General features: G+C 59.3%; 52 protein-coding genes and 4 pseudogenes (2 of these 56 running past the window's edge). 31 read left to right on the forward strand and 25 right to left on the reverse strand.

From position 1 onward, the window contains the following. A protein-coding gene (gene rep, locus ACA073_RS25690; RefSeq protein WP_201184711.1) for a DNA helicase Rep crosses the window boundary here: on the forward strand, positions 1 to 1,103 show its 3' portion. It extends 907 nt beyond the left edge of the window; only the last 1,103 of its 2,010 coding nucleotides appear in the window; the start codon falls outside the window, past its left edge; it ends in the stop codon at positions 1,101 to 1,103. A gap of 70 nt (positions 1,104 to 1,173) precedes the next feature. Next, the gene (locus ACA073_RS25695) at positions 1,174 to 1,746 is read left to right on the forward strand and encodes a xanthine phosphoribosyltransferase (RefSeq protein WP_010465159.1); all 573 of its coding nucleotides are present in this window, start codon (positions 1,174 to 1,176) and stop codon (positions 1,744 to 1,746) included. Positions 1,747 to 1,873: 127 nt separating this feature from the next. Here the strand turns inward: ACA073_RS25695 and ACA073_RS25700 are convergent, their stop codons facing one another. From ACA073_RS25700 to dadA, 6 genes are all read right to left on the reverse strand, one after another. Further along, complete coding sequence (locus ACA073_RS25700; protein ID WP_497400465.1) at positions 1,874 to 3,796, reverse strand: acetyl-CoA hydrolase/transferase C-terminal domain-containing protein; 1,923 nt, start codon at positions 3,794 to 3,796, stop codon at positions 1,874 to 1,876. Positions 3,797 to 4,074: 278 nt separating this feature from the next. Beyond that, positions 4,075 to 4,500: a c-type cytochrome gene (locus tag ACA073_RS25705; RefSeq protein ID WP_497400467.1), complete on the reverse strand. Its 426-nt coding sequence runs from the start codon at positions 4,498 to 4,500 to the stop codon at positions 4,075 to 4,077. Positions 4,501 to 4,670: 170 nt separating this feature from the next. Continuing rightward, positions 4,671 to 5,219, reverse strand: coding sequence for a cupin domain-containing protein (locus tag ACA073_RS25710; protein WP_008150195.1), 549 nt, complete (start codon positions 5,217 to 5,219; stop codon positions 4,671 to 4,673). 126 nt (positions 5,220 to 5,345) lie between these two features. Then, positions 5,346 to 6,419 carry an alanine racemase gene (alr, locus tag ACA073_RS25715; RefSeq protein WP_497400469.1) on the reverse strand — a complete coding sequence of 358 codons (1,074 nt, stop codon included), beginning with the start codon at positions 6,417 to 6,419 and terminating at the stop codon, positions 5,346 to 5,348. A 96-nt stretch (positions 6,420 to 6,515) separates the two neighbouring features. Next, a complete protein-coding gene (locus ACA073_RS25720) occupies positions 6,516 to 6,869 on the reverse strand; it encodes a RidA family protein (protein WP_497400471.1) in 354 nt (117 codons plus the stop codon). Then, positions 6,841 to 8,145, reverse strand: coding sequence for a D-amino acid dehydrogenase (gene dadA / locus ACA073_RS25725; protein ID WP_497400473.1), 1,305 nt, complete (start codon positions 8,143 to 8,145; stop codon positions 6,841 to 6,843). Before dadA ends, ACA073_RS25720 begins: the two co-directional genes overlap by 29 nt. 157 nt (positions 8,146 to 8,302) lie before the next feature. On the opposite strand from dadA, the gene ACA073_RS25730 reads away from it, so the two are divergent. Then, positions 8,303 to 8,791 carry an Lrp/AsnC ligand binding domain-containing protein gene (locus ACA073_RS25730; RefSeq protein ID WP_003177284.1) on the forward strand — a complete coding sequence of 163 codons (489 nt, stop codon included), beginning with the start codon at positions 8,303 to 8,305 and terminating at the stop codon, positions 8,789 to 8,791. Between the two features lie 151 nt (positions 8,792 to 8,942). Here ACA073_RS25730 and ACA073_RS25735 read toward each other — a convergent pair whose 3' ends face one another. Next, positions 8,943 to 9,296, reverse strand: a complete 354-nt coding sequence (locus ACA073_RS25735; RefSeq protein WP_007894729.1) for a YkgJ family cysteine cluster protein — start codon at positions 9,294 to 9,296, stop codon at positions 8,943 to 8,945. Between the two features lie 147 nt (positions 9,297 to 9,443). Between ACA073_RS25735 and ACA073_RS25740 the strand changes: the two genes are divergently transcribed. After that, positions 9,444 to 10,736: an NAD(P)/FAD-dependent oxidoreductase gene (locus ACA073_RS25740; protein WP_497400476.1), complete on the forward strand. Its 1,293-nt coding sequence runs from the start codon at positions 9,444 to 9,446 to the stop codon at positions 10,734 to 10,736. Between the two features lie 144 nt (positions 10,737 to 10,880). Here ACA073_RS25740 and ACA073_RS25745 read toward each other — a convergent pair whose 3' ends face one another. Continuing rightward, complete coding sequence (locus ACA073_RS25745; protein ID WP_497400478.1) at positions 10,881 to 11,126, reverse strand: DUF1127 domain-containing protein; 246 nt, start codon at positions 11,124 to 11,126, stop codon at positions 10,881 to 10,883. A gap of 178 nt (positions 11,127 to 11,304) precedes the next feature. On the opposite strand from ACA073_RS25745, the gene ACA073_RS25750 reads away from it, so the two are divergent. Further along, positions 11,305 to 12,738 carry an aminotransferase-like domain-containing protein gene (locus tag ACA073_RS25750; RefSeq protein ID WP_497400480.1) on the forward strand — a complete coding sequence of 478 codons (1,434 nt, stop codon included), beginning with the start codon at positions 11,305 to 11,307 and terminating at the stop codon, positions 12,736 to 12,738. Between the two features lie 60 nt (positions 12,739 to 12,798). Next, the gene (locus tag ACA073_RS25755; protein ID WP_497400482.1) at positions 12,799 to 14,370 is read left to right on the forward strand and encodes a phospholipase D family protein; all 1,572 of its coding nucleotides are present in this window, start codon (positions 12,799 to 12,801) and stop codon (positions 14,368 to 14,370) included. A gap of 138 nt (positions 14,371 to 14,508) precedes the next feature. Here ACA073_RS25755 and ACA073_RS25760 read toward each other — a convergent pair whose 3' ends face one another. Both ACA073_RS25760 and ACA073_RS25765 read right to left on the reverse strand, forming a co-directional pair. Continuing rightward, the gene (locus ACA073_RS25760; protein ID WP_497400484.1) at positions 14,509 to 15,654 is read right to left on the reverse strand and encodes an MFS transporter; all 1,146 of its coding nucleotides are present in this window, start codon (positions 15,652 to 15,654) and stop codon (positions 14,509 to 14,511) included. A gap of 192 nt (positions 15,655 to 15,846) precedes the next feature. Next, entirely contained in the window at positions 15,847 to 17,340 is a 1,494-nt protein-coding gene (locus ACA073_RS25765; RefSeq protein ID WP_497400486.1) for an aldehyde dehydrogenase, read from the reverse strand. Positions 17,341 to 17,588: 248 nt separating this feature from the next. On the opposite strand from ACA073_RS25765, the gene ACA073_RS25770 reads away from it, so the two are divergent. Both ACA073_RS25770 and ACA073_RS25775 read left to right on the forward strand, forming a co-directional pair. Further along, entirely contained in the window at positions 17,589 to 17,951 is a 363-nt protein-coding gene (locus ACA073_RS25770) for a cupin domain-containing protein (protein ID WP_253433747.1), read from the forward strand. 178 nt (positions 17,952 to 18,129) lie between these two features. Next, entirely contained in the window at positions 18,130 to 18,402 is a 273-nt protein-coding gene (locus ACA073_RS25775; RefSeq protein WP_497400488.1) for a peptidase inhibitor, read from the forward strand. Between the two features lie 72 nt (positions 18,403 to 18,474). Here the strand turns inward: ACA073_RS25775 and rpmG are convergent, their stop codons facing one another. Further along, entirely contained in the window at positions 18,475 to 18,630 is a 156-nt protein-coding gene (rpmG, locus tag ACA073_RS25780; RefSeq protein ID WP_007894709.1) for a 50S ribosomal protein L33, read from the reverse strand. 11 nt (positions 18,631 to 18,641) lie between these two features. Then, on the reverse strand, positions 18,642 to 18,875 hold the full coding sequence (gene rpmB / locus ACA073_RS25785; protein WP_007894701.1) for a 50S ribosomal protein L28: 234 nt from the start codon (positions 18,873 to 18,875) through the stop codon (positions 18,642 to 18,644). 447 nt (positions 18,876 to 19,322) lie between these two features. Here rpmB and ACA073_RS25790 point away from each other — a divergent pair, with 447 nt between their 5' ends. Then, positions 19,323 to 20,909 (forward strand): ABC transporter substrate-binding protein, encoded by a 1,587-nt coding sequence (locus ACA073_RS25790; protein WP_497400490.1) that lies wholly within the window; start codon positions 19,323 to 19,325, stop codon positions 20,907 to 20,909. A gap of 132 nt (positions 20,910 to 21,041) precedes the next feature. Here ACA073_RS25790 and radC read toward each other — a convergent pair whose 3' ends face one another. Further along, positions 21,042 to 21,716 (reverse strand): RadC family protein, encoded by a 675-nt coding sequence (gene radC, locus ACA073_RS25795; RefSeq protein WP_497400492.1) that lies wholly within the window; start codon positions 21,714 to 21,716, stop codon positions 21,042 to 21,044. A 135-nt stretch (positions 21,717 to 21,851) separates the two neighbouring features. Here radC and coaBC point away from each other — a divergent pair, with 135 nt between their 5' ends. From coaBC to argB, 4 genes and pseudogenes are all read left to right on the forward strand, one after another. Continuing rightward, positions 21,852 to 23,060: a bifunctional phosphopantothenoylcysteine decarboxylase/phosphopantothenate--cysteine ligase CoaBC gene (coaBC, locus tag ACA073_RS25800; protein WP_497404230.1), complete on the forward strand. Its 1,209-nt coding sequence runs from the start codon at positions 21,852 to 21,854 to the stop codon at positions 23,058 to 23,060. Between the two features lie 5 nt (positions 23,061 to 23,065). Further along, positions 23,066 to 23,521 (forward strand): dUTP diphosphatase, encoded by a 456-nt coding sequence (dut, locus tag ACA073_RS25805; RefSeq protein ID WP_109626720.1) that lies wholly within the window; start codon positions 23,066 to 23,068, stop codon positions 23,519 to 23,521. Positions 23,522 to 23,800: 279 nt separating this feature from the next. Beyond that, a pseudogene (locus tag ACA073_RS25810) lies at positions 23,801 to 25,177 on the forward strand (phosphomannomutase/phosphoglucomutase); the annotation flags it as partial. A gap of 17 nt (positions 25,178 to 25,194) precedes the next feature. Further along, entirely contained in the window at positions 25,195 to 26,100 is a 906-nt protein-coding gene (gene argB / locus ACA073_RS25815) for an acetylglutamate kinase (RefSeq protein ID WP_109626724.1), read from the forward strand. A 167-nt stretch (positions 26,101 to 26,267) separates the two neighbouring features. Here argB and pyrE read toward each other — a convergent pair whose 3' ends face one another. After that, positions 26,268 to 26,912, reverse strand: a complete 645-nt coding sequence (pyrE, locus tag ACA073_RS25820; RefSeq protein ID WP_461952644.1) for an orotate phosphoribosyltransferase — start codon at positions 26,910 to 26,912, stop codon at positions 26,268 to 26,270. A gap of 82 nt (positions 26,913 to 26,994) precedes the next feature. Here pyrE and crc point away from each other — a divergent pair, with 82 nt between their 5' ends. Further along, entirely contained in the window at positions 26,995 to 27,774 is a 780-nt protein-coding gene (crc, locus tag ACA073_RS25825; RefSeq protein ID WP_008030595.1) for a catabolite repression control protein Crc, read from the forward strand. 63 nt (positions 27,775 to 27,837) lie between these two features. Here crc and gltS read toward each other — a convergent pair whose 3' ends face one another. The 3 genes from gltS to rph form a co-directional block, all read right to left on the reverse strand. Continuing rightward, the gene (gltS, locus tag ACA073_RS25830) at positions 27,838 to 29,043 is read right to left on the reverse strand and encodes a sodium/glutamate symporter (protein ID WP_497404232.1); all 1,206 of its coding nucleotides are present in this window, start codon (positions 29,041 to 29,043) and stop codon (positions 27,838 to 27,840) included. Between the two features lie 410 nt (positions 29,044 to 29,453). Next, complete coding sequence (locus ACA073_RS25835) at positions 29,454 to 29,822, reverse strand: DUF4870 domain-containing protein (protein WP_497400494.1); 369 nt, start codon at positions 29,820 to 29,822, stop codon at positions 29,454 to 29,456. 29 nt (positions 29,823 to 29,851) lie between these two features. Beyond that, complete coding sequence (gene rph, locus ACA073_RS25840) at positions 29,852 to 30,574, reverse strand: ribonuclease PH (protein WP_392892653.1); 723 nt, start codon at positions 30,572 to 30,574, stop codon at positions 29,852 to 29,854. A 279-nt stretch (positions 30,575 to 30,853) separates the two neighbouring features. On the opposite strand from rph, the gene ACA073_RS25845 reads away from it, so the two are divergent. The 6 genes from ACA073_RS25845 to ACA073_RS25870 all read left to right on the forward strand — a co-directional run bounded on the left by ACA073_RS25845 (position 30,854) and on the right by ACA073_RS25870 (position 36,147). After that, positions 30,854 to 31,717, forward strand: coding sequence for a YicC/YloC family endoribonuclease (locus ACA073_RS25845; protein ID WP_033059347.1), 864 nt, complete (start codon positions 30,854 to 30,856; stop codon positions 31,715 to 31,717). Positions 31,718 to 31,729: 12 nt separating this feature from the next. Then, entirely contained in the window at positions 31,730 to 32,350 is a 621-nt protein-coding gene (gene gmk / locus ACA073_RS25850; protein ID WP_497400496.1) for a guanylate kinase, read from the forward strand. 168 nt (positions 32,351 to 32,518) lie between these two features. Continuing rightward, positions 32,519 to 32,782 (forward strand): DNA-directed RNA polymerase subunit omega, encoded by a 264-nt coding sequence (rpoZ, locus tag ACA073_RS25855; protein ID WP_007894670.1) that lies wholly within the window; start codon positions 32,519 to 32,521, stop codon positions 32,780 to 32,782. 57 nt (positions 32,783 to 32,839) lie between these two features. Further along, positions 32,840 to 34,945 carry a bifunctional GTP diphosphokinase/guanosine-3',5'-bis pyrophosphate 3'-pyrophosphohydrolase gene (spoT, locus tag ACA073_RS25860; protein WP_497400498.1) on the forward strand — a complete coding sequence of 702 codons (2,106 nt, stop codon included), beginning with the start codon at positions 32,840 to 32,842 and terminating at the stop codon, positions 34,943 to 34,945. A 24-nt stretch (positions 34,946 to 34,969) separates the two neighbouring features. After that, entirely contained in the window at positions 34,970 to 35,350 is a 381-nt protein-coding gene (locus tag ACA073_RS25865) for a RidA family protein (protein WP_003229509.1), read from the forward strand. A gap of 56 nt (positions 35,351 to 35,406) precedes the next feature. Further along, positions 35,407 to 36,147: a hypothetical protein gene (locus tag ACA073_RS25870; RefSeq protein ID WP_497400500.1), complete on the forward strand. Its 741-nt coding sequence runs from the start codon at positions 35,407 to 35,409 to the stop codon at positions 36,145 to 36,147. Between the two features lie 138 nt (positions 36,148 to 36,285). Here the strand turns inward: ACA073_RS25870 and ACA073_RS25875 are convergent, their stop codons facing one another. Further along, positions 36,286 to 37,143 (reverse strand): SDR family oxidoreductase, encoded by an 858-nt coding sequence (locus ACA073_RS25875; RefSeq protein ID WP_497400502.1) that lies wholly within the window; start codon positions 37,141 to 37,143, stop codon positions 36,286 to 36,288. A gap of 188 nt (positions 37,144 to 37,331) precedes the next feature. Here ACA073_RS25875 and exbB point away from each other — a divergent pair, with 188 nt between their 5' ends. From exbB to ACA073_RS25905, 6 genes are all read left to right on the forward strand, one after another. Further along, positions 37,332 to 38,300 (forward strand): tonB-system energizer ExbB, encoded by a 969-nt coding sequence (gene exbB, locus ACA073_RS25880; protein ID WP_497400503.1) that lies wholly within the window; start codon positions 37,332 to 37,334, stop codon positions 38,298 to 38,300. A gap of 6 nt (positions 38,301 to 38,306) precedes the next feature. After that, positions 38,307 to 38,735: a TonB system transport protein ExbD gene (gene exbD / locus ACA073_RS25885; protein WP_008150131.1), complete on the forward strand. Its 429-nt coding sequence runs from the start codon at positions 38,307 to 38,309 to the stop codon at positions 38,733 to 38,735. Next, entirely contained in the window at positions 38,732 to 39,478 is a 747-nt protein-coding gene (locus ACA073_RS25890) for an energy transducer TonB family protein (RefSeq protein WP_497400505.1), read from the forward strand. Before exbD ends, ACA073_RS25890 begins: the two co-directional genes overlap by 4 nt. A gap of 276 nt (positions 39,479 to 39,754) precedes the next feature. Further along, on the forward strand, positions 39,755 to 40,684 hold the full coding sequence (locus ACA073_RS25895; protein ID WP_414911264.1) for a hydrogen peroxide-inducible genes activator: 930 nt from the start codon (positions 39,755 to 39,757) through the stop codon (positions 40,682 to 40,684). A 9-nt stretch (positions 40,685 to 40,693) separates the two neighbouring features. After that, entirely contained in the window at positions 40,694 to 42,769 is a 2,076-nt protein-coding gene (gene recG, locus ACA073_RS25900) for an ATP-dependent DNA helicase RecG (RefSeq protein ID WP_497400507.1), read from the forward strand. A 78-nt stretch (positions 42,770 to 42,847) separates the two neighbouring features. After that, positions 42,848 to 44,248 carry an aminoacyl-tRNA deacylase and HDOD domain-containing protein gene (locus ACA073_RS25905; protein ID WP_497400509.1) on the forward strand — a complete coding sequence of 467 codons (1,401 nt, stop codon included), beginning with the start codon at positions 42,848 to 42,850 and terminating at the stop codon, positions 44,246 to 44,248. 236 nt (positions 44,249 to 44,484) lie between these two features. Here ACA073_RS25905 and ACA073_RS25910 read toward each other — a convergent pair whose 3' ends face one another. Continuing rightward, positions 44,485 to 44,868, reverse strand: a complete 384-nt coding sequence (locus tag ACA073_RS25910) for a helicase (protein ID WP_497400511.1) — start codon at positions 44,866 to 44,868, stop codon at positions 44,485 to 44,487. 332 nt (positions 44,869 to 45,200) lie between these two features. On the opposite strand from ACA073_RS25910, the gene ACA073_RS25915 reads away from it, so the two are divergent. After that, on the forward strand, positions 45,201 to 45,581 hold the full coding sequence (locus ACA073_RS25915; protein WP_497400513.1) for a DUF6124 family protein: 381 nt from the start codon (positions 45,201 to 45,203) through the stop codon (positions 45,579 to 45,581). 383 nt (positions 45,582 to 45,964) lie between these two features. Here ACA073_RS25915 and ACA073_RS25920 read toward each other — a convergent pair. The 4 genes and pseudogenes from ACA073_RS25920 to tssC all read right to left on the reverse strand — a co-directional run. Beyond that, positions 45,965 to 47,506, reverse strand: a pseudogene (locus ACA073_RS25920) (AAA family ATPase); the annotation flags it as partial. A 13-nt stretch (positions 47,507 to 47,519) separates the two neighbouring features. Beyond that, a complete protein-coding gene (tssG, locus tag ACA073_RS25925; protein ID WP_497400515.1) occupies positions 47,520 to 48,527 on the reverse strand; it encodes a type VI secretion system baseplate subunit TssG in 1,008 nt (335 codons plus the stop codon). After that, positions 48,491 to 48,967 (reverse strand): annotated as a pseudogene (locus ACA073_RS25930) (type VI secretion system baseplate subunit TssF); the annotation flags it as partial. The pseudogene ACA073_RS25930 and the gene tssG, both read right to left, overlap by 37 nt. Then, a pseudogene (gene tssC / locus ACA073_RS25935) lies at positions 48,967 to 49,515 on the reverse strand (type VI secretion system contractile sheath large subunit); the annotation flags it as partial. The pseudogenes ACA073_RS25930 and tssC, both read right to left, overlap by 1 nt. On the opposite strand from tssC, the gene tssI reads away from it, so the two are divergent. The 4 genes from tssI (at position 49,506) to ACA073_RS25955 (ending at position 55,046) form a co-directional block, all read left to right on the forward strand. After that, positions 49,506 to 52,481, forward strand: a complete 2,976-nt coding sequence (gene tssI / locus ACA073_RS25940; protein WP_497400517.1) for a type VI secretion system tip protein TssI/VgrG — start codon at positions 49,506 to 49,508, stop codon at positions 52,479 to 52,481. The pseudogene tssC and the gene tssI overlap by 10 nt on opposite strands. A 13-nt stretch (positions 52,482 to 52,494) precedes the next feature. After that, a complete protein-coding gene (locus tag ACA073_RS25945) occupies positions 52,495 to 53,577 on the forward strand; it encodes a hypothetical protein (RefSeq protein WP_497400519.1) in 1,083 nt (360 codons plus the stop codon). Positions 53,578 to 53,991: 414 nt separating this feature from the next. Next, positions 53,992 to 54,387: a DUF6124 family protein gene (locus ACA073_RS25950; protein WP_497400521.1), complete on the forward strand. Its 396-nt coding sequence runs from the start codon at positions 53,992 to 53,994 to the stop codon at positions 54,385 to 54,387. A gap of 266 nt (positions 54,388 to 54,653) precedes the next feature. Then, positions 54,654 to 55,046 (forward strand): DUF2388 domain-containing protein, encoded by a 393-nt coding sequence (locus tag ACA073_RS25955; protein ID WP_497400523.1) that lies wholly within the window; start codon positions 54,654 to 54,656, stop codon positions 55,044 to 55,046. Positions 55,047 to 55,362: 316 nt separating this feature from the next. Here the strand turns inward: ACA073_RS25955 and ACA073_RS25960 are convergent, their stop codons facing one another. Next, positions 55,363 to 55,638 carry an HU family DNA-binding protein gene (locus ACA073_RS25960; RefSeq protein ID WP_003213368.1) on the reverse strand — a complete coding sequence of 92 codons (276 nt, stop codon included), beginning with the start codon at positions 55,636 to 55,638 and terminating at the stop codon, positions 55,363 to 55,365. Between the two features lie 191 nt (positions 55,639 to 55,829). After that, positions 55,830 to 56,418, reverse strand: partial view of an NAD(P)/FAD-dependent oxidoreductase gene (locus tag ACA073_RS25965; RefSeq protein ID WP_497400525.1) — the 3' portion only. 560 nt of this gene lie beyond the right edge of the window; only the last 589 of its 1,149 coding nucleotides appear in the window; its start codon lies off the right edge, out of view; its stop codon occupies positions 55,830 to 55,832.

The following is a 56,418-nucleotide window of genomic DNA, read 5'->3' on the forward strand; positions in this document are numbered from 1 at the left end:
GGAGCGAGATGGGCCACGGCGACGAGATCCGCGTGATCCGCTGCCGCAACGAAGACGCCGAAGCCGAGCGCGTGGCGGTAGAACTGCTGACCCTGCACTTGCGCACCGACCGGCCCTACAGCGATTTCGCGATTCTGTATCGCGGTAACTATCAGGCCAAACTGATCGAGCTGAAGCTGCAGCACCACCAGATTCCGTATCGCCTGTCCGGCGGCAACAGCTTCTTCGGACGTCAGGAAGTGAAAGACCTGATGGCCTACTTCCGCCTGATCGTGAACCCGGATGACGACAACGCCTTCTTGCGTGTGATCAACGTCCCACGCCGGGAGATTGGTTCGACTACGCTGGAAAAGCTCGGCAACTACGCCACCGAACGCAAGATCTCGATGTACGCCGCTACCGACGAAATCGGTCTGGGCGAGCATCTCGACACGCGCTTCACCGATCGCCTGTCGCGCTTCAAGCGTTTCATGGACAAGGTCCGCGAGCAGTGTGCCGGCGAAGACCCGATCTCGGCGCTGCGCAGCATGGTCATGGACATCGACTACGAGAACTGGCTGCGCACCAACAGCTCCAGCGACAAGGCCGCCGACTACCGCATGGGTAACGTCTGGTTCCTGATCGAAGCGTTGAAGAACACCCTGGAGAAAGACGAAGAAGGCGAGATGACCGTCGAGGACGCCATCGGCAAACTCGTCCTGCGCGACATGCTGGAACGTCAGCAGGAAGAGGAAGACGGCGCCGAAGGCGTGCAGATGATGACCTTGCACGCCTCCAAGGGTCTGGAGTTTCCTTACGTGTTCATCATGGGCATGGAAGAGGAAATCCTCCCGCACCGTTCCAGCATCGAAGCCGACACCATCGAAGAAGAACGCCGCCTGGCCTACGTCGGGATTACCCGCGCGCGTCAAACGCTGGCGTTCACCTTCGCGGCCAAGCGTAAGCAATACGGCGAGATCATCGACTGCGCGCCCAGCCGCTTCCTCGATGAACTGCCGCCGGACGATCTGGCTTGGGAAGGCACCGACGACACGCCGGTGGAAGTCAAAGCCGTTCGCGGCAATACCGCATTGGCGGATATACGCGCGATGTTAAAGCGCTAGAATTGAGCACTTTTTAACCGAACACTTTTTGACAAGCTAGGCGCACATGGCGCCAGTAGAGGAACGCTTCATGGAAGCACTGCACCAGAAAATTCGCGAACAAGGCATCGTGCTTTCCGATCAGGTCCTGAAGGTCGACGCCTTTTTGAACCACCAGATCGACCCGGCGCTGATGAAGCTGATCGGCGACGAGTTCGCCGCGCTGTTCAAGGACTCGGGCATCACCAAGATCGTCACCATCGAAGCCTCGGGCATCGCCCCGGCGATCATGACCGGTCTGAACCTGGGCGTGCCGGTGATTTTTGCGCGCAAGCATCAGTCCCTGACCCTGACTGAGAACCTGCTGTCGGCGACCGTTTACTCGTTCACCAAGCAGACCGAAAGCACCGTGGCCATCTCCCCGCGCCACCTGACCAGCAGCGACCGCGTGCTGATCATTGATGACTTTCTGGCCAATGGTAAGGCGTCGCAGGCGCTGATCTCGATCATCAAACAGGCCGGCGCGACCGTGGCGGGTCTGGGGATCGTGATCGAGAAGTCGTTCCAGGGTGGACGTGCGGAACTGGATGCGCAGGGTTATCGGGTCGAGTCGCTGGCGCGGGTGCAGTCGCTGGCCGGTGGCGTCGTGACCTTCATCGAATAAAGCCACACCGCAAAACCCCTGTGGGAGCGGGCTTGCTCGCGAAGGGGCCGTGTCAGTCGACATCATCGGTGACTGACACGGCCTCTTCGCGAGCAAGCCCGCTCCCACATTTGATCTCCGTTGGCTGTTATTGCTCGGTGGCCTTGAGGCCGGAGAGCAACAGTCGCTGAAACAAATCCTCTTTCAATCCTTCCGGGTTGGTCAGCTGCATCCGCTCCAGATGTTCAGGAAACGTTGCCGGCTCAGGCGCATCCAGCGCAGCCTTGCCCAACTCCAGAATCTCCGTCAGCTTGAACTTGCTCTTCAGCCAGTTCAGCGCCCGCAACAAATCCCGCTCCTCAGCGGTGAAATCACACCCCAGTGGATACTCCGGAAACAACTGCGGATGTCGCGCCTGAATCGCCTGCAAACGTTCCGGGCTGTTGTCGGCAAAACGCGGATCAAGACGGAAATTCTTCGGCAATTTACCAATGTTCTGCGCCTGCTCGATCAACCCCGACTGGAAGCGTGAATCGCTGATATTCAGCAACGCCTCGATCACTGCCGCATCAGTCTTGCCGCGCAAATCGGCGATGCCGTACTCGGTGACCACGATGTCCCGCAAATGCCGCGGGATCGTGCAATGGCCGTATTCCCAGACGATGTTGGAACTGACTTCCCCGCCCGACTCGCGCCAGCTTCGTAGCAGCAGAATCGAACGTGCGCCTTCCAGCGCATGGCCTTGGGCGACGAAGTTGTATTGCCCGCCGACGCCGCTGAGCACCCGCCCGTCTTCGAGCTGATCGGCCACGCCGGCACCGAGCAACGTCATGGTGAACACCGTGTTGATAAAGCGCGCATCGAGACGCTGCAAACGCTTGAGTTCTTCCTGACCGTAAAGCTCGTTGATGTAACTGATGCGGGTCATGTTGAACTCGAGCCGCTTGCTTTGCGGCAACTCACGAAGGCGCTCGTAGAAACTGCGCGGCCCGAGGAAGAAACCGCCGTGCACGCTGATGCCGTCGGTTTGCGCGGCCTCGTCCAGCGTGCCGGCATTCGCCTGTTGCTGGGTTAGCACGTCCGGGTAGACCTTGCGCCGCACGATGCCGGCGTCAGCCAGTACCAGCAGACCGTTGACGAACATTTCACTGCAACCATAAAGGCCTTGGGCGAACGGTTCGATGCCCCCCTCGCGTTCGATCAGTTGCGCCCACTGGCTGAGATTCACGTCTGCGAGCAAGGCCTTGTAACCCGTATTGTCCGCCTGCCGCGCCAGCAACGCGGCGGTCAGCGCATCGCCCATGGCGCCGATGCCAATCTGCAAAGTCCCGCCGTCGCGCACCAGCGTGCTGGCGTGCAGGCCGATGAAGTGATCCTGGAAGCCCACCGGCATGTTCGGCGTGGAGAACAGCGTGGTGTTGTCTTTCTCGTCGATGAGCAGGTCGAAGGTGTCGATGCCGATTTCGGCGTCGCCCGGCATGTACGGCAAGTCGTTGTGCACCTGGCCCACGAGCAGGATTGTCTCTCCCGCCGCCCGGCGTTTGGCGATCATCGGGAACAGGTCGAGGGTGATGTCCGGGTTGCAGCTCAGGCTCAGTCGATCGGGATGCTCGCTGTGGCTGGCGACCAGTTGCGCGACCAGGTTCAAACCGGCTGCGTTGATGTCCCGCGCTGCGTGGCTGTAGTTGCTGCTCACGTAATCCTGCTGCGCGGATACGCTATGGAGCAAGCTGCCGGGCTGCATGAAGAATTGCTGAATGTGGATGTTGGACGGCAGGTTGTCCTTGTGCAGGCCTGCGAGGAAATCCAGTTCCGGATAGTCACCGAAGACCCGTTCGATGAAGGGCTCAAGGAAGCGTTTTTGCAAACCGTCGCCCAATGAAGGTCGGCCGAGACACAGCGCGGTATAGATCGTCAGCTGCCGCTCGGGCAGTTGCGCAACGCGTTGATACAGCGCGTTGACGAAATGGTTGGGTTTGCCCAGACCGAGGGGCAGGCCCATGTGGATATGCGCCGGCAAACGTGCCAACACATCATCGACCGCTTGCTCGATAGAACACAGCTGCACCATCTGATCCTCCCTTACATTCCGTGAACTGGGGTTGGACCGAGCTTGCCGCGTCTTTGCTGCAATGAACAGCCCGTTAATGCCAGCCCGCCGCCGCTGTCCCCTGTAGGAGCGAGCTTGCTCGCGAAGAATCTGAAGGCTCCGTGGGGTGTCAGGCTCGCCGCGTCATCGTTGACGACCATCGCGAGCGAGCTCGCTCCTACAGGGTGGGCAGTGGTGTTTATCGAATCACAGGCACAAAAAAGCCGCTCGTAAGCGGCATTTTTGCTGGAGATGATGGCTTATTTCAAGCCGGACATCTTCTGGATAGCGCCTTTGAGATCGGCGTCAGCACAATCAGCGCAGGTGCCTTTTGGAGGCATCGCATTGACGCCGGAGATCGCCTTCGCGAGCAGACCGTCAAGGCCGCCTTCTTTCTTGGCGCGCTCGCCCCAAGCGGCGGCATCACCGATTTTCGGCGCGCCCAACAGGCCAGTGCCGTGGCAAGCGTTGCAATGTTTTGCAATCACTGAGTCAGGCGTCTTGGCATCACCGCCGCCCGCCGAAGCAGCGACTTCCATACCTTTGCACTCTTTACCCGTCACACAGACCTGGCCGACCGGCTCAAGGCGTTTCGCAATGTCGTCGTTGGTCGCAGCTTGAGCGCTGACAGCCCATAGGGCCAATACGGTTGCTGGTACGGCCAGCATTTTCATAATTAGGTTCACGCGTTCACCCTCAATGGTGGCTAGTCACGCCTACGGCCACGGTTCGCAGGCGGGCGCAAGTATAGCGGTAAGCCCGCCGCACTGAAACAACCCCAAAGTCGAAGGGGTCTTGTTGCGCGGCGGGAAAACCCTTCGGGTGTCGCTGCCGTGCTGGCAGGACGCCTCTTCCCTTAGAAATTCGCGGGCGTGGCTGCGCTGATTAGTCGCGCCGGCGCATCGAACGGATTACGGAAACGGTGCGGCTTGGTACTTTCAAAGTAGTAGCTATCGCCGGCTTCGAGTACAAAAGTTTCCAGCCCGACCACCAGTTCCAGCCGACCTTCCAGCAGAATCCCGGTTTCCTCGCCCTCATGGGTGAGCATCTCGTCACCGGTGTCGGCGCCAGGCGGGTAGATTTCATTGAGGAAAGCGATGGCGCGGCTCGGGTGCGCCCGGCCGACCAGCTTCATGGTCACGGCACCATCGGAAATATCGATCAGCTCGTTAGCCTTGTAGACGATCTGAGTCGGTTTTTCCTGCAGGATCTCTTCGGAAAAGAACTCGACCATGGACATGGGTATCCCGCCCAGTACCTTGCGCAGCGAACTGATCGAGGGACTGACGCTGTTCTTCTCGATCATCGAAATGGTGCTGTTGGTGACGCCCGCGCGTTTGGCGAGTTCACGCTGCGAAAGACCTTTGAGCTTACGGATGGATTGCAGTCGTTCACCGACGTCCAAGCTTGCGCCTCCAGGATTCAGGTTGTAGGAATATTGAGCGTTATCATGGCGACAGCGTTCAGTATTTACAACACTTTGACCTGAATCCCGTTCGGCGAGGCGACTTTCGGCGCGCAGCGTTTTGACCTAAGCCCCGGAATAGAGCAGCGGCACCCGGCGCAGGTTGCAGAAGATCTGATAAGGAATCGTGTCCGCAGCCGCCGCAACGTCGCTGGCGAGGATGTTTTTACCCCACAACTCGACGGTGGAACCGAGGCCGGCTTGCGGCACATCGGTCAAATCAACACAGAGCATGTCCATCGACACCCGGCCAATCAACTGGCTGCGCTGACCGGCCACCAGCACCGGCGTACCGGTCGGCGCGTGACGCGGGTAGCCATCGGCGTAACCCATGGCCACCACCCCCACACGCATCGGTTTTTGGGTGATGAATCTGGCGCCGTAACCGATCGGCTCGCCGGCCGGCAGTTCACGCACGCAAATCACTTTCGATTCCAGGGTCATCACCGGTTGCAGGCGGGACGCTACGGCGTTGGCCTCTTCGAACGGCGTGGCACCAAAGAGCATGATGCCCGGGCGCACCCAGTCGCTTGGAATCTGCGGCCAACCGAGCACCGCCGGTGAGTTGCGCAAGCTGATCTCGGCGGACAAACCCTGGCGTGCCGCTTCAAACACCGCCACTTGCTCGGCGCTGGCTTGACTGTGCAGCTCATCGGCGCGGGCGAAGTGGCTCATCAGCACGATCTTCGCGACCTTGCCGCTGGCCAGCAGCCGTTGATAGGCCACCTGGTAATCCTTTGGATGCAGGCCGACCCGGTGCATGCCGGAATCAAGTTTGAGCCAGACCGTGATCGGCTTGCTCAGTGCGGCTGTCTCGATGGCTTCGAGCTGCCACAGCGAATGCACTACGCACCAGAAATCATGCTCGACGATCAGCGCCAACTCATCGGCTTCGAAAAAGCCTTCCAGCAGCAACACCGGCGCCCGAATGCCCGCGGCGCGCAGTTCCAGCGCTTCTTCAATGCACGCCACGGCAAACCCGTCCGCCTCGGCTTCCAGCGCCTGGGCGCAACGCACCGCGCCATGGCCGTAGGCATCGGCCTTGATCACCGCGAGGGCTTTGACCCCGGTGAGTTCACGGGCGATCTGGTAGTTGTGGCGCAGGGCTTGAAGGTCGATCAGGGCACGGGCTGGACGCATGGCGGCAGGCTTCTAGGCGGTCTCGGGAATAAAAACCGGCACTGGCTGACGGCGTTAACCGCCAACAGCACCGGGAGAGGGATCTTTCTGAAAAGCTTATGGCAGAGCGGCGACAACCGACAGCTCGACCAGGATATCCGGTTCGCACAGCTTCGATTCAACCGTCGCACGGGCCGGGGCGACGCCTTTTGGCAGCCACGTATCCCACACCGCGTTCATGCCTTCGAAGTGCGCGTCGATGTCTTTCAGGTAAATCGTCACCGACAGCAAATGGTGCTTGTCGGTCCCGGCCAGATCGAGCAAACGCTCGATGTTGGCGAGGGTTTCACGGGTCTGCTGTTCAATCCCGGCGCTCATGTCGTCGCCAACCTGTCCGGCCAGATACACAGTGCCGTTGTGGCTGACAATCTGGCTCATGCGCTCATTGGTGAGCTGGCGCTGGATTACCATGTTTTGCAGACTCCTGAATTTTGTTGCCATAGCGAGAAATATCGAGGCCTTCGGCGCTGATCTGCGGCGTTTTCTTCGCCATCAAGTCAGCCAGCAAACGACCGGAGCCACAGGCCATGGTCCAGCCGAGCGTGCCGTGACCGGTGTTCAGGAACAGATTCTTGAACGGCGTGGCGCCAACGATTGGCGTGCCGTCCGGCGTGGTCGGACGCAGACCGGTCCAGAAACTGGCCTGGGCCAGATCGCCGCCCTGAGGATAAAGGTCGTTGACGATCATCTCCAGGGTTTCGCGCCGACGCGGGTTCAGCGACAGGTCAAAACCGGCTATTTCAGCCATGCCGCCAACGCGGATGCGGTTGTCGAAACGGGTGATCGCGACCTTGTAGGTCTCGTCGAGAATGGTCGAGGTCGGGGCCATCGCCGGGTTGGTGATCGGCACGGTCAGGGAGTAACCCTTGAGCGGATACACCGGGGCGCGGATACCCAGCGGCTTGAGCAACTGCGGCGAGTAGCTGCCGAGCGCCAGAACGTAGCGGTCAGCGGTTTCCAGCTTGCCGTCGATCCACACACCGTTGATGCGATCACCAGCGTAGTCGAGCTTCTGAATGTCTTGGCCGAAGCGGAATTCCACACCCAGTTTCACCGCCATTTCGGCCAGGCGGGTGGTGAACATCTGGCAGTCGCCGGTCTGGTCGTTCGGCAGGCGCAGGGCACCGGCGAGGATGTCGGTGACGCTGGCCAGGGCCGGCTCAACGCGGGCAATGCCTTCGCGGTCGAGCAGTTCGAACGGCACGCCGGACTCTTTCAGCACGGCGATATCTTTCGCGGCGCCATCGAGTTGAGCCTGGGTGCGGAACAGTTGGGTCGTACCGAGGCTGCGACCTTCATAGGCAATGCCGGTTTCGGCGCGCAATTCATCGAGGCAGTCACGGCTGTATTCGGACAGACGGACCATGCGCTCCTTGTTCACCGCGTAACGGCTGGCGGTGCAGTTGCGCAGCATCTGCGCCATCCACAGGTATTGGTCGATGTCGGCGGTGGCCTTGATCGCCAGCGGCGCGTGGCGCTGCAACAGCCACTTGATGGCCTTGAGCGGCACGCCCGGCGCGGCCCACGGCGAGGCATAACCCGGCGATACCTGCCCAGCGTTGGCGAAACTGGTCTCCATGGCCGCAGCCGGCTGACGGTCCACCACCACCACTTCGAACCCGGCACGCGCCAGATAATAAGCACTGGTGGTGCCGATGACGCCGCTACCCAAGACCATAACGCGCATTTTCATATCCCTCATCGCGGCGTGCCGCTGACGTTTTGTAGTTCAGACCGTAGATGTGGGCAGTTTAAAAAAGATTAGCCAGTGCTTTTCACTATATAAGCACCTATATTTGGCGAGAATTCTCGGCAAAAACGCTTTTCACGGAGGCGCATCCCCTATGCGTACCAACACTCAGACCAAACGTGAGCTGGACAAGATCGACCGCAACATCCTGCGGATCCTGCAGGCGGACGGGCGCATCTCCTTCACGGAGCTTGGGGAAAAGGTCGGGCTCTCGACCACGCCTTGCACCGAGCGGGTTCGGCGACTGGAACGCGAAGGGATCATCATGGGCTACAACGCCCGGCTGAATCCGCAGCACCTCAAGGGCAGTCTGCTGGTGTTCGTCGAGATCAGCCTGGACTACAAGTCCGGCGATACTTTCGAAGAGTTCCGACGCGCGGTGCTAAAACTGCCCCATGTGCTGGAATGCCATTTGGTGTCAGGGGATTTTGACTATCTGGTGAAGGCGCGGATTTCCGAGATGGCCTCGTACCGCAAGCTGCTGGGCGACATTCTGCTCAAGCTGCCGCATGTGCGGGAATCCAAGAGCTATATCGTGATGGAAGAGGTGAAGGAGAGTTTGAGTTTGCCGATTCCGGATTGAGGGTTTGTCTCAGAGGAATTGTTGTCTGGGCGGGCGCTTTCGCGAGCAAGCCCGCTCCCACATTGGATCTCTGTTGTACACAAAACCAAGCCCACTGAAGATCTACTGTGGGAGCGGGCTTGCTCGCGAATGAAGGCGACTCGGTCTCTCCTTAGACGAGCACCTGCCGAGTTGAAGCCATGTACTCATGAATCTGCTTCTCGACCCGCGGATGAATCAGCTCCACCGGCCGCCGCCCATTCGGGCACGGCAGGGTCTTGGTCGTACCAAACAACCGACAAATCAGCGGTCGCTCGTCATACACCGTGCAGCCGTTTGGCCCAAGATGAACGCAGTTGAGCTCGTCCATCGCCGCATCCTGCTCGGCGCGGGTCTTGCGCGGCAGTCGGGACATTTCTTCCGGCGAGGTCGTCACCGGCCCACAGCAGTCATGGCAACCGGGCACGCACTCGAACGAGGGAATCTGCTGTCGCAGCGTGCGAATTTTCTGACTGTTGCAACTCATCGAAGCGGTGACCCAAAGCGGACTGGAGCGGGATTCTGACGCAAAAGTCTCGATCCAGACAGCCACAACCGACCAGTGTTGCCCGTGCCGAAAGGTCCGGCTTATGCTCCGTCAAATTTTCCAGACACAAGAACCAGGATGACGCGCATGAATGCCCGTGCCCAGCACACCGCCTCCTATTACGCCGCCAGCAGCCTGCCGCAGCCCGATCATCCGGCGCTCACGGTCGATCTGGTGGCCGATGTGTGCGTGGTCGGCGGCGGGTTTTCCGGGTTGAACACGGCGCTCGAACTGGCCGAACGCGGCCTCAGCGTGGTGCTGCTCGAAGCGCACAAGATGGGCTGGGGCGCCAGTGGCCGTAATGGCGGGCAGCTGATTCGTGGCGTCGGCCATGGTCTCGATCAGTTCACCAACGTGATCGGCGCGGACGGCGTGCGTCAGATGAAACTCATGGGCCTGGAAGCGGTGGAAATCGTCCGACAACGGGTCGAGCGTTTTCAGATCCCTTGCGACCTGACCTGGGGTTACTGCGATCTGGCCAACAAACCCCGCGATCTGGAAGGCTTCGCCGAAGACGCCGAAGAACTGCGCAGCCTCGGTTACCGCTACGAAACCCGATTGCTGCAAGCCCATGAAATGCACTCGGTGGTGGGTTCCGACCGCTACGTCGGCGGCCTGATCGACATGGGTTCGGGCCATTTGCATCCACTGAACCTGGCACTGGGCGAAGCTGCCGCCGCGCAACAACTGGGCGCCAAGCTGTTCGAACAGTCGGCGGTGACCCGCATCGATTACGGTCCGGAGGTGAAGGTCCATACGGCTCAAGGCTCGGTTCGCGCCAAGACGCTGGTACTGGGCTGCAATGCCTACCTCAACCAGCTCAACCCGGAGCTCAGCGGCAAGGTGTTGCCCGCCGGCAGCTACATCATCGCCACCGAACCCTTGAGCGAAGAGCTGGCTCACGCGTTGCTGCCGCAGAACATGGCGGTGTGTGATCAGCGGGTCGCGCTGGATTACTACCGGCTCTCGGCGGATCGTCGCTTGCTGTTCGGTGGCGCCTGCCACTATTCAGGACGCGACCCGAAGGACATCGCCGCGTACATGCGGCCGAAGATGCTGGAGGTTTTTCCGCAACTGGGCGGGGTGAAAATCGATTATCAATGGGGCGGGATGATTGGTATCGGGGCTAACCGCCTGCCGCAGATCGGCCAGCTCAAGGACCAACCGAATGTGTATTACGCCCAGGCTTATTCAGGTCACGGGGTGAATGCCACGCATTTGGCGGGCAAGTTGCTGGCCGAGGCGATCTGTGGGCAGCAGAGTGGCGGGTTCGACCTGTTTGCCAAAGTGCCGCACATGACGTTTCCGGGTGGAAAGCATTTACGTTCGCCGTTGTTGGCGTTGGGGATGTTGTGGCATCGGTTTAAAGAGTTGGTCTGAGGAGTTTGTGGTGTTTTTGCGGACGCCTTCGCGAGCAAGCCCGCTCCCACATTTGATCGTCGTCGAACACAAAATCTGTGCTCGCTGAAGACCTAATGTGGGAGCGGGCTTGCTCGCGAATGGATCTAACGAACACCGCAAATCTCAGATCCGCCAAAAAGACTTCAACCCCTCCTCCCTAGCCTGTTCAAGACTCAACCCGACATCCCTCAATTGCTCCGGCGTCAACTCCAGCAACGCCTTGCGCGTGTGCAGGCGATGCCAGAACAGACCCCAACGGCCCAGGCCGGACGGCGCGTTGCGCATGAACGCCTCGCGCGCACCGTTTTTTTGCCCTGCCGCCAGTTCCTGACTGCGTAACGTCAGCCGCACATCGCTCAAGCCGTTCATTTTGATTGCTCCTGTTTACTTGGGTAGCCAGAGCTTTCATGATGCGTGGGCGGCGAAAAGCATTACAGATTCAACTTGATAGTATTAATTCCATACAGATTTCGCGTTTAGCCTCTGAATGACAATTTTTTGCCCGATCTGTACTGGTTAACCGAATCATCCACATCGAGACTGCGTCATGACCCTTTACGTCAACCTCGCCGAATTGCTCGGTACGCGGATCGAACAGGGCTTCTATCGCCCCGGTGACCGACTGCCGTCGGTGCGGGCATTGAGTGTCGAGCACGGCGTCAGTCTGAGTACGGTTCAACAAGCCTATCGGGTGTTGGAAGACAGCGGCCTGGCGATGCCGAAACCCAAGTCCGGCTACTTCGTTCCCGTCAGTCGCGATCTGCCGGAATTGCCGGCGATCGGCCGCCCGGCGCAGCGCCCGGTGGATATTTCGCAGTGGGATCAAGTGCTGGAACTGATCCGCGCGGTGCCGCGCAAGGATGTGGTGCAACTGGGCCGCGGCATGCCGGACATCACCACGCCGACCATGAAACCGTTGCTGCGCAACCTTGCACGCATCAGCCGGCGGCAGGACATGCCCGGCCTGTATTACGACAACATTCATGGCACCCTCGAACTGCGCGAGCAAATCGCTCGCCTGATGCTGGATTCCGGATGCCAACTGACGGCCAACGACCTGGTGATCACCACCGGCTGCCACGAAGCGCTGTCCACCAGCATCCGCGCCATCTGCGATCCGGGCGACATCGTCGCCGTGGATTCGCCAAGCTTTCACGGCGCGATGCAAACGCTCAAGGGCCTGAACATGAAGGCCCTGGAAATTCCCACCGACCCGCTGACCGGGATCAGCCTCGATGCGCTGGAACTGGCCTTGGAACAATGGCCGATCAAGGCCATACAGTTGACCCCCAACTGCAACAACCCGCTGGGCTACATCATGCCGGAATCGCGCAAACGCGCGTTGTTGACGCTCGCACAGCGTTTCGACGTGGCGATCATCGAGGACGATGTGTATGGCGAACTGGCCTACAACTACCCACGACCGCGCACGATCAAATCCTTCGACGAAGACGGCCGCGTCCTGCTCTGCAGTTCGTTCTCCAAAACACTGGCGCCGGGCTTGCGGATCGGTTGGGTTGCTCCGGGCCGCTATCTGGAGCGGGTGCTGCACATGAAATACATCAGCACTGGCTCCACTGCGCCGCAACCGCAGATTGCCATCGCCGAATTCCTCAAGGCCGGTCACTTCGAACCTCATTTGCGGCGGATGCGCACGCAATACCAGCGTAATCGCGACATGATGATCGATTGGGTCAGCCGTTATTTCCCCGCCGGCACCCGTGCCAGTCGGCCGCAAGGCAGCTTCATGCTCTGGGTCGAACTGCCTGACGGCTTCGACACCCTGAAACTGAACCGCGCCTTGCACGACCAAGGCGTACAGATTGCCGTCGGCAGCATCTTTTCCGCCTCGGGCAAATACCGTAACTGTCTGCGAATGAACTACGCTGCCAAACCAACAGCACAGATCGAAGAAGCGGTGCGCAAGGTCGGCGCCGCGGCAATCAAACTGCTGGCGGAAAATGACAGCTTCACCGACTGACTTTTAGCCGCAATTCAGCGTCCATATGGCAACACCCGCCGCCAATCGGAACGATCCTAAGTGAGAATCAGACAGCCCCTGCTCGCTCTTCTGCTACTCGCCTCGCTTCTGAGCGGTTGCGCCAGCTTCGATGTTCAGCGCGAACCGAGTCAGGCGCTGCCCGCCAGTGACTCGGCATTCGGTCGCTCGATTCAGGCTCAGGCTGCACCACACGAGGGAAAATCCGGATTTCGTTTGTTGTCCAACAGCAGCGAAGCTTTTACCGCTCGCGCCGAATTGATCCGCAACGCCCAAAGCAGCCTCGACTTGCAGTATTACATCGTCCACGACGGCATCAGCACGCGTCTGCTGGTCGAAGAGTTGCTAAAGGCTGCCGACCGCGGCGTGCGGGTGAGGATCTTGCTCGATGACACCACCAGCGATGGTCTTGACTGGATCATCGGCACCCTGGCGGCGCATCCACAGATCCAGATTCGGCTGTTCAACCCGCTGCACCTGGGCCGTTCCACAGGCGTGACGCGAACCATGGGCCGGTTGTTCAACCTGTCGCTGCAACACCGGCGCATGCACAACAAGCTGTGGCTGGCGGACAACAGCGCCGCCATCGTCGGTGGTCGCAACCTGGGGGACGAATACTATGATGCCGAGACCAACCTGAATTTCACCGACATCGACATGCTTGGCGTCGGGCCGGTGGCCGAGCAGCTCGGGCACAGCTTCGATCAGTACTGGAACAGCGCGCTGAGCAAACCGATCGACGAATTCCTCTCGAGCAAACCGACGCAAAAGGATCTGCAAAATACCCGGACACGCCTGGAAGAATCCCTGGAAGAGACGCGCAAACAGAATCACGCGTTGTACAAACAACTGATGACCTTCACCACCCATCCACGCATGGATATCTGGCGCCGGGAGTTGATTTGGGCCTGGAGCCAGGCCTTATGGGATGCCCCGAGCAAGGTCCTGTCGAAGGGTGAACCTGACCCTCACTTGCTGCTGACCACGCAATTGGCGCCCGCGCTCACGGGCGTCAGCAAAGAGCTGGTCATGGTCTCGGCCTACTTTGTTCCGGGTCAGTCGGGGCTGGTGTACCTGACCGGTCGCGCCGACGCCGGGGTCTCCGTCAGCCTGTTGACCAACTCACTGGAGGCTACCGATGTGCCGGCGGTGCACGGCGGTTATGCGCCCTATCGCAGGGCGCTGCTGGAACATGGCGTGAAGCTGTACGAATTGCGCCGCCAACCCGGCGATGAAGGTGGTAGCGGACCGGGTTTTTACAGCAAGTCTTCCCGCGGGTCCGGCTCCGACTCAAGCCTGCACAGCAAGGCGATAATCTTCGATCAGCAAAAATCCTTTATCGGCTCGTTCAACTTTGACCCGCGCTCGGTGCTGTGGAACACCGAAGTCGGGGTGCTGGTCGACAGCCCCGAACTTGCCGCGTACGTACAAAAAGCCGCGCTGGAAGGTATGGCTCCGCCGGTGAGTTATCAGGTGAAACTGGAAAACGACCGGATCGTCTGGGTGACCGAGGACGACGGCAAAATGCACACGCTGACCAAGGAACCGGGCAGTTTGTGGCGCCGTTTCAATTCCTGGTTCAGTACGGCGGTTGGCCTGGAACGGATGTTGTAACCCTTGTGGGAGCGGGCTTGCTCGCGAACGCGGTGAGTCATCCGACGATGATGTCGACTGACCCACCGCTTTCGCGAGCAAGTCGAATCGTCGCACCGCCGCTCCCACAGGTGCAGGTGGTTGGCTGGCAGTTCGGCGTCAGGCTGGCTCGGCGACCGTGCCGAAAGCGCCTTGGCGCGACAGCAGGATTACCAATCCGAACGCACCAGCCGCCATCAACAGTGGCAAGGCGTGCCCGCTGATCCACTGACTACCGGCGCCAGCCGCCAACGGTCCGACCAGGCAACCGATCCCCCACAACTGCGCAATATGCGCATTGGCCCGCACCAGCGCATCGTCGCGATAACGTTCGCCGATCAGGATCAGTGACAAGGTGAACAACCCCCCGGCACTGGCGCCGAACAGCACCCACAACGGCCAGATCAGCAACGTGTCGATCAGCATCGGAATCGCCAGGCTCGAGAGCATCAACACCACGGCGCAACCGGTGAACAACGTGCGTCGCGACAGGCGATCCGCCAGCGCGCCAATCGGCAGTTGCAGCAAGGCATCACCGACCACCACGGTGCTGACCATCGCCAAGGCAATTTCCGTGGTGAAGCCCTGACGCAGGCAATAGACCGGCAATAACGTGAGGATCATCGCTTCGAACGCCGCAAACAGCGCCACGCCCCAGGCAATCGCCGGCAAACCTCGGCAGAAGCCCCACAAGTCGCTGAAGGTCACGCTGCAGGCTTCACTGGTCGGTGCGCCGCTGCGGCCCAGCAACAGGAACGGCGCCAGCGTGAGCAAACCGACGCCGACCCAGAATCCATAATCGTGTTCGGTGCCCAGAACCCCCAACAGCAACGGCCCGGCCAACTGACTCAGCGCATAACTGCTGCCATACAACGCCACCAGTCGTCCGCGCCATTGCTCGACCACCAACTGGTTGATCCAGCTTTCGCCGAGGATGAAAACCAGAGTGAGGATCACTCCGATCATCAGACGCAACACCAGCCACACCGGATAGCTCGGCAACAGCGCCAGCAAACCGATGGACGCCGCCCCGGCCCACAGGCACAGGCGCATCAGATTGGCCGTGCCGAGTCGCGCCGCCAGATGGCTGGAAATCTTCGCGCCCAACAGCACGCCAATCGCCGGCATCGCGGCCATGACGCCAATCGCAAACGAGCCGTAACCCCAGCCTTCCAGGCGAAACGACACCAGCGGCATGCTGACACCCAGGGCCAGGCCGACACTCAAGACAGACGCCAACACGGCGAAATAAGTCGCCCAACGCATGTTCCACGCTCCTGTGGATTGTTATTTTTTTACAGGCGGCACAAAGCAAATGTGGGAGCGGGCTTGCTCGCGAAGAGGCCATCACATCCAACATCATCGTTGGCTGTTACGGCGCCTTCGCGAGCAAGCCCGCTCCCACAAGGGATCTGCGTCGTTCAGGAGCCCGGATTAAAAACGGGCTCCTTCACTGGCTTACAACTTGATCCAGGTCGCCTTCAGCTCGGTGTACTTGTCGAACGCATGCAGCGACTTGTCGCGACCGTTGCCCGACTGCTTGAAGCCACCGAACGGTGCGGTCATGTCGCCGCCGTCGTACTGATTGACCCACACACTACCGGCACGCAGCGCCCGGGCGGTCAGGTGAGCCTTCGAGATGTCCTTGGTCCACACCGCAGCGGCGAGGCCGTACGGCGTGTCGTTGGCAATCGCGATGGCTTCTTCGGCAGTGTCGAAAGCGATGACCGACAGGACCGGGCCAAAGATTTCTTCCTGGGCGATTTTCATCGCGTTGCTGACGCCGTCGAAAATCGTTGGCTCAACGTAGGTGCCACCGGTTTCCTGAAGCGTGCGCTTGCCGCCCGCAACCAGTTTGGCGCCATCGGCGTGACCGGATTCGATGTAGGACAGCACGGTGTTCATCTGCTGGGTGTCCACCAGCGCGCCAACGTTGGTCGCCGGATCCAGCGGGTTGCCCGGCTTCCAGGTTTTCAGGGCCTCGATCACCAGCGGCAGGAAGGAATCCTTGATCGAACGCTCGACCAGCAGACGCGACCCGGCGGTGCACACTTCGCCCTGGTTGAAGGCGATGGCCCCGGCGGCGGCTTCAGCGGCCGCTTGCAGGTCCGGCGCATCGGCGAACACGATGTTCGGGCTCTTGCCGCCGGCTTCGAGCCAGACGCGCTTCATGTTCGACTCGCCGGAGTAGATCAGCAGTTGCTTGGCGATCTTGGTCGAACCGGTGAACACCAGCGTGTCGACATCGTTGTGCAGGGCCAGGGCCTTGCCGACGGTGTGGCCGTAGCCCGGCAACACGTTCAGCACGCCTTTCGGGATACCCGCTTCAACGGCCAGCGCAGCGATGCGGATGGCGGTCAGCGGCGATTTTTCAGACGGTTTGAGGATCACCGAGTTACCGGTGGACAGCGCCGGGCCGAGTTTCCAGCAGGCCATCATCAGCGGGAAGTTCCACGGCACGATAGCGCCGACAACGCCGACCGGCTCGCGAGTGACCAGACCCAACTGATCGTGCGGGGTCGCCGCGACTTCGTCGTAGATCTTGTCGATGGCTTCACCGCTCCAGCTCAAGGCTTGCGCCGCGCCAGGAACGTCGATGTACAGGGAATCGCTGATCGGCTTGCCCATGTCCAGAGTTTCAAGCAGGGCCAGCTCCTCGGCGTGCTGTTTCAGCAGGCTGGCGAAACGAATCATGGTGGCTTTACGCTTGGTCGGCGCCAATCGCGACCAGGCGCCGGAATTGAACGTGGCGCGAGCGTTTTCAACAGCGCGCTGGGCGTCGGCGGTATCACAGCTGGCAATCTTGCCCAGCAAACGGCCATCGACCGGACTGATGCACTCGAAAGTCTCGCTGGAGACGGCATCGGTGTATTCGCCATTGATGTAGGCGCGGCCTTCGATCTTCAGATCGCGAGCCCGTTGTTCCCAATCGGCACGAGTCAGGGTGGTCATTCGAGTGTCCTCCTCTTATTGAATACGAGCGCCCCGCGTTCTTCGCGGACGTCCCCAGGAATTCTGCCCGGCCAGCCTGCATTTCGGCCCAAGGCAACCGCCACCCTAAACCAGTGGCCGGGGTTGTATCAATATATTTGACATAAGGTCGGCAAACAGCCTTGCGGTGTTCATTTTAATAAACATAGACTTTGGGCTTTCCAGCACCTTTCCAGCCACTCGCGCCGCAATCACGAGGGATTACAACAATGAGCATCCAGAATATCGTCGACTTCAGCCAGGCCACTACCGAGCCCGAGCGCTACAGGCCGGATCAGGCCAAAATCCTCAAGGGCGACCCCGAGCAAGTGGTTTACAACCACTACAACAGTCCTTGCGGCCAGTTGAATGCCGGGGTTTGGGAAGGCGCAGTCGGTCAGTGGCATGTGAACTTCACCGAGCATGAGTACTGCGAAATCGTTCAGGGTGTTTCCGTACTGCGCGACAACGACGGCAACAGCAAAACCGTGCGCGCAGGTGATCGCTTCGTAATACCGGCCGGGTTCAGAGGCACTTGGGAAGTGCTGGAGCCGTGCCGCAAGATTTATGTGGCGTTTGAACAGAAGGCCTGACGCGACTCCTCACACGATAAAAAGGCCCGTCTCTCGCGATTCGGGCCTTTTTCGTTGAACGGCCTTTTAAACCGAACGACATACATAGTTACCGCACGCAGTCGCTGGCCATCGCGGATGCTGGCCCGAGTCTCGAAAGAGAACCTCGACCTCATCATTCACAAGGAAGCGAATTAACATGAGAAAGTTTTTCACCCGTCGCCTGCTGACAGGCCTCACCCTCGCAGCCACCCTGACGACGGCGCATGCCGACGAATCATCGCAGCAATGCAACGCGCAGTGGACAGCGGATTTCATCGGCCAATATCTGACACAGGCAATCAAGGAGCAGGCGCGCGTGGAGGCACGTGCGGCGAAGGTCGTGGTCAACTTGCTCAATCAGCAGTTTGAGCCCAACCGCCTGCGAATTGTCACTGAAGGCTATAAGATTATTAGAATCTACTGCGGCTGACCCTCAGGCTTCGCCAACAAAAAAGGCCCGTATCTCGCGATACGGGCCTTTTTCGTAAGAGGGAAAAATCAATTACTTGATTTTGCCTTCTTTGTAGATCACGTGCTTGCGAACAACCGGATCAAATTTCTTGATCTCGATTTTGTCCGGGGTAGTACGCTTGTTCTTGTCGGTAGTGTAGAAGTGACCAGTACCGGCGCTCGAAATCAAACGAATCAATTCACGCATGATTAGCTCCCTTAGATCTTGCCGGCTTTGCGGATTTCGGCCAGCACGACAGTGATGCCACGCTTGTCGATGATACGCATGCCTTTGGCAGATACGCGCAGACGCACGAAACGTTTCTCTTCTTCAACCCAGAAGCGGTGATGCTGCAGGTTCGGCAGGAAACGACGACGGGTTTTGTTGTTTGCGTGGGAAATGTTATTCCCAGTCACCGGACCCTTACCGGTAACTTGACATACTCTCGACATGCCTCAGCCCTCTAAAACCACATGCCCAACCCGGCATGGGTTGGCCGCTTAATCTCTCAGTCATTTGGCGCCAGGCGCCGCGTTTCTTTAGAGGTCTTACCGGCTACACCTACAAGTGAAGGAACCGGGCCCCTAGAAAAGAGCGCTGCTTTATACCAGAAAGACTCGAGAGCAACAACATTCCGTGTGCACAGACTTGATAAAAACCCCGTTTTTCTGGCTCCGAGCGCCTTGGATAAAGGCTATCGTCGATAAAGACCGCTCGTCGCAGAAAATCGGCCAACCGGCCAATCCGGGGTTTTCCTCAGGCAGCACGCACCGAAAACAATCGCACATAGTCCCCTTAAAATGAAAAAGGGGATAGTCATTTGCAAAAGAGCCCACTAGGGTAAGACTTTTCCAGACTGCACTTGCAGATGGGCCTTCGATCTGTAAAGGAATCCGACCATGCGCCTCGCTGCCCTACCGCTGTTGCTTGCCCCGCTTCTGCTGAGCCCATTGGCCCAGGCCGCCGCCCTGAGCGTCTGCACCGAGGCCAGCCCGGAAGGGTTCGACGTGGTGCAATACAACTCGCTGACCACCACCAACGCCTCGGCCGACGTGCTGATGAACCGCCTGGTGGACTTCGACACGGCCAGCGGCAAAGTGGTCGCCGGGCTCGCGGACAGCTGGGAGGTCACGCCCGACGGCCTGACCTACGTGTTCAAGCTGCATCCGCAGGTGAAATTCCACCGTACGGAGTATTTCAGCCCGACACGCGACCTGACCGCCGAAGACGTGAAATTCAGCTTCGACCGCATGCTCGACCCGGCAAATCCTTGGCACAAAGTGGCGCAGAGCGGCTTCCCGCACGCGCAGTCGATGCAGTTGCCGGCGCTGATAAAGAAGATCGACGCGCTTGACCCGCTGACCGTGCGCTTCACCCTCGATCATCCGGACTCGACCTTCCTGCCGACGCTGAGCATGGGCTTCGCCTCGATATACTCCGCCGAGTACGCCGACAAACTGCTGAAGGCCGGCACCCCGGAGAAGCTCAACAGCCAGCCGATCGGCAGCGGGCCGTTCGTGTTCACCCGATTCCAGAAAGATGCCTCGATTCGTTACAAGGCCAACCCGGATTATTTCCGTGGCAAGCCTTCGGTGGACCCGCTGATCTTCGCCATTACGCCGGACGCCAACGTGCGATTGCAGAAATTGCGCCGTAACGAGTGCCAGATCGCCCTTTCGCCCAAACCGCTGGACGTACAAGCCGCGCTGAAAGAGCCGACGCTGAAAGTGGAAAAGACCGACGCGTTCATGACCGCGTTCGTCGCCATCAACAGCCAGCATCCACCGCTCGACAAGCCGGAAGTGCGTCAAGCAATCAATCTCGCGTTCGACAAGGCCAGCTACGTCAAAGCCGTATTCGAAGACACCGCCGAGCCTGCCAACGGCCCGTACCCGCCCAACACCTGGAGTTATGCCAAAGGTTTGCCGGGCTACACGCACGACGTGGAGAAGGCCAAAGCTCTGATGGCGAAAGCCGGACTCAAGGACGGCTTCCAGACCACTATCTGGACCCGCCCTTCCGGTAGCCTGCTGAACCCTAATCCAAGCCTTGGCGCGCAGATGCTTCAATCGGATCTCGCGGAAATCGGCATTCAGGCCGAAATCCGTGTGATCGAATGGGGCGAAGTGATCCGCCGCGCCAAGGCCGGTGAACACGACCTGCTGTTCATGGGTTGGGCCGGCGACAACGGCGATCCGGACAACTTCCTCACGCCGCAATTTTCCTGCGCGGCGGTCAAGCCCGGCACCAACTTCGCCCGTTACTGCAACCAGGACCTGGACAAGCTGATCAGTGCCGGCAAGACCACCTCCGAGCAAGGCGTGCGTACCAAGCTTTATGAGCAGGCTCAGGCGCAGATCCAGCAGCAGGCGCTGTGGTTGCCGCTAGCGCACCCGACGGCCTTCGCGCTGATGCGCAAGGAAGTCGAGGGGTATTCGGTGAGCCCGTTTGGGCGTCAGGATTACTCCAGGGTCCACCTCAAGTAATCCGCCACACCACAAAACCTGTGGGAGCGGGCTTGCTCGCGAAAGCGGCGTGTCAGGCAATATTGATGGCGACTGACACTCCCTCTTCGCGAGCAAGCCCGCTCCAACAATGGGTTCGCGTTCGTCCTCCCGTCACATCCACCCATACTCAGCCATCGACAGCGGATCGCCGTCGCCGATGATGAAGTGGTCGAGTATTCGCACATCGATCAGGTCCAGCGCCTCTTGGAGGCGCTTGGTCAATTTTCGATCGGCTTGGCTGGGGTCGGGATTGCCTGACGGATGGTTGTGGCAAAGGATCAAAGCTGCGGCGTTATGGGCCAAAGCGCGCTTGACCACCTGACGCGGGTAAACGCTGGTGCAGTCGATTGAGCCACGAAATAGTGATTCAAACGCCAGTACTCGATGCTTCGAGTCCAGAAACAGGCAGCCAAATACCTCATGAGGCTCGTGTCGCAGCATCGACTTGAGGTAATCACGCACGACCAGCGGATTCTCCAACACTGAGCTGTGGCGCAAGCGCTCAGCCAGATGCCGACGGGCCATTTCCAACACTGCCTGCAATTGAGCGAATTTCGCCGGGCCGAGCCCTAACTGTTTGCTGAATGTTTGTTGATCAGCCTCCATCAGCGAACGCAGGCTGCCAAATTGACTCAACAAATGTCGCGCCAGGTCTACGGCGCTTTTACCGGAGACACCGGTTCGTAAAAATATCGCCAGCAGTTCGGCGTCCGAAAGGCTCGCCGCCCCCAACTCCAGTAACCTCTCCCGCGGCCGCTCCGCCGCTGGCCAATTCCGAATACTCATAGCACCTCCCTGTCTGTGGGCGCCGCTGTTCCGTAGCGGTCGCTGTGATATCGTAGCCCATCTTTTTTGCGAGCGATTTCACTCCTGGGGAGGGGGTATCGCCACGCAGTCATCCACGAAATGAAAGGCAGACCTATGCAGCGGCTGTATCGGAAACGCATCGTTCTGGGCGTCGGCGGCGGCATTGCTGCCTACAAGAGCGCCGATCTGGTTCGCCGCCTGATCGACCAGGGCGCTGAAGTGCGCGTGGTCATGACCCGTGGCGGCAGCGAGTTCATCACCCCGCTGACCATGCAGGCCCTGTCTGGCCACCCGGTTCATCTGGACCTGCTGGACCCGGCGGCCGAAGCCGCGATGGGCCACATCGAACTGGCCAAATGGGCCGACATGGTGCTGATTGCGCCTGCGACTGCTGACCTGATCGCCCGTCTCGCCCAAGGCATCGCCGACGACCTGCTGACCACGCTGGTGCTGGCCACCGACGCCGTAGTCGCCGTTGCTCCGGCGATGAACCAGGCCATGTGGCGCGATCCCGCGACCCAGGCCAATCTGCAAACCCTTGAAAGCCGTAACATCAAAGCCTTCGGCCCGGCCTCCGGCAGCCAGGCCTGTGGCGATGTCGGCCTGGGCCGCATGCTCGAAGCCGTCGAACTCGCTCAATGCGCGGCAGACTGCTTCCAGCGTCAGGCGCTGACCGGCAAACATGTGCTCATCACCGCTGGCCCGACCCAGGAAAACATCGACCCGGTGCGCTACATCACCAACCACAGCTCCGGGAAAATGGGCTTTGCCCTGGCCGAAGCCGCCGTTGAAGCAGGCGCCCGCGTCACCTTGATTACCGGCCCGGTGCACCTGCCGACCCCGGATCGCGTTACCCGCATCGACGTGGTCAGCGCCCGCGACATGCTCGCTGCCTGCGAAGCCGCGATCCCTTGCGACCTGTTCATCGCTTCCGCAGCGGTCGCGGACTACCGCCCGGAAGTCGTCGCCCCACAGAAACTCAAGAAAGACCCTACGAACGGCGACGGCTTGTTGCTACAAATGGTGCGCAATCCAGACATCCTGGCCACCATCGCCACACGCCCCGACCGTCCGTTCAGTGTCGGTTTCGCCGCCGAGACCGAACACCTGCTCGATTACGCTGCGCGCAAGTTGAAAGACAAGAACCTCGATTTGATCGTCGCCAACGACGTCGCCAACCCGAGCATTGGCTTCAACAGCGAAGAAAACGCCTGCAGCGTCATCGACCGCGAGCTACACGCCACACTTTTCGCCCAGACCAGCAAGAGCAAAATCGCTCGCCAGCTGATCACTTTTATCGCCGAACGTCTGAACCAGGTTTAATTTACATGCACGCTTTGCAAGCCAAGATCCTCGACCCTCGCATCGGTACTGAATTCCCGTTGCCGCAATACGCCACCCCAGGTTCCGCCGGCCTCGACCTGCGCGCCATGCTGGAAAAAGACATCGTGATCAAGCCGGGTGAAACCGTGCTGATCCCGACCGGCCTGTCGGTCTACATTGGCGATCCGGGTTTGGCCGCGCTGATTCTGCCGCGCTCGGGCCTGGGCCATAAGCACGGCATCGTGCTGGGCAATCTGGTCGGCCTGATCGACTCCGATTACCAGGGTCCACTGATGGTGTCGTGCTGGAACCGTGGCCAGACCGATTTCAACATGGTGGTTGGCGAGCGTTTGGCTCAGCTGGTTTTGGTTCCAGTCGTTCAAGCGCACTTCGAGATGGTCGAAGAATTCGTTGAAACCGAACGTGGTGCTGGCGGTTTCGGGCATTCCGGCAGCCATTGATAGGGTTTCAGGCTGGGCGCCCTGCCTGGCCTGGCCTGTTTTCGGCATTTTCAGGATGAAATTGCACAGACGTCATCTGGAAGGTTTACCACTGAAAATCAAGGCGCTGGCCGGCCAAAAACTGGCTAGCGTTAGTGACATGGCCTTTTCGCACCACGAACTCTCTGCGGAAAACGCCGTCATACCCTTCAGTTTGAGCCAGCCGACGAGTTTTTCGCGGGCAGGTACAGCCACTTTCGAGATGGAGCATTCCCACAGATGAACACCCCGGCCCAAGTCGCACCCAAGTTCCCCGACAGTATTTTCCGCGCTTACGACATTCGCGGCACCGTCCCGGAATTCCTGAACGCTGAAACCGCTTACTGGCTCGGTCGCGCCATCGGCGCCCAGAGCCTGGCCCAGGGCGAACCGAACGTTTCCGTAGGCCGAGACGGTCGCCTGTCCGGCCCGGAACTGGTCGAACAACTGATCAAAGGCCTGGCCGACGCCGGTTGCCACGTCAGCGACGTCGGCCTGGTGCCAACGCCGGCGCTGTACTACGCCGCCAATGTGCTGGCCGGCAAATCGGGCGTGATGCTCACCGGCAGCCACAACCCGTCGAACTACAACGGCTTCAAGATCGTCATCGCTGGCGATACCTTGGCCAACGAACAGATCCAGGCCCTGCACGATCGCCTCAAGACCAACAACCTGAGCAGCGGCAAGGGCAGCATCACTCAGGTCGAAATCCTCGATCGCTACAACACTGAAATCGTCGAGGACATCAAACTCGCTCGTCGCCTCAAAGTCGTGGTCGATTGCGGCAATGGCGCGGCCGGCGTGATCGCTCCACAACTGATCGAAGCGCTGAACTGCGAAGTCATCCCGCTGTTCTGCGACGTCGACGGCAACTTCCCGAACCATCACCCGGACCCGGGCAAGCCTGAAAACCTTGTCGACCTGATCGCCAAGGTCAAGGAAACCAACGCAGACATCGGCCTGGCCTTCGACGGCGACGGCGACCGCGTTGGCGTGGTGACCAACACTGGCAGCATCGTCTACCCGGACCGCCTGCTGATGCTGTTCGCCCGTGACGTGGTGGCGCGCAACCCGGACGCGGAAATCATCTTCGACGTCAAATGCACCCGCCGCCTGACGCCGCTGATCAAGGAATACGGCGGTCGGCCGCTAATGTGGAAGACCGGTCACTCGTTGATCAAAAAGAAAATGAAACAGACCGGCGCCCTGTTGGCCGGCGAAATGAGCGGGCACATCTTCTTCAAGGAGCGCTGGTTCGGTTTCGACGACGGCATTTACAGCGCCGCACGGCTGCTGGAGATCCTCAGCAAGGAAAAATCCACCGCGGAAGAGCTGTTTGCGACCTTCCCGAACGATATTTCTACGCCGGAAATCAATATCCATGTGACCGAAGAGAGCAAATTCAGCATCATTGATGCACTGCACGACGCGAAGTGGGGCGAAGGCGCCGACCTGACCACTATCGACGGCGTGCGAGTCGACTACGCCAAAGGCTGGGGCCTGGTGCGCGCGTCCAACACCACACCGGTGCTGGTGCTGCGCTTCGAGGCCGATGACGAGGCTGAATTGCAGCGCATCAAGGACGTCTTCCATGTCCAGTTGAAGCGTGTTGCACCTGATCTCCAACTACCGTTCTGATTCACCCGGAGCCCTGAATGACCCTCGAACGCGAAGCCGCCGCCAACACCGCCAAGGTCCTGTCCGAAGCGTTGCCTTACATCCGCCGCTATGTCGGCAAGACGCTGGTGATCAAATACGGCGGCAACGCGATGGAAAGCGAGGAGCTGAAAACCGGCTTCGCCCGCGACATCGTGCTGATGAAAGCCGTCGGCATTAACCCGGTGGTGGTTCACGGCGGCGGCCCGCAAATCGGCGACCTGCTCAAGCGACTGTCGATCGAGAGCCACTTCATCGATGGCATGCGCGTGACGGATGCGCAGACCATGGACGTGGTGGAAATGGTCCTCGGCGGCCAGGTCAACAAGGACATCGTCAACCTGATCAACCGTCATGGCGGCAGCGCCATCGGCCTGACTGGTAAAGATGCCGAGCTGATTCGTGCGAAAAAGCTCACCGTGACCCGCCAGACGCCGGAGATGACCCAACCGGAAATCATCGACATCGGCCAGGTGGGCGAAGTGGTCGGGATCAACACCGACCTGCTGAACCTGTTGGTGAAAGGTGATTTCATTCCAGTGATCGCGCCAATTGGCGTCGGTGCCAATGGTGAGTCGTACAACATCAACGCTGACCTGGTGGCCGGTAAAGTGGCCGAAGCGCTGAAGGCTGAAAAGCTGATGTTGCTGACCAACATTGCCGGACTGATGGACAAGTCGGGCACCGTCCTGACGGGTCTGACGACTCAGCAAGTGGACGATCTGATCGCCGACGGCACCATCTACGGTGGCATGCTGCCGAAGATTCGTTGCGCGCTGGAAGCGGTTCAGGGCGGCGTGGGCAGTTCGTTGATCATTGATGGTCGGGTTCCGAATGCGATTCTGCTGGAGATCTTCACCGATACGGGTGTGGGTACGTTGATCAGCAATCGCAAGCGTCCTTAAGCGATAGCGCATACAAAAAGACCCCGCTCAGTTTGGCTGAGCGGGGTCTTTTTTCGCCTACGATCCTGTGGGAGCGGGCTTGCTCGCGAAAGCGCTGTATCAGTCAACGAAGATGCTGAATGGGATGGCCCATTCGCGAGCAAGCCCGCTCCCACAGGGGATCAGTGTCAGACGCCGAATTGGGCGCGGTAGGCTTCTACGGCTGGCAGGTGTTGCTTGAGCTGCGGATCATCCGCCAGGAACTCGAGCACCTGATTCAGCGAAACGATGCTGATCACCGGAATGCCGAAGTCCCGCTCCACTTCCTGGATCGCCGACAATTCGCCATTGCCACGCTCCTGGCGGTTCAGGGCGATCAGCACGCCCGCCGCCTTGGCGCCGTCCTGGGAAGCGATGATCTGCATCACTTCGCGAATGGCGGTGCCAGCGGTGATCACGTCGTCGATGATCAGCACATCGCCGGTCAATGGCGCGCCGACCAGGCTGCCACCTTCGCCGTGAGCCTTGGCCTCTTTGCGGTTGAAGCACCATGGCAGATCACGGTTGTGATGTTCAGCCAAAGCCACCGCAGTGGTTGCCGCCAACGGGATGCCTTTGTACGCCGGGCCAAACAATACGTCGAACGGGATGCCGCTCTCGACGATGGCTGCCGCGTAGAAACGACCCAGTTGCGCAAGTGCCGATCCGGAGTTGAAAAGGCCGGCATTGAAGAAGTAAGGACTGGTGCGTCCGGACTTCAGGGTGAACTCACCGAAGCGCAAAACGCCGCGATCGATGGCAAAACGAATGAAATCGCGCTGATACGCTTGCATGAAAAAAACCCCAAATACCACGGATTTAGCTAATTAGGTTGACGCCGTGTATCATACACGCACGCGATTTTTGGGGCCATTTATGCGGATCATCAGTGTGAACGTCAATGGTATTCAGGCTGCAGTGGAGCGAGGTTTGCTCAGTTGGCTGCAAGCACAGAATGCCGACGTCATCTGCCTGCAGGACACCCGCGCCTCCGCCTTTGAACTGGACGATCCAGCCTTCCAACTGGATGGCTACTTCCTTTATGCCTGCGAAGCCGAAGTTCCCGCCCAGGGTGGCGTGGCTTTGTATTCGCGGTTGCAACCGAAGGCAGTCATCAGCGGTCTCGGCTTCGAGACGGCCGACCGCTACGGGCGCTACCTGCAAGCCGATTTCGACAAGGTCAGCATCGCGACCTTGCTGCTCCCTTCGGGGCAGAACGGCGATGAAGACTTGAACCAGAAGTTCAAGCTAATGGACGACTTCGCCCGTTATCTGGATAAACAGCGGCGTAAACGTCGCGAGTACATTTACTGTGGCTCGCTGTACGTCGCGCAACAAAAGCTGGATATCAAGAACTGGCGCGACAGCCAGCAATCCCCGGGCTTCCTCGCGCCTGAACGCGCCTGGATGGACGAGATTGTCGGCAACATGGGCTACGTCGATGCCCTGCGCGAAGTCAGCCGTGAAGGTGATCAGTACAGCTGGTGGCCGGACAACGAACAGGCTGAGATGCTCAACCTGGGCTGGCGCTTCGATTACCAGATACTGACCCCGGGTCTGCGCCGCTTCGTACGCAGCGCGCGCCTGCCACGTCAGCCACGATTCTCGCAGCACGCACCGCTGATCGTGGACTACGACTGGACGCTGACTATCTAGCTGACCGGTTGACGAAAATGCCCGTATCGAAAGATACGGGCATTTTTCTTATGCGTCATACCTTCAAACAGCGGCGAAAAACGGTAGTGCCAAGTACAACTTGATCACGACGACATTAATGATGTCGATGAAGAAAGCCCCCACCATCGGCACCACTAGAAATGCTATCTGCGAAGGTCCGTAACGTTGCGTCACCGCTTGCATGTTAGCGATGGCAGTTGGCGTTGCACCCAGTCCAAAACCGCAGTGCCCTGCCGCCAGAACTGCAGCATCGTAGTTGCTGCCCATCATTCTGAATGTCACGAAAATCGCAAACAGGGCCATGACCAACGCTTGCACAGCCAGGATGATAAAGATCGGCAAAGCCAGTGCTGCCAGATCCCACAGCTTGAGCGACATCAGAGCGATCGCCAGAAACAGCGACAAACTGACATTCCCCAAAACGGAAACTTCACGCTCAAACACCTGATACAAGCCAAACGCTGAAAGCCCGTTCCGCAAAATCACACCCACGAACAAGACGCAAACGAACGTCGGCAACTCAAATGCGGTTCCGTGAAGCAGGCCATTCAGAAGAGAGCCTGCCATCAAGCTGACGGCGATTAGAGCGAGTGTTTCGATAAACGAAAAGGGTGTGATCGCGCGCTCTTTGTTTGGCTGCTCAAAGCCCTTTGGCAGCCGCGGCTTATCTTGCTGGCAGCCGGGTGTCTGAACACGTTTGATAAGCAGGCGAGCGACCGGACCACCAATCAACCCGCCCAGCACCAATCCAAACGTCGCAGAGGCCATGGCAAGCTCAGAGGCGGACGCCAGACCGAACTTCTCACTGAACGTCGCTCCCCAGGCAGCGCCTGTACCGTGACCGCCAGACAACGTAATCGAGCCCGTCAACAAGCCCATCAACGGATCGAGCCCCAAAGCCTTGGCGAGCCCGATGCCCATGGCATTCTGCACCACCAGAAGCCCGATGACCGCCAGGAGAAAAACCCCCACTACGCGCCCGCCTTTCTTCAGACTGGCGAAGTCCGCACTCAAGCCAATGGTGGCAAAAAACGCCAACATCAAGGGAGTTTGCAGTGAGGTGTCAAATCGGACTTCAAAATCAAGTCCCCGCAAAGCCAGGAGAAGCAGAGCAACCACCAGGCCGCCTGCTACAGGCTCAGGAATATTGTAGCTGCGTAAAAAACCGATTCGTGTGACCAGTCCGCGCCCCAGTAACAGTACTAAAGAGGCGGCCACAAGTGTTCCATAAAAATCGAGCTGAACCATTGGGATTATTCTTTGATATATATTCAGGGGCGAACTTTTTACCTGGACACGCCTCTTGAACAGGTTGATCTTCTCAACACTGATTTGCTTTAAATTCAAGGACCTTCAATGGTCTGAATATATCGAAATATTTCTGAAGGAATATTACTTGGGGCAACTTTATCAACCGCGAAGTCTCATTGCCAAGCACATAGGTGGTGCTGAGGCGAAGCAGTTGTGACTAGAAGTGTAAGAGCGATAGTTCGTCGCAAATACCGACGGCGGATGGTTATTGCTAATGGCAACGTTTGGGAAGTTAATTCAACTTCAAAAAAGCAAATGCCCCGACAAGTCAGGGCATTTGTTTTAACGCGTGGCGAACTGCATTTTCACACAGCTGTCGCTCCCACCAGGGAATCCAGCACTGATCGTTATTTGATCAACCGCCATGTGAACGGATACCGATAAGGCACCCCTTCATTGGCTTTCACCCCAGCGATGATCGTCAACACCAGCGCACCGATCGCCACCAGACCAAACAGGAAGAACCCGATGATCACCACCATCAGCAAGAAGCAGATAGTGGAGGCAATGGCGACGGTGATCTGAAAATTCAGCGCTTCCTTGCCCTGGGCATCGACAAACGGGTCCATCTCACGCTTCATCTGCCACAGAATCAGCGGGCCGATCAGTGTACCGAACGGAATCCAGATCCCCAGCAAGGCGGACAGGTGACAAAACATTGCCCATTGCCGAACCTCTTTGCTCGGGGTGGGAAGCAGCTCTTGCTCGTCACTCATAACGTCCTCCTTGTCTGGAGCGGGTCCGATCAGTCGGCCAGTGCAGCCTTTTGCAGTTCGAAAATCTCGGTCATGCCTTTCTTCGCCAATTCAAGCATGGCGGTCAGCTCTTCAGGCTGGAACGGCGCGCCTTCGGCAGTGCCCTGGACTTCGATGAAGCCGCCGGTGCTGGTCATCACCACGTTCAGGTCGGTCTCGGCAGCCGAGTCTTCCAGATAGTCGAGGTCAAGCACAGGCTCGCCCTGATACATGCCAACCGAAACAGCTGCGATCATTTGCTTGAGCGGGTCGCCGCCTTTCAGGCCGCCGCGCTTCTTGATCACTTTCAAGGCGTCGACCAGCGCAACCATGGCGCCGGTGATGGACGCGGTGCGAGTGCCGCCGTCAGCCTGGATCACGTCGCAGTCGACGTACAGGGTGACGTCGCCCAGCTTGGACATGTCCAGCGCAGCGCGCAGGGAACGACCGATCAGACGCTGGATTTCCAGGGTGCGACCACCTTGCTTGCCGCGGCTCGCTTCACGCTGGTTACGCTCGCCGGTGGCGCGCGGCAGCATGCCGTATTCAGCGGTCAACCAGCCTTGGCCCTGACCTTTGAGGAAACGCGGCACGCCGTTTTCGACGCTGACGGTGCAGATGACTTTGGTATCACCGAACTCGACCAGTACAGATCCCTCGGCGTGTTTGGTGTAGTTGCGGGTAATGCGGATCGAGCGGAGCTGATCGGCAGCGCGACCACTTGGACGTTTCATAGGGAATACCTGTACGGGGGACGGAAAACTGCCGAGCATTATAGAGCCGCGCGCCGAGCCTGGGCACTTCTAAAAAATCTGCCCGACGATTGAAGGCCCTGGCTTGAGCTTAGAACAGCGCTTAACCGACGGCCTGCAGCCCTTTGTCACACCGTGTGTTTGGGCGCATCCGCCCCACTGCGCTACAATCCTGCGCCTTTGCTGCCTGTCGGCTTTAATTCACAGATATCGGGTTCGCGAAACCTTTGGTAACGCAAACCTGAATTGCGAGGTACCTCCATGGTGCACAGCATGACCGCCTTCGCCCGCGTCGAAAAAGCCGGCGCCCAAGGCACCCTGAGCTGGGAACTGCGCTCGGTCAACAGCCGCTACCTGGAACCGCACCTGCGTCTGCCGGAGTCGTTTCGCGATCTCGAAGGCGCGGTCCGCGAAGCACTGCGTCAGGGCATCTCCCGAGGCAAACTCGAATGCACCCTGCGCTTCACCGAAGAAAACACCGATAAACCTCTGCAAGTAGATCGCGAGCGCGCAGCGCAATTGGTCGCTGCCGCAGAGACCATCGCCAGTCTGATCAAGAACCCGGCCGCGCTGAACCCGCTGGAAGTGCTGGCCTGGCCGGGCGTGTTGGTGGGCGATGCCACCGACCCGCAAGCCTTGAACGCCGAAGCACTGGCGCTGTTCAACGAAGGCCTGAAAGAACTCAAGGCCGGCCGCGAGCGTGAAGGCGCGGAGCTGGCGCGCTTGATCAACGATCGCCTGACGTCCATTGAAGAGGACGTGGTGACCCTGCGTGAACTGGTCCCGCAGATGCTCGCCACCCAGCGTCAGAAAGTCCTCGACCGCTTCGCCGACATGAAAGCCGAGATGGACCCGCAGCGCCTGGAACAGGAAATGGTCATGCTCGCTCAGAAGAGCGACGTTGCCGAAGAACTGGATCGCCTGAGCACTCACATCATCGAAGTTCGCCGGGTGCTCAAGTCCGGCGGCGCTGCCGGCCGGCGCCTCGACTTCCTGATGCAGGAACTCAACCGCGAAGCCAACACACTGGGCTCCAAAGCCTTCGACCCGCGCAGCACCCAAGCGGCGGTCAACCTCAAAGTGTTGATCGAGCAGATGCGCGAACAAGTGCAGAATATTGAGTAAGGCAAACCCGACATGACCCACAGCACCGGCACCCTGTACATCATTTCCGCCCCTTCGGGCGCGGGCAAGAGCAGCCTGGTCAAGGCCCTGACCGACGCTGATCAGGAGATCCGCGTCTCGATCTCCCACACCACCCGCGCCATGCGCCCCGGTGAAGTGAACGGCGTGAACTATCACTTCGTCGAACGCAGCGAGTTCGTGAAGATGATCGAGCATGGCGATTTCCTAGAGCGCGCCGAAGTCTTCGGCAATCTCTACGGCACTTCGCAAAGTCACCTGCAGCAGACCCTGGACGAAGGCCACGACCTGATTCTGGAAATCGACTGGCAGGGTGCAGAGCAGGTACGCAAGTTGATGCCCCAGGCCCGCTCGATCTTCATTCTGCCGCCGTCCCTGCAGGCCTTGCACCAGCGCCTGACCAATCGCGGTCAGGACAGCGACGAAATCATTGACGGCCGCATGCGTGAGGCCGTCAGCGAGATGAGCCACTACGTCGACTATGACTACTTGATCATCAACGACGATTTCGCCCATGCACTGCGCGATTTGCAGGCGATTTTCCGCGCCAATCAGCTTCATCAGAAGCGCCAGCAACAGCGTCACGGCAAACTTTTGGCTGAATTGCTCGGCTAAACAGCTCTTTCCAAAACCGCTGCAAGGGCTTTACATTGGCACTTGCAGCGCGTTGAAGGGCTTGGTCAAAAAATCAGCGCTTCCCTAATCGCTGGTGATTTTTTAAACTGTTGAGTCCGCTCGCCCACCCGGGCAGCGCGCATATTTGCATTCGCTCCGAGGAATACCATGGCCCGCGTAACCGTTGAAGACTGCCTGAACCACGTGGAAAACCGTTTTGAGCTGGTCATGCTGTCCACCAAGCGTGCCCGTCAACTGGCCACCGGCGGCAAAGAGCCATTGGTCCAGTGGGAAAACGACAAGCCTACCGTTGTAGCCCTGCGTGAAATCGCCGAAGGCCTGATGAGCTACGAGTTCATCGCCAACGCTGAAATCGTCGAAGACGAACCGCTGTTCGCAGCGTTCGAGGACGAGTCCAACGAGGCCGTCTAAGCCTATGCCTGGTCGACGTAGCACGGCGCGGGGTCACAGCGAACGGCAGGAGTTATCATGCCGAGCATAGACGCCCTCGCCGATCGCTTATCGACCTACCTCGGCAAGGACCAGGTCAATCTGGTCCGCCGAGCGTACTTCTACGCCGAACAAGCCCACGACGGCCAACGCCGCCGTAGCGGTGAGGCGTACGTCACGCATCCTCTTGCGGTGGCGAACATTCTTGCCGACATGCACATGGACCATCAGAGCTTGATGGCTGCGATGCTGCATGACGTGATCGAAGACACCGGTATTGCCAAGGAAGCGCTGCAAGCGCAGTTCGGCGAAACCGTGGCCGAACTGGTCGACGGGGTCAGCAAACTGACCCAGATGAACTTCGAGACCAAGGCCGAAGCACAAGCCGAAAACTTCCAGAAAATGGCCATGGCCATGGCGCGCGACATTCGCGTGATCCTGGTCAAACTCGCCGACCGCCTGCACAACATGCGCACGCTGGAAGTCCTGTCCGGCGAAAAGCGCCGGCGGATCGCCAAGGAAACCCTGGAAATCTATGCACCCATCGCCAACCGGCTGGGCATGCACGCCATCCGCATAGAATTCGAAGACCTCGGCTTCAAGGCCATGCACCCGATGCGTTCCGCGCGGATCAACCAGGCGGTCAAGCGCGCCCGGGGCAACCGCAAGGAAATCGTCAACAAGATCGAAGAATCCCTCAGCCACTGCCTGGCCATCGACGGCATTCAGGGCGAGGTCAGCGGTCGTCAGAAACACCTCTACGGCATCTACAAGAAAATGCGCGGCAAGCGTCGGGCCTTCAACGAGATCATGGACGTCTACGCGTTCCGGATCATTGTCGACAAGGTCGATACCTGCTACCGCGTGCTGGGTGCCGTACATAATTTGTACAAACCGTTGCCGGGACGCTTCAAGGATTACATCGCGATCCCCAAGGCCAACGGCTACCAGTCGCTGCACACCACGCTGTTCGGCATGCACGGCGTTCCGATCGAGATCCAGATCCGCACCCGTGAAATGGAAGAGATGGCCAACAATGGCATCGCCGCCCATTGGCTGTACAAATCCAGCGGCGACGAGCAGCCGAAAGGCACTCACGCCCGCGCCCGCCAGTGGGTCAAAGGCGTGCTGGAAATGCAGCAACGCGCCGGCAACTCACTGGAATTCATCGAGAGCGTGAAGATCGACCTGTTTCCGGATGAGGTCTACGTGTTCACGCCCAAAGGCCGGATCATGGAGTTGCCCAAAGGCTCCACGGCGGTCGACTTCGCTTACGCGGTGCACACCGACGTCGGCAACAGCTGCATTGCCTGTCGGATCAATCGTCGTCTCGCGCCGCTGTCCGAACCGCTGCAAAGCGGCTCCACGGTCGAGATCGTCAGCGCACCCGGCGCGCGGCCGAACCCGGCCTGGCTCAACTTCGTGGTCACCGGCAAGGCGCGGACGCATATACGCCATGCACTGAAACTGCAACGCCGCTCCGAATCCATCAACCTCGGCGAACGCCTGCTGAACAAGGTTCTCAATGGTTTCGACAGTGCCTTGGACAAAGTCCCGGCCGAGCGCGTCAAGGCGATGCTCACCGAGTACCGCCTCGAACTGATCGAAGACCTGCTCGAAGACATCGGCTTGGGCAATCGCATGGCTTATGTGGTCGCCCGTCGCCTGCTCGGCGAAGGCGAGCAGCTGCCGAGCGCGGAAGGTCCGCTGGCGATTCGCGGCACCGAAGGCCTCGTGCTTAGCTACGCCAAGTGCTGCACGCCGATCCCGGGCGACCCGATTGTCGGTCACCTGTCGGCGGGCAAAGGCATGGTCGTGCACCTGGACAACTGCCGCAACATCAGCGAAATCCGCCACAACCCGGAAAAATGCATCCAGCTCTCATGGGCCAAGGATGTCACCGGCGAATTCAACGTCGAGCTGCGCGTCGAGCTGGAACACCAGCGTGGCCTGATCGCGCTGCTGGCCAGCAGCGTCAACGCGGCCGATGGCAATATCGAGAAAATCAGCATGGACGAACGCGATGGTCGCATCAGCGTGGTCCAACTGGTGGTCAGCGTGCACGACCGCGTGCACCTGGCCCGCGTGATCAAGAAACTGCGCGCACTGACCGGGGTGATTCGCATCACCCGCATGCGCGCGTAAGCCACCTATTACAAGGAGTCATTCATGACCAAGACTGTTATCACCAGCGACAAGGCCCCGGCTGCCATCGGCACTTACTCCCAGGCGATCAAGGCTGGCAACACCGTTTACATGTCGGGTCAGATTCCTCTGGACCCAAAAACCATGGAACTGGTTGAAGGCTTCGAAGCCCAGACCGTCCAGGTGTTCGAGAACCTGAAAGCCGTGGCCGAAGCCGCTGGCGGTTCGTTCAAGGACATCGTCAAACTGAACATCTTCCTCACCGACCTGAGCCACTTCGCCAAGGTCAACGAGATCATGGGCAAGTATTTTGACCAGCCATACCCTGCCCGCGCCGCCATCGGCGTAGCCGCCCTGCCAAAGGGTTCGCAGGTTGAAATGGATGCCATTCTGGTCATCGAGTAATGCGTCCGGCGCAGCCTTTCGAGGCTGCGCCGATTCTGTCTTGAAAGGATTCCACCATGCGCCAAGCGCTAGCTCTCTCGCTGGTCGCCCTACTCTTGGGCGGATGTGCCAGCAACCCTGCCGACCGTGATATCAGCGGCACCTGGATCAATCAGGTGGCGATTGACGCTGCATCCAAAGGCGGCCCCCTGCGTGAAGCGCTCCAGGCCTATGGCCCGAACCTGGAATGGGACGTCAACACCAAGGCCGCTCAGGCCCGCTACACCAACGGTTTTGAAAATGTCGAAGGCAAGCTGCTGGGCGAAGAGTCCGACGCCTGGAAAGTCGACTTCTATGGCAGCTCCGGAAGTGAACTGAAGCGAGACGGCAAACAATTGAGCCAGGCCGCGACAGAGAACGAACCCGCCCAGGTCTTCGACCGCGCATTGATCCCGGTGCCGGATGGCGCACCGATGGGCGCCAGCTTCGAACGCGCACTGTATTCGGCCTACATGGGCGGTAGCTGGAAAGTCGTCAGCGGCCCCGGCGAAGGCAGCACCGTACAATTCCAGGCCGACGGCCAGGTGACCGGCCTGCCGGGTGCGGATCGCTATGCACTGTGTCTGGCGGGCGATTGCGCCTCGATGAGTGGCGGCAACGACAACATGTGGCTGCAACTCAACGGGCAAGGCAATGCATGGATCTTTACGCGCAAGGGTAAGGAGCTGGAAATTTTCCAGACTGTGAACACCGCCCTGGCGGACGAACAACCTCAGTTCACGCCGGGTGATCGCAAGTGGGTGCTGGAAAAGCAGTAACCCGGATCTAACAGCGAAGATCTAATGTGGGAGCGGGCTTGCTCGCGAAAGCGGTGTAACAGTCAACGATGATGTTGAATGTTATGGACCCTTCGCGAGCAAGCCCGCTCCCACATTTTGGTTTGCGGTGTCTGGAAGTCAGCTGCAGCCTTCAAGAATCGCGGCATAACCCTCGCGGAAACTCGGATACTTCGGCTTCCAGCCCAACGCCTTCGCCCGCGCATTGCTGCAACGCTTGCTCCCGGTGCGCCGCACGCTCGCATCCTCGGCCCATTCAGTCACGCCCAGATACTCACGCAACCAACCCACCACTTCGGCCAGCGGTGCAGGCGCATCGTCGACGCCGATGTAGACGTCATCCAGCGCCACACCACGCCGATCCGCTTCAAGCAGGCACGCCATCAACCCCGCAGCATCGTCGGCATGAATCCGATTGGCATACAACGGAGGATCGACCACCACGCGATAACCCCGACGAACCTGGGTCAGCAACCACTCACGACCCGGACCGTAAATGCCGGTCAAACGCACAACGCTCGCCGGGATCCCGCTATTGAGGGCGACCTGCTCGGCTTCAAGCATCACACGCCCTGAATAACCAGCCGCCACCGCCGGTGAAGTCTCGTCGACCCACTCGCCCTCCTGCTGGCCGTAAACGCTACTGCTGGAAACGAACAGCAGGCGATTGGGCACCTGCCCGTAGTCGTCCAGCCACTCAAGCACATGCTGCAAGCCCTGGACATAAGCGGCGCGGTAACCGGCTTCATCGTGATCGGTGGCGGCCGCGCAATACACCAGGTAATCCACCGCGCCGACCGGCCAGGTTTCCGGACAGTCCTTGTTGAACAAGTCGCCGGCAACACCTATCACGCCCTTGGGCAGGCGTGAGACGTCACGCCGCAGGCCATGAACCTCCCACCCTGCAGCGAGCAATTGTGTGGCCAGACGACTGCCGACATCACCGCAGCCGGCGATCAAAACAGATGGCGCGGACATCAGAAAACTCCTATCGGAAAGCCACAGACTAGCGCTGGCAATGGACGAGCGGCTAGCAATGAAGGAAAAAAAGATACTCTATTACTTCTGTTAACAAGAATTACTTGCAATAATGCCGACCACTTTTGTTCTCGGCCTTCGAGGCCTGGAAGAACATTTACCGTCTTTTTTTCTCAGGTCCGGCCAGCATGACACGCAATCAATTCCCCGCTTCGCCAACCAAACGACCTCGCGCCTGGAGCGCGGTGGCTGCCCTGCTGCTCAGCCTGATGCTGGCGCCAACCGCCGTATTCGCTGACGCACAAGCACCGGCCACCCCGGCTGCCGCCGCTGCGCCTGCTCCAGCCGCCCACGCCGCCGATCACGCTGCACCGGCTGCCGCCGACCCGACCCAAGCCGTAGACACCACTGCCGAAGACGCTCCTGAAGTTCTCGAAGCCGACAACACCCTGGGCATGGCCCATGACCTGTCGCCGTGGGGCATGTACCAGAACGCCGACATCATCGTGAAAATCGTGATGATCGGCCTGGCCATCGCGTCGATCATCACCTGGACCATCTGGATCGCCAAGGGCTTTGAGCTGATGGGCGCCAAGCGTCGTCTGCGCGCTGAAATCGTCCACCTGAAAAAAGCCACCACTCTTAAAGAAGCCAGCGCCTCTGCCACCAAGCCCGGCACCCTCGCCAACCTGCTGGTACACGATGCGCTGGAAGAAATGCGCCTGTCGACCAACAGCCGCGAAAAAGAAGGCATCAAGGAACGTGTCGCCTTCCGCCTCGAGCGCCTGGTTGCAGCGTGCGGCCGCAACATGAGCAGCGGCACCGGCGTGCTCGCCACCATCGGCTCCACCGCGCCGTTCGTGGGCTTGTTCGGCACCGTGTGGGGCATCATGAACAGCTTCATCGGCATCGCCAAAACCCAGACCACCAACCTCGCCGTCGTCGCTCCCGGCATCGCCGAAGCCCTGCTGGCCACAGCGCTGGGCCTGGTCGCTGCGATTCCAGCGGTCGTCATCTACAACGTGTTTGCCCGCTCCATTGCCGGTTACAAGGCGCAAGTGTCCGACGCCTCGGCAGAAGTCCTGTTGCTGGTCAGCCGCGACCTCGACCACCAGCCTGAGCGCAGCTCGCATCCGCACATGGTGAAAGTGGGGTAATCGGCCATGGGCCTGCATTTGAAAGAAGGCGCAGACGACGATCTGGCCGAGAACCACGAAATCAACGTCACGCCGTTCATCGACGTGATGCTGGTGCTGTTGATCATCTTCATGGTGGCTGCTCCGCTGGCCACCGTGGACATCAAGGTCGACCTGCCCGCCTCCAGCGCCAAACCGGCGCCGCGGCCGGAGAAGCCGGTGTTCCTCAGCGTCAAGGCTGACCAGCGCCTGTTCCTCGGCGAAGACGAAGTGAAAGCCGAAGCACTCGGTGCCACTCTGGACGCCAGGACCAAGGGCAAGAAAGACACGACGATCTTCTTCCAGGCCGACAAAGGCGTGGACTACGGCGACCTGATGAGCGTGATGGATAACCTGCGTTCCGCGGGCTACCTGAAGGTGGGTCTGGTCGGACTCGAGACGGCAGTCAAGAAATGATCACGACGCGCCATAAGCTGACGCGTTACAGCGGGAGCCTGGCCTTGGTGCTGGGTGTCCATGCGCTGGCCATTGCGCTGGCGATGAACTGGACCGCGCGGCCACCCATCGAGCTGCCGCCGCAGGCGATGATGGTCGAGCTGGCACCGGTTCCGGCCCCGCCACCGCCAGCACCGCCGAAGGTGATAACGCCACCACAGCCACCCGCTCCGGTGGAAGAACTGCCGATCCCGAAACTGGCCGAAGTGCCAAAGGCAGAAATCACCGTACCGAAACCGGTCAAACCCAAGCCGAAGCCTCAGCCGCCCAAGCCTGTGGAGAAAAAGCCGGAGCCGCCGAAGGAGAAGCCGGCCGAGGAAAAACCGAGCGACGCGCAACCGACCCAGGCACCGACGGAGAAATCCGCACAACCGGCACCGGGCCCATCGCCCGCGCAGCAGGCGGCCAAAGCCAGCTGGCAAGGGACGCTGCTCGCTCACCTGGCCAAGTACAAAAAGTACCCGGCCAGTGCTCAGGCACGGGGCAAGGAAGGTTTGAACCGCCTGCGCTTCGTGGTGGATGGCGAAGGCAACGTGTTGTCGTTCGAACTGGTGGGCCGCTCCGGCAACGCCGATCTGGACCGTGCCACCCTGGAAATGATCCGCCGCGCCCAGCCTCTGCCCAAGCCCCCGGCCGACATGCTGAACAACGGCTCCATCGAAATCGTTGCACCGTTTGTTTACTCGCTGGAACGCCGCCGTTAAAACACTGTAGATCCAATGTGGGAGCGGGCTTGCTCGCGAAAGCGGCGTGACAGTCACATCAATTTTGACTGATCCACCGCTTTCGCGAGCAAGCCCGCTCCCACAGGAGATCTTCAGCGAGCGAAATAGCTGCGACAAGGCACCGAAAGGTGCCTTTTGCTTATCCGCCGGCGGCATACCCGCATTGCCCGGTGTCACTCGACACGCTCTCTCTGATAACGTGCGTCTATCGTTTGCAGCCGGTATGCTTGGCCCGCAACTTCATGGACGCTCGCTATGACTCTTACAGAATTACGCTACATCGTTACCCTCGCCCAAGAGCAGCACTTCGGCCACGCAGCCGAGCGTTGCCACGTCAGTCAGCCGACCCTGTCGGTGGGCGTGAAAAAGCTTGAAGACGAACTCGGTGTGCTGATTTTCGAGCGCAGCAAGAGCGCCGTACGCCTGACCCCGGTCGGCGAAGGCATCGTGGCCCAGGCGCAAAAAGTCCTGGAGCAGGCCCAAGGCATCCGCGAACTGGCCCAGGCCGGCAAGAACCAGCTGACCGCCCCGCTGAAAGTCGGTGCGATCTACACCGTCGGCCCGTACCTGTTTCCGCACCTGATTCCGCAACTGCACCGGGTTGCCCCGCAGATGCCGTTGTACATCGAAGAAAACTTCACCCACGTGCTGCGCGACAAACTGCGCAACGGCGAACTCGACGCAATCATCATCGCCCTGCCGTTCAACGAAGCCGACGTGCTGACGCTGCAGCTCTACGACGAGCCGTTCTACGTTCTGATGCCGGCCCAGCACCCATGGACGCAAAAAGAATCCATCGACGCCGCCCTGCTCAACGACAAGAGCCTGCTGCTGCTCGGCGAGGGCCACTGCTTCCGCGATCAAGTGCTGGAAGCCTGCCCGACCCTGACCAAAGGCAACGACGGCGCCAAACACACCACGGTGGAGTCCAGCTCGCTGGAAACCATCCGTCACATGGTTGCGTCCGGCCTTGGTATCTCGATCCTGCCGCTGTCGGCCGTAGACAGCCATCACTACGCCCCCGGCGTGATTGAAGTGCGCCCACTGTCAGCGCCGGTGCCGTTCCGCACCGTGGCCATCGCCTGGCGTGCGAGCTTCCCGCGTCCGAAGGCGATTGAAATCCTCGCTGACTCCATTCGCCTGTGCTCGGTGGCCAAGCCGCCCGCGCCGGTGGCTGCGGCTTAAGTTGCTGTCATGACCGAGTTGTCGCAAGTGTCGGTAACGGCACTCAAAGGTGTCGGTGAAGCCATGGCCGAGAAACTGGCCAAGGTCGGCCTGGAGAATCTCCAGGACGTACTGTTCCACCTGCCGCTGCGTTATCAGGACCGCACCCGCGTGGTCCCGATCGGCCATTTGCGACCCGGACAGGACGCCGTGATTGAAGGCACCGTCAGCGGCGCCGACGTGGTCATGGGCCGTCGCCGCAGCCTCGTCGTGCGCTTGCAGGACGGCACCGGCGGACTCAGCCTGCGCTTCTACCATTTCAGCAACGCCCAGAAAGAAGGCCTCAAACGCGGCACGCGGATTCGCTGTTACGGCGAAGCGCGGCCCGGTGCATCGGGGCTGGAAATCTACCACCCGGAGTACCGCGCCCTCACCGGCGACGAGCCGCCTCCCGTGGATGAAACCCTGACGCCGGTCTACCCGCTCACCGAAGGCCTGACCCAACAACGCTTGCGCCAGTTGTGCATGCAAACCCTGACGATGCTCGGCCCGACCAGCCTGCCAGATTGGCTGCCGACCGAACTGGCGCGGGACTATCAACTCGCGCCACTGGCCGACGCAATCCGCTACCTGCATCACCCGCCCGCCGATGCCGACGTCGACGAACTCGCCCTCGGCCATCACTGGGCCCAGCACCGTCTGGCCTTTGAAGAACTGCTGACTCATCAACTGTCCCAGCAGCGCCTACGTGAAAGCATGCGTTCCCTGCGCGCGCCGGCGATGCCGAAAGCCACCCGATTGCCGGCCCAATACCTGGCCAATCTCGGCTTCAATCCGACTGGCGCCCAGCAACGCGTCGGCAATGAAATCGCCTACGACCTCAGCCAGCACGAACCGATGCTGCGCTTGATTCAGGGCGACGTCGGCGCCGGTAAAACCGTAGTCGCTGCCCTCGCCGCGCTTCAGGCTTTGGAAGCGGGTTATCAAGTCGCCTTGATGGCGCCCACCGAGATCCTCGCCGAGCAGCACTTCATCACCTTCAAGCGCTGGCTCGAACCGCTGGGCATTGAAGTCGCATGGTTGGCCGGCAAGCTCAAAGGCAAGAACCGCGTGGCCGCGCTGGAACAAATCGCCAGCGGCACACCGATGGTGGTCGGCACTCACGCGCTGTTCCAGGACGAAGTGCAGTTCAAGAATCTCGCACTGGTGATCATCGACGAACAACACCGTTTCGGTGTGCAACAGCGTTTGGCATTGCGGCAGAAAGGTGTCGGCGGGCGGATGTGTCCGCATCAACTGATCATGACCGCCACGCCGATTCCGCGAACGCTGGCCATGAGCGCCTACGCCGACCTCGACACCTCGATCCTCGACGAACTGCCGCCCGGTCGAACCCCGGTGAACACGGTGCTGGTCACCGACACCCGGCGCGTCGAAGTCATCGAACGGGTGCGCGGCGCCTGCGCCGAAGGGCGTCAGGCCTATTGGGTGTGCACGCTGATTGAAGAGTCGGAAGAGCTGACCTGCCAAGCGGCGCAAACCACTTACGAAGACCTCACCGCCGCCCTCGGCGAGTTGAAGGTCGGGCTGATCCACGGCCGCATGAAGCCTGTTGAAAAAGCCGCCGTGATGGCCGAATTCAAGGCCGGCAACCTGCAACTGCTGGTCGCCACCACCGTGATCGAAGTCGGCGTCGACGTGCCGAACGCCAGCCTGATGATCATCGAAAACCCCGAGCGCCTTGGCCTCGCGCAACTGCACCAGTTACGCGGTCGTGTTGGGCGAGGCAGTGCCGCCAGTCATTGCGTGCTGCTCTACCATCCGCCGCTGTCACAGATCGGCCGTCAGCGTTTGGGTATCATGCGCGAGACCAACGACGGTTTTGTCATCGCCGAAAAAGACCTCGAACTGCGCGGCCCCGGCGAAATGCTCGGCACGCGGCAGACCGGTCTGCTGCAATTCAAGGTCGCCGACCTGATGCGCGACGCCGATCTGCTGCCCGCCGTGCGCGACGCCGCTCAGGCATTGATGGAGCGTTGGCCGGATCACGTCAGCCCACTGCTGGACCGCTGGCTGCGCCATGGGCAGCAATACGGCCAAGTGTGAGCACCGCCGCAGTTTCTGGACCATCGTCCTAAGCAAGCTGGGTATACTCCTGCAATTGTTTGAATACGGATACAGACCATGACTGAAGCTGCCCTCGTCCCCGAAACCCCGCATGCTCCGTCTGTTATTCGGGTGCTGCTCGCCAAACTGGGCATCACCTACGAAGAAGTACTCGACCACCACGGCCTGAACGCCTCGCGCAAAGTGCAGGCGATTTTGCTCGACGACGCCGTCGGCGCGCTGATGGTGCTGTTTCCGCAGAGCCAGTTGCTCGATCTCAATCGCCTCGCGGAACTGACCGGTCGCCGCCTCACCGCCGTACCGACAGAACGCCTGGAAAAAATGCTCGGCAAACAAAACCTGAGCCTGCTGCCCGGCCTGCCGGCGCTGACCAGCTCGCCGTGCCTGTACGAAGAAAGCCTGCTGCGCGAACCGAAGTTGCTGATCAACTCGGGCGAGCCGGGCGTGCTGCTGGAAATCACCAGCGAAGCCTTCAAAACCATGCTGACCAAGGCCAGCGCCGCGAACTTCGGCGAGAACCTGACCAGCATCCGCCCGAACCTCGACCGCCCCGATGATGACCGTGAGGAAATCACCCAGGCCGTTCAAGCGTTCACCGCGCGCCGCATCCAGCAACGCCTGGAAGCCACCATCGAAATTCCGCCGCTGGCCGAGACCGCGCAGAAAATCATCAAACTGCGCGTCGACCCCAACGCCACCATCGACGACATCACCGGCGTGGTCGAAACCGACCCGGCCCTGGCCGCACAAGTGGTGAGCTGGGCGGCGTCGCCGTACTACGCGTCGCCGGGCAAGATTCGTTCAGTGGAAGACGCCATCGTGCGGGTGCTGGGTTTCGACCTGGTGATCAACCTCGCGTTGGGCCTGGCACTGGGCAAAACCCTGAGCCTGCCCAAAGACCACCCGCAACACACCACGCCGTACTGGCAGCAATCGATCTACACCGCCGCCGTCATCGAAGGCCTGACCCGCGCCATGCCCCGCGCCCAGCGCCCGGAAGCCGGCCTCACCTACCTTGCCGGCCTGCTGCACAACTTCGGCTACTTGCTGCTCGCGCACGTGTTCCCGCCGCACTTTTCGCTGATCTGTCGCCACCTGGAGGTCAACCCGCACCTGTGTCACAGCTACGTCGAGCAACACCTGCTGGGCATTAGTCGTGAGCAGATTGGTTCATGGCTGATGCGCTACTGGGACATGCCGGACGAACTGGCCACCGCGCTGCGCTTCCAGCACGATCCGAGCTATGACGGCGACTACGCCGAGTACCCGAACCTCGTTTGCCTGTCCGTGCGCCTACTGCGCAGCCGCGGCATCGGCTCCGGCCCGGATGAAGACATCCCCGACGCCCTGCTGGAACGCGTCGGCCTGACCCGCGACAAAGCCAACGACGTCGTGACTAAAGTCCTCGAAGCCGAAGTACTGCTGCGCGAACTCGCATCGCAATTCACCCAAACCTAAAAGCTTCGCGAGCAGGCTCGCTCCTACGGATCACCGATATCCTGTAGGAGCAAGGCTTGCCCGCGAAGAATCCACCCCAATCCAACTGAATCACCACATCCCCTGTGGCGAGCGGATTTATCCCCGTTCGACTGCGCAGCAGTCGCAAACCCAGCCAACAAGGTGTGCCTGACTGAAGAAGCGAACTTGCCCCGGACGGCGATCCGACGAAGAATCCCCGAGCGATCTGAAAGACCTCAAGCCTTAGGCTTGGCCTTGCGCGGCTTCAAATACTTGGTCAACCCCTGAAACCAGATCACCAGCGCCGGGTTGCCCTTGATCTGAATCGACTTGTCCTGAACCCCCGTCATAAACGCCAACTGCTTGTTCTTCGCCTGCATCGTGGCAAAACCATACGCCGCATCCTTAAAGCCAATCGCAAACGCCGGCTCGGCATACACGCCCGACTTACTGGTAATGCGCCGATCCTTCACAAAGAAATGCCGCGCCACTTTCCCGTCCAGGGTCTGTAGCTGAAACACCAACTCTTTGTCACCCAACTGCTGCTGAAACGCAGGATTAGTCCGACTGGCCTTACCCATCAACAAACCCAGCATCCACAGAAGAAAACGAAATTTCATGCGCACAGCCTCAAAAGGAAAATGAACGGCCGGCGCAGTGTAGCGGCTTCAAGCGAGAACGCCACCATTGTGCAGTGTTAGAAGAAGATGACGTGCTTTTTGGCGCTGATGAATACCAAGTCATTGGTGAAACGTCGCTGTTTAAAAGCTGTGGTTTATTGAGCTTTCTACGCTCGACGCTATCGGACATTTCCTTCGATGCGTGGCGTTGTTCATGAACAAGGCATCCCTGATCTTCACCGATAACCTTTGTCCGTCGCCGCGAAATCGGCGACCGGATGTGCAAGTCCGAAACCGGAGAAAAATTTCATTAACTCCAAGGATTTACACCGATGACCAATCCGACCCCCAATGCTCCCGAATACGAAGCCACATCCCCCTACGAATCCTTCGATTCCAAAAAACTTCACGAAGCCGCCGAACGCGCCCTCGACCATCACTTCGCTCCGCCCCAAGAAAAACCCTCTCCAGGCATGGGCCCGCTCTTCATGGTCTGCCCTGACGTCCACACCGAGACCCTCCTGGCCAACGCCTCGGAAGACCTGCTATCCATCAGCGCCATCGCCGCCGACCTGGCCGACGGTGTAGAAGGCTCTCGCCGCTCCGTCGCCCTGGCACTCAGCAGAATGGCGGACGGTGTGCATTTGTTGGTGGGGCGAGCGTTGGATCACATTGATTCGCCGGATCCGGCGGAGCATCGGGCGAAGGGCTAGTAGAAATCACGAAGGGGACTTAACGTCCCCTTCCTGTTGACCGGGCTACGAGTCAGCAGCGGCCCCAACAGCGCATTGCGACTATTCAGTCTCGACTAGCAACTATCGGCATCGTTGCATTGGACCCAACCCCGAATCTCTTTTCCTTTTGGGGTTTTAAACATAATTTTCAGCCAACCAGCCTCAACTCCTTCCTGCAAGACTAAATCACTCTTGATCAAATACATCTTCGTCACATCCGCTAAAACAGGTGAACTGTAAATTTGGGTCTTTTTGTTAATTGTGAGCGTTACGTCTCTCCTGCGGCCCAGCGTTTATAGGCTGCAGAATTGAGTTTGGCAACGAGTTCATCAGCGGCTTTATAAGGGAACGTGTAGATCAGTTTCGTCGACCGGTAGCGTTTCGATCACGCTGCCTTCGGCGTCTTCTTCAACCGTGACGGCAGCCGCTTCGCGAGCCTTGGCCAGTTGCTGGCGCAGATCCAGCAGACGTTCGGCGAGTTCTTTCTGTTCGGCCCACAGCGTTTCGAGGGCGACCATTTCGTCTTCGGCTGCGGCCAGACGATCTTCCAGCGCGTCGAGTGCTTCGTGATCGATCAGCAAACCGGCTTCAGCATCACGACGCAGCGCCTGACGCTGACGGCCCCCTTCAGCCAGCTCGCCACGCAGGCGCTCAAGGCTTTCCGGGGCGGCGGCGAGGCTGATGCGTACGCGGGCGCAGGCAGTGTCGAGCACATCGACAGCCTTGTCTGGAAGCTGACGACCGGCGAGGTAACGGGCAGACAATTCCGCCGCCGCCACCACCGCGTCATCGCGCAGATAGATGCCGTGGCTCTTCTCGTAAACCTGAGCCAAACCACGGAGGATAGTCACCGCTTCGCTGACGGTCGGTTCGTGCAGTTGCACCGGTTGGAAGCGACGGGCCAGCGCCGGGTCTTTTTCGAAGTACTTCTTGTACTCCGCCCACGTGGTAGCGGCGATGGTGCGCAACTCGCCGCGCGCCAACGCAGGCTTGAGCAGGTTGGCCGCATCGGAACCACCGGCATTGCCGCCTGCGCCAATCAGCGTATGGGCTTCGTCGATGAACAGAATGATCGGTTTCGGCGAAGCTTTGACTTCGTCGATCACGCCTTTGAGGCGACGTTCGAATTCACCTTTGACGCTGGCGCCCGCCTGCAACAGGCCCATGTCCAGCGAAAGCAACTCCACGCCTTTCAAGACTTGCGGCACTTCACCGGCAGCAATGCGCGAAGCCAGACCTTCGACGATCGCGGTTTTACCGACGCCGGCTTCACCGACCACGATCGGGTTGTTCTTGCGGCGACGGGCAAGGATGTCGACCATCTGCCGGATCGCGCCATCACGGCACAGCACCGGGTCCAGTTTGCCGTCGCGGGCCTGTTGGGTCAGGTTATGAGTGAAGCGCTCCAGCAGCGATTCGCCCGGCACGGCAGGCTTACCGGTGGCCGGTTGTTCTTTCTGCGACAGGGCGAATTCTTTCAGGCGCTCGATGTTCAGTCTGGCCAGCAACGACTGGTAGCGGCTGCCGGCGTAACGCATCGGGTTACGCAGCAGCGCGAGAATCAGCGCGGCTTGCTCAACCTGGCTCTGACCCAGCTCAAGGTTGGCCACCAGCAACGCATCTTGCAGCCACTGCACCAGTTCCGGGGCGAACACCGGGTTGCGCGAGGCGCTGTGCTCGACCCGCGATTGCAACGCGGCGCTCAGCTCGCCGGCATCCACTTCGGCGTCTTGCAGCGCGCGTGCGAGCAAGCCTTGCGGGCGCTCCAGCAGGCCCAGCAGCAAGTCTTCGACGAGGATCTTGCTGCCGCCACGGGCGACGCAGCGCTCGGCAGAACTTTCCAGATCACGACGGGTTTCGGCGTCCAGCGCCTGGATAAGTTGTTGCAGGTCTACGTTGATCATTGGTCATCTGTCCTTAATGAATTTTGCTGCCCAGGGTCACCACGCCGTCGGCTTTTTCACGGCCGAGCCAACTGGTCCATCCGAGGCGACAGGCGTTCTGCTCACCGATGCGCAGTTCGCGAATTTCTTCCTGGCGCAACACCAGGCGAATGTCGTAATCGAGCGGGTCGCGCAGGGTGAACCGCACCAGCGCGCACAGCGGCTGGTAGCCGAAACCGATCGGCAGGAATTCGTGAAAGCGTTGCCAGTCGAGTTCGCGGATGTGAATGCGGAATTTTCCGCTGCGGTCGCGCACGTGTTCGCCCAGCACCAGGTCTTCGCCGAGCAGGCTGTTGGCGCGGCCCAGACGATTGCGCTGCTCGTCGAGAATTTCCACGCGGCGTTCGATGCACTGTTCGATGGTCAGTTCGGCGTGCTTGAAGTAGTAACGCAGCACCGCTTCGATCAGCGCCGCCGAGTGCGCCCGCAAGCTGAGCAAACCGAGGTACGGCAGCAGGCGTTTCCAGTTCAGTTCCTGGGCCTTGCGGATCTCTTCGCCGCCGAGGCCGATCAACGCGAAAAGCTGCGCGGAGAATGGATCGAGCGCGCCGCTCTGGAAGCTGGCGCGGTAGCGGTACTTGCGCCAGATCGGCAACATCAGTCGTTGCAGGCGATGGTGAAACAGGTCGAGGAAGTGGCGGGTCGGGTTGCCATCTTCGCTGTCGCCCAACGCCTGTTCGCCGTAGAACGCCGGCAGCGGCGAACCGGAACCGACCAGGCCGATCAGGTTGAACCGCAGGCGCGCGCGCATCTGCCCGTGCTCGTGGAAAAACTCCACGCGATCGACGTCGCTGCCAGGGAAACCCAGGCTCGGGTTGGCCTGGAATTCCAGCTGGTCGTACAGGTCATCTTCGCTCAGGTGCGGGTGGGCCTCGCGCAGCCGGTCAACCACCAGCAGCACGGCCTGAAACAGCGAGTACTCGCGTATTCCTCGGGTCAGTCCGCTTAAAGAAGCGGCTGCAGGCCCATACGTGGTGTCCATTGGTACACCTCTCCTTGTGTACTTTTTACCCGCAGCTCGTGGTACGAATTGAGACTGGCGTAAAGCGCGAAAAACTCGTTGAGAACCGAGGCGAAAACGAACAGGTCGCCCTCGCCGATATACCCTTCCGGGTCGATGGTCAGCTCGGTGCGCAACCCGCGTACCGGCAACCCTCGGTGCAGTCGATCGACGTGTTGGTGCTTGATCGACTTGAGCCCGCCTAGCAGGCGCTTGCTGACTTTTTCCGCGTGTTGGTCGTAATAGCGCGGCAGGTCGTAGGTTTCGAGAATCACCTTCAACGCGTTGACGTCGGCCAGGGACAAATAGTTAAGCGACATGTTGCTGATCAGCTTCCACAGGAAGTCGCGGTTCAGCGGCGGCGCGAAGCTCGACGTGGCCGGGGTGATGTTGCGGAAACTCAGGAACTCGGGCGTGTCTTGTCGGAGCCTTTGCGCATGGTCAGGGAGATGAAACCTTCCTCGGCCAGTTCGTATTCACGACGGTCGCTGACCAGTACCTCGGTCGGGATCTTGGTTTCGATTTCGCCCATGCTTTCGAAGTGGTGCAACGGCAGGTCTTCAACCGCGCCACCGCTCTGCGGGCCGATGATGTTCGGGCACCAGCGGAATTTGGCGAAGCTGTCGGTCAGCTTGGTGCCGAACGCGTAGGCGGTGTTGCCCCACAGGTAATGCTCGTGGCTGTTGGCGACGGTTTCCTTGTACACGAACGATTTGACCGGGTTTTCTTCCGGGTCGTACGGATTACGCAGCAGGAAACGCGGCACGGTCAGGCCAACGTAACGGGAGTCTTCCGACTCGCGGAAACTCTGCCATTTGGCGAATTGCGGGCCGTCGAAGTGATCTTTCAGATCCTTCAGGTCCGGCAGGCCGGTAAAGCTTTCCAGGCCGAAGAATTTCGGGCCGGCCGCCGCAATGAACGGCGCGTGGGACATGCAGGCAACGCTGGACACGTAAGCGCATGCTCGCACCCGCCAATGCCCCTCAATTCACCCTAACGATCCCCAACGTTCCCAACGATTTTAAAGTCCTGGCTTTTGAAGGCACTGAAACCATCAGCGCGTTGTATTCAATCAGCGTCGATCTGGTCAGCGAATATCCCAATATCGATCTGGAGAGCCTGCTTCACCAACCTGCATTTCTGCAATTCGGCCATAACGGCGAAGGTATTCACGGACACATCGAAGGTGCGTCTGAAGGTGATGTTGGTAAACGCCTGACCCGTTATCGAGTGCACCTGGTGCCGGCGCTGCATTACCTGCAATTCAGCCAGGATCAGCGGATTTTTCAAAGTCAGACCGTGCCGCAAATCATCGCTCAGGTCCTCAAAGGGCACGGCATTCACACCGATGCATTCACTTTCCACGTCAAAGCAAATCCCCCGCGTGAATACTGCACTCAATACCGTGAAAATGATTTGGAGTTTGTCCAGCGACTCTGCGCCGAGGACGGCATTGCGTGGCATCACCAGCACTCTTCGCAAGGCCATATGCTGGTGTTTACCGACGACCAGACCTACTTCCCAAAACTGGGCGAAACCCTGTATCAGCAAGAGTCCGGCATGGTCGCGGAGCATCCGGTCGTCAACCAGTTTTCCATGGGGTTCAAAACCCGCCCCAGCATCGTTAGCCGCCGTGACTACGACCTGAAACGCCCGAACGCGTTGCTGGAAAGTCGCTTTACCGCTGAGTTCAGTCCCGAGCTGGAAGACTATAGCTACCCGCTGCCATTAGAGAGCGAAAAACGCGGCAAAGAACTTGCCCGGCAGGCACTGGAACGGCATCGAGTCGATTATCAGTTGGCCGAAGGCAAAAGCGACCAGCCAACACTGCGCAGCGGCCACTTTTTCAGCCTGACTAACTCCCCACACGAAACGTACAACGATCTCTGGCTGCTGCTGAGCGTCACTCACACCGGCAAGCAACCTCAGGTGCTCCAGGAGTTCGCCACCAACACGACCAAACCTGAGGACGGCTTTGTTCAGGGCTACCGCAACAGCTTCAGTGCAATTCCCTGGGATGTGTTTTATCGGCCACCGACACCGGCACCAAGACCCCTGCTGAATTGCCAGACCGCCCGCGTCACCGGGCCTGTCGGTGAGGAGATTTACTGCGACGAATACGGCCGCGTCAAAGTCAAATTTCATTGGGACCGGACTGAGCGCAACAACGAAAACAGCAGTTGCTGGCTACGGGTAGCGTCCAGCTGGGCGGGGAACAACTTCGGCACAGTGGTCATTCCGCGTATCGGGATGGAAGTGATCGTCACCTACCTCGAAGGCAATCCCGATAATCCGTTGGTAACCGGCTGCTTCATCAACAGGGTCACACCGCCGGCCTACCCATTGCCCGAAAATAAAACCAAAACCGTACTGCGTACCCACAGCTCGCCCACCACGGGTGGCTACAACGAACTGTCGATGGACGATCGCGCTGGCGATGAGTTGGTCCACCTGCGTGCTCAGCGGGATATGGAGCAGAAGGTTGGAAATGACAGCCGGCTGGAAGTGGGTAATGACAGTCGAGTCACCATCAAGGGCGACCGTATTACGGTACTGGGATCTGAAGAACACCTCACTATCACATCGGATCGAAAAATCCAGGTTAGCGGCAACGACTACCTGCATGTCTCTGGCGACAGCCACACAAGATCTGATGAAACGCTGGTTATCGAAGCCGGTCAGCACGTGCACATCAAGGCAAGTACACACTTGGTGATTAGCGCAGGTGAGAGCATTTCCGTGAAGGTCGGCGGCGAGCACATCGTGGTTAGCGCCGATGGCATTTTTAGCAGTAGCGCGATTGATGTCGGGGGGGCTCCGATGCCGGGTACGCCTGTGCATACGTTGCTGCAGGGGGCAGCGACGGGTGTGTTGGTAGCCGTCGCATCTGAGCCTTCGCCATCGGAAGCGAATGAAGCGGATGAGCTGGAGGAAGAAGAGGAAGAGGTCGAAGAAGAAGGGATTACGTTGCGGATTGGGGTGTTCTTCGATGGCACGGGCAACAACAAAGCCAACAGTGAAACCGTTGCAGCGTGTTTTGCACCGGATGCCAAATTGGAGGAGGCAGCCGAGGAGGTACGGAAGTATTGTGCGGCTTATGGGTATGACGGCAACGGGAGCTCGCCGGACAATAGTTATGGGAATGATGTGAGCAACATCGCCAGGCTTTTCGACCTGTATGCCGATCACTCATCCAAACCTATTCCCGCGAACGAGGAAAAAGCCTTTTTGCGTATCTACGTGGAAGGTATCGGCACTAAAAGCAACGGCGATGACTCGTACCACGGCCTGATCACAGGTAGGGGCGAAACAGGTGTAGTTGCTCGTGTTGAACAGACCCCGGCAAAAATCCTGAAGCAAATACGGTTGTTCCAGGAGGAAAACCCAAGCGTAGTTGTCGAAAAAATCGAGTTCGACATTTTTGGTTTCAGTCGAGGTGCTGCAGCGGCCCGGCATTTTGCGAACGAAGTGCTTACCGGTGAAAAAAGCGCTTTAGCGCTGGCACTCCCCGCCACGTCAGCGATCTTTTCACCTAGCTTTAACTGGCGCATAAAAGCCGGTGTTGCCATCAACTTTATTGGCCTGTTCGATACCGTTGCAGCCATTGCCAAGCCTGGTTTTCTCGATTTTACGGTCGCCAACAGTAGAAACCCGGGAGTCAATCTCAGACTCCCCGACGGCTGTGCTGAAAAGATAGTGCACTTGGTCGCGCGAGATGAAGTCCGCGAAAATTTCGCCCTCAATAGCCTCGGTGATACAGACCTGGTTTTACCCGGTGTGCACTCAGACCTTGGAGGTGGTTATTTGCCAATAGTGGGCACCATCAATACACAAGGTCCCTCTCAGGGGAAAAATGAAGGCCGTTATGCTCTGCCTTTGTCAGCGGAGTCCAAAGCCTACATCGAAAAATTCGGCATTCCATTTGGAAGCTGGTAAGGAGAGCCATTACATGGATTTAAGAACATTATTTTTCGTAGCATTTATGTGGCAGCCCTTTGCTTACGCGGCAGCAGATTCCAAGTCGCTGGAAGGACATTATTTTTTGCATGGAGCAATGGAAATGGGGGCGGAGTTGCTGCTGCGAAAGGACGGTACCTTTTCCGGAGGGATCGCTTATGGAAGCGCTGACGGTATTGCCAAAGGGAGTTGGCATGTCGAGGACAATACCGTAACGCTAAAGACTGACGCCACCTCTCGGCCTCCAAAGGAATTGGAGTTTCATGCTCGTAGCCGTCACAGCTTTTCATATCTCGAACCGTATCTCACGTATGACAAATTTTATCAGCCTGTACGGGACAACTATGTCTTGCAGATGGTGTACAGCCACTACGCCCGGAGTCCGGAGATTGAGCCCGTATATGCCTACTTTGAGTTCTCGCTGGGTGCCTCGAGCCAGTTGCTCTTGAGTTCAACGAAATCGGGAGAATTTTGGCTACCCTACGATCCACAAAAAACGCTGAAAAAAATTGGTTTCGGCACCAGTAGAAGTTCGGGGCCAACTAAGTGGTACGAGGTTTCACCTACCACTCGCGCGCTTACCATTTGGTGGAAAAAACCAAAGAACCAACTCATATCGTTTGGAACGCCTGATGAGATGGGTCTTCTCGAAACGCAGAGATACCTGCGAGATGATTCCAGCGCAACCGAACGTCTCAAGAGCAACTACATGATGACGTTGGCCTATGAAGTCACCCCGCCGACGATCAAACCGGTCGATGTGTACTGGCAGTTTAAGGACGGCTCGACCCAGCAGAGCGTGTGGGCCAATTCCAGCCAAAAGCAATTAACCCTCCCCTTCAACCCTACTCGAACCTTGCAAAAAATCGGCATGCGCTCGCATGACTCCACTGCCGATATAAAGTGGTTTGACGTCGCACCTTCGGAGCGGTGGCTGAACTTTGGTTGGGAGCCATTGACCGACGATACGGAAAGTAATCTGGGCGTCTTGTTTGACGACCTCCAATTGGCCATTGAGCCCAACTGCCTCGCGGTCGATTTTGGCAATGGCAAAGCATGCTTTCGCCGTCGTTAATACGCTCGGTCTGTGAAGGTTTTGTTGATGTGCAGGCGCTGCTGTTCTGCGGATTAAACCCCGCTCAACAGCGCTTGTTTAAAACGGCTCAAGGTTACTTCCTGCAAGCTACAACACCTTGCGTCGTTGCCTACGGCTACGCCAGAATCCGCCGGCTTGTGCGCCTTGGGGCTGGTCGGTAACTTGATTCGTGTCACTGCTCATCAGTGATCGGGTTTAGTCGCCCGGCTAGTCATCTACGGTTGCACAAATGTCATCCAGTCAGGTGTTCGCCTGCACTTGATGGTGGTTGTGCGCATGGCGCCCTCGGGCGCGCCGGGTTTTGGTGGCTTTACCGGTCGACTAACTTGCGCACAGCCGCCTCCCTTTCGTTTAGTCGCGAGATGGTCACGGCCCTACTATAGGAAAGTTACCATGTTCAAGGTCACACCAAACCCGCCAGACGCCGATCCGATCTCCCCATACGAAAGCCCCGACTCAAACAAACTCAACGAAGCCGCCGAGCGCGCTCTCGATCAACCCTTCCCGCCAGCCGAATCGAAATCACCAGAACACAACGGCCAACTCTTCTGCGTATGCCCAGGCATCAACACCGAAACACTCCTCTCCAACGCCTCGGAAGACCTGCTGTCCATCAGCGCCATCGCTGCCGACCTCGCCGACGGTGTGGACGGCTCACGCCGCTCCAAAGCCCTGGCGCTCAGCCGCATGGCCGACGGGGTGCATTTGTTGGTGGAGCGCGCGCTGGATCATCTGGATGAGCCGGAGATGGCGGCGATTTTCGCCAAGCAAGAAAACCAGGTCGGATAACTCACCAAGCAGTAAATAACCCTGATGGCGGGTTTCTCCCCATCGGGGTTTTTCTCGTCAGGATGCCCAGCACACAGCTGCGAGCACAAAAACCAACACAGATATCTTCCCTGTTTCCGGAACACATGTAGGACGCGTCCGAATGGGCCTCCTTGGCCTTGAAGTGCCTCTCGGCCTCGTTACTTTGCACAGGCACACTCAATGTTGAGTGGGTGCGGCACATCGCTCATGGAAGCGCGCCAATAAACAGGGAGTTCAATCAGTTCATGGCTAGTCGACACAATAAAAAATGGACCGTGGCATTTGGGCGCTATTGGGTCGCCATGTTTACACTCATAACTAGCGATTCTGTTCGGGCTGAATTTTGCCGCTATGGTCGCTGCGAATTCAGCCCCCTTGATTACTCGGCAACAACTGGATTTGGGTTGCTCTTCACAACGGTCGGGCCGTTTGTTTCGACGTCGGACGCCACCAAGGATGGCCTCTCCAAACACTACGTCCAGGCGGTGAAGGACGATGCCGCTGCTTATATCGCTACCGACGGCGATCTTGATGGACCCGTGCTTGAATCTGCATGGCGCGCGCACTTGGAGCAGCACATTGATTTTCGGCCAAGCAAGAAAGAGTTTGCCCACATGGTTTTAGCGACCGATGGATGAACAACCAAGCACGCGGCTTTTTGTGGGAGCGAGCCTGCTCGCGATGGTGGTTAACGACAACGCTGGAAATCTGATACCCCGCGGTGTTCTCAGGTTCATCGCGAGCAAGCTCGCTCCTACAGGGGTGGGCGTTTAATCAGGAATCCAGCGTTACCGTTTACGTGGATCACACTGGATGACCCGGAGATAGGGGCGATTTTCGCCAGGCAGGAAGCCTCCGCGAGCTAATCCGTCACCCACAAAAAATGGGCACCCAACCACGTTGGCGTGCCCATTTTTTATTCCGCTGCCCGGCTACGCGGGAGGGGAATACTACTTACGGATTAACGCTGTCTTTCAACGATTTACCCGGCTTGAACGCAACGGTGTTGCTGGCCTTGATTTTAACGGGCTCACCGGTTTGCGGGTTTTTGCCGGTGCGGGCGCCGCGGTGGCGTTGCAGGAAGGTGCCGAAGCCTACCAGCGTCACGCTGTCCTTGCGGTGCAGAGCGCCGGTGATTTCTTCGAGAACGGCGTTGAGTACACGATTGGCCTGCTCTTTGGTGAGATCTGCTTTTTCCGCGATGGCGGCGGCGAGTTCTGGTTTACGCATTAGTGAAGCCCCTTTGACGGTTTTTTGTTGTTATGTCCGTGCTGTTCTCGTGGAACAGCGCCCAAAGCGCCGCAGGTGCTCTACTCTGCGGCAGACAGGAGTGAGAATGGCACGCACGAAAGAGCCGCGCCAGTCTCGGCGCGACGTTTGTGGGGGCAAAAGCGGGGTGATTCCGACAGAACGACTGGTATTTACGCCAGCAGCGGCGGAAGCTCTTTGTTCAGCGCAAGTTTCTCCATCACAGCCGTGCCGGTCAGGGCATAACCGAGCAGTTTTCCGGCGGCATCGCGGCATAAAACCTTGATGTCAGCGCCCTGCCCTTCGACCGTCCACACGCCCTCCAAACCCCGTGGCGGCGGTGAAACCACCAATGGGCAAACCGGCGTTTTGACGGTGATCGGCATCGCGCCATAGTTCACGGCCGTCGGGTTGCCGGCGAGGGTTTGTGCCAGCGCTCTCGCACAGCTCATGAGGGGCATGACGTACAACAGATTCAGCCCATCGACTTCGGCGCAGTCGCCCAGTGCGTAGATATTGGCGTGAGAGGTTTTCAGGTGACGGTCGACGACCACACCGCGATTGACCTGCACACCGGCCGCAGCCGCCAGGTCGATGCGCGGGCGCAGGCCGATGGCCGACACCACCACGTCGCACGGGATGACTTGACCGTCCGACAGATGCGCTTCCAATCCATCTTCAACACGCTGCAAGCGGTTGAGCACCGGCCCGAGGTGGAAACGTGCGCCCAGGCTTTCGAGCCCGGCCTGGATTGCAGCAGCG

The sequence above is a fragment of the Pseudomonas sp. LBUM1670 genome (genome assembly GCF_059695695.1).

What these genes read in the sequence shown, in the direction of transcription:
- ACA073_RS25695 (WP_010465159.1), top strand. Translation starts at nt 1,174, where the DNA reads ATGGAAGCACTGCACCAGAAAATTCGCGAACAAGGCATCGTGCTTTCC.
- ACA073_RS25700 (WP_497400465.1), bottom strand. Translation starts at nt 3,796, where the DNA reads ATGGTGCAGCTGTGTTCTATCGAGCAAGCGGTCGATGATGTGTTGGCA.
- alr (WP_497400469.1), bottom strand. Translation starts at nt 6,419, where the DNA reads ATGCGTCCAGCCCGTGCCCTGATCGACCTTCAAGCCCTGCGCCACAAC.
- ACA073_RS25720 (WP_497400471.1), bottom strand. Translation starts at nt 6,869, where the DNA reads ATGGTAATCCAGCGCCAGCTCACCAATGAGCGCATGAGCCAGATTGTC.
- dadA (WP_497400473.1), bottom strand. Translation starts at nt 8,145, where the DNA reads ATGCGCGTTATGGTCTTGGGTAGCGGCGTCATCGGCACCACCAGTGCT.
- ACA073_RS25730 (WP_003177284.1), top strand. Translation starts at nt 8,303, where the DNA reads ATGCGTACCAACACTCAGACCAAACGTGAGCTGGACAAGATCGACCGC.
- ACA073_RS25735 (WP_007894729.1), bottom strand. Translation starts at nt 9,296, where the DNA reads ATGAGTTGCAACAGTCAGAAAATTCGCACGCTGCGACAGCAGATTCCC.
- ACA073_RS25740 (WP_497400476.1), top strand. Translation starts at nt 9,444, where the DNA reads ATGAATGCCCGTGCCCAGCACACCGCCTCCTATTACGCCGCCAGCAGC.
- ACA073_RS25745 (WP_497400478.1), bottom strand. Translation starts at nt 11,126, where the DNA reads ATGAACGGCTTGAGCGATGTGCGGCTGACGTTACGCAGTCAGGAACTG.
- ACA073_RS25750 (WP_497400480.1), top strand. Translation starts at nt 11,305, where the DNA reads ATGACCCTTTACGTCAACCTCGCCGAATTGCTCGGTACGCGGATCGAA.
- ACA073_RS25760 (WP_497400484.1), bottom strand. Translation starts at nt 15,654, where the DNA reads ATGCGTTGGGCGACTTATTTCGCCGTGTTGGCGTCTGTCTTGAGTGTC.
- ACA073_RS25765 (WP_497400486.1), bottom strand. Translation starts at nt 17,340, where the DNA reads ATGACCACCCTGACTCGTGCCGATTGGGAACAACGGGCTCGCGATCTG.
- ACA073_RS25770 (WP_253433747.1), top strand. Translation starts at nt 17,589, where the DNA reads ATGAGCATCCAGAATATCGTCGACTTCAGCCAGGCCACTACCGAGCCC.
- ACA073_RS25775 (WP_497400488.1), top strand. Translation starts at nt 18,130, where the DNA reads ATGAGAAAGTTTTTCACCCGTCGCCTGCTGACAGGCCTCACCCTCGCA.
- rpmG (WP_007894709.1), bottom strand. Translation starts at nt 18,630, where the DNA reads ATGCGTGAATTGATTCGTTTGATTTCGAGCGCCGGTACTGGTCACTTC.
- rpmB (WP_007894701.1), bottom strand. Translation starts at nt 18,875, where the DNA reads ATGTCGAGAGTATGTCAAGTTACCGGTAAGGGTCCGGTGACTGGGAAT.
- ACA073_RS25790 (WP_497400490.1), top strand. Translation starts at nt 19,323, where the DNA reads ATGCGCCTCGCTGCCCTACCGCTGTTGCTTGCCCCGCTTCTGCTGAGC.
- radC (WP_497400492.1), bottom strand. Translation starts at nt 21,716, where the DNA reads ATGAGTATTCGGAATTGGCCAGCGGCGGAGCGGCCGCGGGAGAGGTTA.
- coaBC (WP_497404230.1), top strand. Translation starts at nt 21,852, where the DNA reads ATGCAGCGGCTGTATCGGAAACGCATCGTTCTGGGCGTCGGCGGCGGC.
- dut (WP_109626720.1), top strand. Translation starts at nt 23,066, where the DNA reads ATGCACGCTTTGCAAGCCAAGATCCTCGACCCTCGCATCGGTACTGAA.
- argB (WP_109626724.1), top strand. Translation starts at nt 25,195, where the DNA reads ATGACCCTCGAACGCGAAGCCGCCGCCAACACCGCCAAGGTCCTGTCC.
- pyrE (WP_461952644.1), bottom strand. Translation starts at nt 26,912, where the DNA reads ATGCAAGCGTATCAGCGCGATTTCATTCGTTTTGCCATCGATCGCGGC.
- crc (WP_008030595.1), top strand. Translation starts at nt 26,995, where the DNA reads ATGCGGATCATCAGTGTGAACGTCAATGGTATTCAGGCTGCAGTGGAG.
- gltS (WP_497404232.1), bottom strand. Translation starts at nt 29,043, where the DNA reads ATGGTTCAGCTCGATTTTTATGGAACACTTGTGGCCGCCTCTTTAGTA.
- ACA073_RS25835 (WP_497400494.1), bottom strand. Translation starts at nt 29,822, where the DNA reads ATGAGTGACGAGCAAGAGCTGCTTCCCACCCCGAGCAAAGAGGTTCGG.
- rph (WP_392892653.1), bottom strand. Translation starts at nt 30,574, where the DNA reads ATGAAACGTCCAAGTGGTCGCGCTGCCGATCAGCTCCGCTCGATCCGC.
- ACA073_RS25845 (WP_033059347.1), top strand. Translation starts at nt 30,854, where the DNA reads ATGGTGCACAGCATGACCGCCTTCGCCCGCGTCGAAAAAGCCGGCGCC.
- gmk (WP_497400496.1), top strand. Translation starts at nt 31,730, where the DNA reads ATGACCCACAGCACCGGCACCCTGTACATCATTTCCGCCCCTTCGGGC.
- rpoZ (WP_007894670.1), top strand. Translation starts at nt 32,519, where the DNA reads ATGGCCCGCGTAACCGTTGAAGACTGCCTGAACCACGTGGAAAACCGT.
- spoT (WP_497400498.1), top strand. Translation starts at nt 32,840, where the DNA reads ATGCCGAGCATAGACGCCCTCGCCGATCGCTTATCGACCTACCTCGGC.
- ACA073_RS25865 (WP_003229509.1), top strand. Translation starts at nt 34,970, where the DNA reads ATGACCAAGACTGTTATCACCAGCGACAAGGCCCCGGCTGCCATCGGC.
- ACA073_RS25870 (WP_497400500.1), top strand. Translation starts at nt 35,407, where the DNA reads ATGCGCCAAGCGCTAGCTCTCTCGCTGGTCGCCCTACTCTTGGGCGGA.
- ACA073_RS25875 (WP_497400502.1), bottom strand. Translation starts at nt 37,143, where the DNA reads ATGTCCGCGCCATCTGTTTTGATCGCCGGCTGCGGTGATGTCGGCAGT.
- exbB (WP_497400503.1), top strand. Translation starts at nt 37,332, where the DNA reads ATGACACGCAATCAATTCCCCGCTTCGCCAACCAAACGACCTCGCGCC.
- exbD (WP_008150131.1), top strand. Translation starts at nt 38,307, where the DNA reads ATGGGCCTGCATTTGAAAGAAGGCGCAGACGACGATCTGGCCGAGAAC.
- ACA073_RS25890 (WP_497400505.1), top strand. Translation starts at nt 38,732, where the DNA reads ATGATCACGACGCGCCATAAGCTGACGCGTTACAGCGGGAGCCTGGCC.
- ACA073_RS25895 (WP_414911264.1), top strand. Translation starts at nt 39,755, where the DNA reads ATGACTCTTACAGAATTACGCTACATCGTTACCCTCGCCCAAGAGCAG.
- recG (WP_497400507.1), top strand. Translation starts at nt 40,694, where the DNA reads ATGACCGAGTTGTCGCAAGTGTCGGTAACGGCACTCAAAGGTGTCGGT.
- ACA073_RS25905 (WP_497400509.1), top strand. Translation starts at nt 42,848, where the DNA reads ATGACTGAAGCTGCCCTCGTCCCCGAAACCCCGCATGCTCCGTCTGTT.
- ACA073_RS25910 (WP_497400511.1), bottom strand. Translation starts at nt 44,868, where the DNA reads ATGAAATTTCGTTTTCTTCTGTGGATGCTGGGTTTGTTGATGGGTAAG.
- ACA073_RS25915 (WP_497400513.1), top strand. Translation starts at nt 45,201, where the DNA reads ATGACCAATCCGACCCCCAATGCTCCCGAATACGAAGCCACATCCCCC.
- tssG (WP_497400515.1), bottom strand. Translation starts at nt 48,527, where the DNA reads ATGGACACCACGTATGGGCCTGCAGCCGCTTCTTTAAGCGGACTGACC.
- tssI (WP_497400517.1), top strand. Translation starts at nt 49,506, where the DNA reads ATGCTCGCACCCGCCAATGCCCCTCAATTCACCCTAACGATCCCCAAC.
- ACA073_RS25945 (WP_497400519.1), top strand. Translation starts at nt 52,495, where the DNA reads ATGGATTTAAGAACATTATTTTTCGTAGCATTTATGTGGCAGCCCTTT.
- ACA073_RS25950 (WP_497400521.1), top strand. Translation starts at nt 53,992, where the DNA reads ATGTTCAAGGTCACACCAAACCCGCCAGACGCCGATCCGATCTCCCCA.
- ACA073_RS25955 (WP_497400523.1), top strand. Translation starts at nt 54,654, where the DNA reads ATGGCTAGTCGACACAATAAAAAATGGACCGTGGCATTTGGGCGCTAT.
- ACA073_RS25960 (WP_003213368.1), bottom strand. Translation starts at nt 55,638, where the DNA reads ATGCGTAAACCAGAACTCGCCGCCGCCATCGCGGAAAAAGCAGATCTC.